Source organism: Halomonas sp. NCCP-2165, from assembly GCF_023708045.1.
GTDB classification, from domain to species: domain Bacteria; phylum Pseudomonadota; class Gammaproteobacteria; order Pseudomonadales; family Halomonadaceae; genus Bisbaumannia; species Bisbaumannia pacifica.
Map to the genome: position 1 here is coordinate 1 of NZ_BRCY01000027.1, position 41,610 is coordinate 41,610.

Consider the following 41,610-nt stretch of genomic DNA (forward strand, 5'->3'; position numbering starts at 1 on the left):
CCCCAGGCCCATCGCCTGCACCGCTTCCCCCGCGGCCCCGGCCCCGGCACCTTCCTGCATGGCCTGCTGGAGTGGGCCGGCGAGCAGGGCTTCGGCCGCGCCGCAGGGGATGTCGCCCTGCGCGAGGACATGCTGGCACGGCGCACCCAGTTGCGTGGCTGGGGCGCCTGGCTGGCGCCGCTCAACGGCTGGCTGGGGGAACTGCTGACCACGCCGCTGCCGCTGCCCGAGGCACCGCCGCTGCGCCTCGAGGAACTGGCCAGCTACCGGGTGGAGATGGAGTTCTGGTTCGCCGCCCATCGGGTCGCCACCCCGGCCCTGGACCGCCAGGTCAGCGCTTACACCCTGGCCGGGGCCCCGCGCCCGGCGCTGGACGCCGACACCTTGAACGGCATGCTCAAGGGCTTTATCGACCTGGTGTTCGAACGCGACGGGCGCTATTACGTGCTCGACTGGAAGTCCAACCACCTGGGGCCGGACGACGACGCCTACACCCAGGCGGCCATGCGCGAGGCCATGGCCGACAAGCGCTACGACCTGCAGGCCGCCCTCTACCTGCTGGCCCTGCACCGGCTGCTCCGGTCGCGCCTGCCGGACTACGACTACGACCGCCATATCGGCGGCTCGCTGACCGTCTTCCTGCGCGGCATCGGCCCCGCCACCGCTACCCAGGGCCACGGCCTCTACGCCGAGCGCCCGCCCCGGGCCCTGATCGACGGCCTGGACGCCCTGTTTCGCGGCGAGTCGGCGCCCACTCACGCCACGGAGGCCTCCGCATGAAGTATCTGTTCGACGACCTGCCCGAGGCCCGGCACCCGGCCCTGGAGGAGACAGCGGCGCTGCTGGCGCTGCTGGCACGCTGGGTGGAGCGCGGCTGGCTACGCGCCCTGGACCGGGCCCTGGCGGCCTTCCTTCACCGCGAGGTGCCCGAGGCCCCGGCGCCGCTGCTGCTGGCCGCGGCACTCGCCAGCCACCAGTTGGGCCGCGGCCATGTCTGCCTCGACCTGGCCGCCACCCTGGAGGCCCCGGACCTGGCCCTGTCGCTGCCGCCGGAGGGCGACGACCTCAGCGACCCGCCGCCGCTGCCCAGCGAGGTGCTCGACGGCCTGACCCTCGACGACTGGGAGCGAGCCCTCTCTAACCCCGGTCTGGTCGCCCACGACGCCCCGGGCAGCACGCCCCTGGTTCACGCCCCCGGCCCCCGGGGCCCGCGCCTCTACCTGCGCCGCTACTGGCAGTACGAGCAGGAGATCCGCCAACAGATCGCCGCCCGACTCACCACCGACGACGCCACCATCTCTCCCCAGGCTGCTGGCCCTCGTAGGAGCTTGCTTCAGCAAGCGATTGGCGCCGAAAGGCGCCCCGAAGACACCACCAACACCGCAACCCTCGCCACCGCCCTGGACGCCCTCTTCCCCACCAGCGGCGACCTCGACTGGCAGAAGGCCGCCTGCGCCCTGGCCGCCCGCTCCCCCTTCGCGGTGATCACCGGCGGTCCCGGCACCGGCAAGACCACCACCGTGGTCAAGCTGCTCGCCCTGCTCCAGGCCATGGCCCTGGGCCGCCCCGAGACGGACGGCGCCCGAGCGCTGCGCATCCGCCTCGCCGCCCCCACCGGCAAGGCCGCCGCGCGCCTCAACGAATCCATCGCCGGCCAGGTCAAGAAGCTGTCGCTGGCCGAACTGGCCGGCGCCGTGGGCCAACAGGGTGTGGATATCTCGACCCTGCGCGAGGCCATCCCCACCGAGGTCACCACCCTGCACCGCCTGCTGGGCTCCCGCCCCGATACCCGCCACTTCCGCCACCACGCCGGCAACCCCCTGGCCCTGGATGTGCTGGTGATCGACGAAGCCTCCATGGTGGATATCGAGATGATGGCCGCGGTGTTGACCGCCCTGCCCGCCCGGGCCCGTCTGGTGCTGCTCGGCGACAAGGACCAGCTCGCCTCCGTGGAGGCCGGCGCCGTGCTGGGCGACCTCTGCCAGCGCGCCGAGGGTGGCCACTACACGACCGAGACCGCCGACTGGCTGGAGGCCGCCACCGGCACCCCGCTGCCCGAACGATATCGAGACGCCCAGGGCCAGCCCCTGGACCAGGCCATCGCCATGCTGCGGGTCAGCCACCGCTTCGACGCCAAAAGCGGCATCGGCCGGCTCGCCGAGGCGGTCAATCGCCCGCTGCCCGACAAGCGCCAGGCCAAGGAGAAGCGCCGCGCCGTGCGCGAGGTGTTCGGTGAAGAAGGAAAGGCCGCCTATCGGGACCTGGCCCGACTACATCTCGGCGACCCCGAGGACGCGGGCCTCGACCGGCTGGTGGTGGAGGGCAATCCGGCCGGTTTCCCCAACCGCGGCCAGGGCCGCCACGACCGGCGCGGCGAGCCCGTCACCCCGCCGCTGGGCTACCGTCACTACCTGGAGGTACTGCGCGACCGGCGCCCGACCGACACCGCCTTCGGCGACGACGAAACGCGCCAACCCTTCGACGCCTGGGCCCGCGCCGTGCTCGAGGCCCATGGCCAGTTCCAGCTGCTCTGCGCCCTGCGCAAGGGCCCCTGGGGTATCGAGGGCCTGAACCCGCGCATCGGCCGCGCCCTGCGCCGCGCCGGCTGGCTCCATGCCAGCGATATGGAACTCGATCGGGGCTGGTTCGAAGGTCGCCCGGTGCTGGTCACCCGCAACGACTACGGCCTGGGGCTGATGAACGGCGATATCGGCATCACCCTGGCGCTGCCCGACGCCCGGGCGCCGAGCAAAAAGCTGCTGCGGGTCGCCTTCCCCTCCAGCGACGGCAGCGGCAAGATCAAGTGGGTGCTGCCCAGCCGCCTCCAGGCGGTGGAAACCGTCTTCGCCATGACGGTACACAAGTCCCAGGGCTCGGAATTCACCCACACCGCCCTGCTGCTCCCCGACGCCCCCAACCCCATTCTCACCCGGGAGCTGGTCTACACCGGCATCACCCGCGCCCGCGACTGGCTAACGCTGGTGGAAACCGGCCGGGGCATGCTGGATGAAGCCGTGACCAGGGAAGTGATGCGGGTCAGTGGGTTGGGGAGGTTGTAGATATCGAGCACCCGCCACCACCTAGAATGGCAATGGCGAGTGTCAGCCAGGAGCGGCTGTTAGGGGAATACTAGCGCCCGGCTCACGCGCCGACTTGGAGCTGAAAAGCAGCGAAAAACCGGACGCTATGCAGCCGATTGTTAGCTTAAAAATTATCTATGATGTGCTGCGCCAACTTATCGTACTCATCTGCCATTTCATCCATTAGTGAAATCTGATTATGCGCCCACTGCCCTCTACCTCGAAGTGCATTTGTTGGCCGAAACTCCGACAGATAGCGGATTGGCACATTCTGAATAATACTGTCAGGGGCCATGACATTGAGGTCTTCAATCCCGGCAACGGGCTCAATGTCAACAAATCCTGGAACAGCGTCATACGCAGTAATATTTCTTAGCTGAGGTATCATCTCATCTCTAATTGAACGGCTAATTGAACGATGGTGCTCAGCATCAGCTCCAACCTCTCGCTTAACCCCGTCTCGCCTTCTAGTGTCGAAGCCATTAAAAATCCAACCACCAAATTTTGGCACGCCCTTTTGGCTAATAGTGGTATCGCGAGGATTACCCTCTAGATATCTTTCTTTACCCTGCTCCCAATCACGAATAAATGAAGGCAACATCTCACCAATAAGCCCCACACAATATGCCGAAAAAAGATCCGGGGTACACGGCACTAAAAAATAATCGGAACAGTAGAGAGACGACCGAACCAATGTATTAAATGATGGCGGAAGATCGATTAGGACATAATCATATTCTACATTATTATTCTTCGCCGCCTCTTGGGCAATCAGTGACGGAAGTATGAAACGATATAAACCAGAACCGCTTATGACATCTGTACCAACATTCAATATATCTGAAAATGTGTTTAACCAAAAATCACCGGGAGCAAGATGAAGCAAGCCATTTCGAGGTTCTGTCTTAGGTAAGAATGTATAAACTTCTCCCATCCGATTCTGCTGAATATATGGCAAAGCGAACGCTTTTATTGTCTCTCCAAAGGGATGGGCATCAGTTGATTCTAAGAGCCCAGAAAACTCCTGATCCCCCAAACAAGCGATTGACAGATTGCACTGAGGATCAAAGTCTATCAACAGTACATTATGATTTCTATCTGCGAGAGCTACAGCTAGATTCCAGATTATAGAGGTTTTCCCTACTCCACCTTTGTTGTTAAATACAGATACTGTTGTTGTCATTCACCTACTCCTTTCTAAGTGTATGTAACCGAAGCCAACTGGTCAGCATTTATTCGCCGTGTGGAGCATGGCAATTAAATGCTGACTAGTCATCGCGCCTGCTGCCTTTCCCAGCACGCCCACTTCGGGTCGGTAAGCATCATTCGCTCACTCCCGCGTAAAATGCCAGCCGCCCGGCAAGCGCCTCCATCTCCTCCACCGGCTGCTGATAACTCCAGGCCACATCCTGGTGCGCGCCAAAGGAGTAGTAGCTGGCGTCGCCCTTAAAGGGGCAGTGGGTCACGGTCTCGGAGGGGGTCAGCAGTTCCATCCGCACATCGTCGCGGGGCAGGTACTGGCGCGGCGGGTAGCCGCGTTCGCGGAGTTCGATGGCGCGGGTGGTATCGGCGATCAGGGTGCCGTCGATCACCACGCGCACCCGGCGGGAGTGCGGGTGCAGGGTGATACGGGGTTCGGTGGAATCCGTTGCCATGATGCTGTCCCTTGCGTTATGGCGGCGTCGTTATGGTATCCATCCCAGACTAGCACCGAAGGATGCTGAGTCCCAGGCAGGGAAATAACGCACAGATGTAATCAAATGTTACTGATTGTTTCCACCCTGTCCTACACTGGAGAAACCGGGTCTCGCCCCCGAGGGTCGGGGCGAGACGTGGCATCACGGTTTCGCCTGCCCGGGACAGCACTGAAAGGATCGTCGCCCCGGTAGTGACCAAGTCATAGGCAACCGAAAGCGCCCTGAGCCGACGCCCGACTCGAGCGACTGGAGGAGGGAAGCCATCATGAGCATCGCCATCGTCACCCCGCTCGCCGCCGACTGGCAGCAGGTCCATGCCGACTGCTGGCAGGACGATCGCGGCAACCGCATCCATCGTGTCGAGATCGACGACGAGGCGCTCTACCACTGCCACTTCGCCGGCTCGCCGCTGCCGTGGAACGCCGTGACCACCAGCCTGGACGAGGCCATGGCCGTCTTCGACGGGCATGCCGACTGACCACCGGGCAAGGCGCCGCGAGGGAGGCCAGGCCGCGGGTGGCCGGCTACCCGCCCCTTATGACGTGGCGCTGGGCGCCTCGTCTTCGAGGGGGTCCTCCAGCGGCTCGCCCTCCTCGTTCTGGAGCTGGTGGTCATAGGCCGCCTGGAGGCCACTCTCCTCCTCGGCCTCTTCCTCGTCCGCCTGGGCGATGGCCCCCGGATAGAAGGGCGAGAGCACGGCCACCAGGATGCCGAGCGCGGCGAAGATGGCGAAGGCATCGGCATAGCCGACGCCCTCCACCAGCCCACCGACCAAGGGCGACCCGGTCGCCTGTCCCAGCGATACCGCCATAAAGGGCAACACCGGCCCCACCGATAGCCGGCCGGGCAGGAGGCGAATGCCGGTCATCAGGTAGAGCCCCGTCAGGCTCATGTAGGCCAGGCCGAAGACCAGCGCGGAGAAGGCCGTCAGCAGCGGTTGGTCGGGGCTCGCCGCGAGCAGGGCCAGGCTGGCGGAGAGCATCATCAACATCAGCGCCTGGGTAATGGGCGGGTTGTTGCGATCGGCCAGGTCGGCGACCACGGCACCGCCCAGGCCGGCGACACCCACCGCGAGCCAGAGCCAGGCGGTGGCGCTGGCAGGCAGGCCGCCGAGGCTGACCACCAGGTCGGGGGCGAAGATCCAGTAGGCGGAGGAGACGAGCCCCATCAGGTAGGCGAACAGCGAGAGCCGGATCAGGCGTGACCAGGGCAGTTCGCCGATCGGCGGCGGCGGCGCGGCGTTCGCCGGCACGATCCGCGAGACCGACGGCAGGAAGAGCCAGGCGGCGATCACCCCGAGGGCGGCCAGGACGGCGAAGGAGACATAGGCGAGGCGCCAGGCGCCGACCATAAAGAGCACCGTGGGCACCGCCACCATCACGCCGATGCTGGTCCCGGCATTCATCACCGAGCTGACCCGCCCATGCAGCGAGCGCTTGACGATCGCCTGCATGGCCGCCGTCAGCGCGGGCATCATCAGGCCGGTGCAGATCCCGCAGGCGAACACCCCCGCCCCCAGCATCAGCGGGCCGCTGGCCTGGCCGATCAGCGACAGCCCGGCGACGCCGAAGGCGCCGGAAAGCACCGCCGCGTAGCGGGCCCCCAGGATATCGGTGATCAGCGGCGCCACCAGCGTGGCCAGCAGGAAGCTGATCAAGGGCAGCGCCCCGATGATGCCGATCACCGAGGAGGTGAGGCCCAGCTCATCGCGGATCGGCGGCACGAAGAGCCCGAAGGCGAAGCGGGCCAGCCCGTAACTGATCGCGATCAGCGCGGCCCCGAAAATCGCGAATCCTGTGCTCGACAGCCTCATCATGCTCCCCCTCGATCCCGCTACGACGCTGATGGTCGGTCTCGCCGCCGGGCCCCCGGCCCGATGGAGCGCCCCGCCACCCGGCGGTGATCGCGCAAGGCCCGGGCCCGTCCACTCCAAGATACCATCGATCAGCGCGATACCTCGTCGACGCCCCCATCCCGGCCTCAACGCCCGGGGGCGAAGTGTCGGCTTATTGCCGAGAACGACGCCGATCCCTACCCGAAACGACCGCCGCGAAACATCGATTGACGGCGTCGGGGCCGCCGTCATTTTATGGCGCGAAGCTAGATAGATCGGTCTATACAGGAGCGACCGCCGATGCCTGCCTCGAAACGCGACCAGCTGCTCGCCACCGCCGAACGGCTCTTCTATGAACAGGGTTTCCATGCCACCGGCATCGACCGCATCGTGGCGGCGGCCGGGGTGGTGCGCATGACGCTCTACAACCACTTCGCCTCCAAGGAGGCGCTGGTAGCGGCGGTGCTGACGGCCCGGCACGAGCGCTTTATCGCCAGCTTGGAGGCGGCCATGGCCGCGGCGGCGCCGGGCCAGGAGACCCTGGCGCTGATCGAGGCCCATGGCGACTGGCTGCGACGCCATAGCCAGCACGGCTGCATCATGGCCAAGGCGATGGGCGAGTTCGCCGAGCACAATGCCGAGCTCCACGCCCTGGCCGTGGCCGCCAAGGCCGACCTGCTGGCTCGCCTGGAGGCCGCGGTGGCCCGCGACGGGCTGGACCGCTCCCCCGGCCTGGCGCGGCGCCTCTTTATGGTGCTGGAGGGCAGCAACACGGCGGTGGCCCTGCTGGATACCGCCACGGCCCTGGCCGATACCCGGGAACTGGCCGACACCCTGATCGCCACGGCGCGGAGCGATGCCCGATGAGCCCCCTCTCTCCTCTCGGCATGGCGGCCCTTGGCAGCGGGGTCATCGCCATCACCTACGGCCTGGCGCGCTTCGTGTTCGGGCTCTTCCTGCCGGCGATGCGCGACGAGTTGACGATCACCGCCACCATGGCGGGGGTGATCGGCGCCCTGCCCTTCCTGAGTTTCGTCTTCGCGATCCTCGTCGCGCCCTGGGTAACGCGGCGCCTCGGCGTGCGCCGCACCGGGGTCGCCGCCGCCGGCCTGGCCGGCATCGGCCTGATGATGATCGCCCAGGCGCCGTCCTCGCCGCTGCTGGCCGCCGGCGTGCTGATCTGCGGGATCAGCACCGGGCTGTCGTCGCCGGTCATGGCCCAGGCGGTTTACCGGGTGGTGCCGGGCGAGCTGCGCGGGCGGGTCAATGCCACCATCAACGCGGGCACCAGCCTGGGTATCGCGCTGGCCATGCCGGCGGTGCTGCTGTGGGCCGAGGCCTGGCGCAGCGCCTATACCGGCTTCGCCGCCCTGGCGGCCATCGGCGCCCTGGCGGCCCTCTGCTACCTGCCTCGGGATGAACGGCACACCTCGCTATCGCGTCCCCGCCTGCTGGCCGCGCCGGTCGGCCGGGCCCAGTGGCTGGGCATCGCCCGGCTGAGCGGCCTAGCCGTCGGCGTGGGCATCGTCAGCGCGGCCTACTGGGTGTTCGCCCCGGATACGGTGATCCATGCCGGCGGTCTGCTGCCGAGCCAGACCGCCTGGATGTGGCTGGCGGTGGGCCTGGGCGGGCTCTCCGGGGCCAGCGCCGGCGACCTGATCACCCGCTGCGGCCCGGCCGCGAGCCATGCCATCGCCCTCGGCGTGATGTCCGCCGGACTGGCACTGCTGGTGATCGATCCCGGCCACTTCGGCTACGCCCTGGCCTCCGCGGCGCTGTTCGGCGCCGGCTACATGACCCTCAGCGGCTTCTACCTGGTGAGGAGCACCCAGATCATGCCCGAGGCCCCGGCCTTCGCCCCGGTGCTGCCGCTGCTGGCCACCTCGGTGGGCCAGGTCGCCGGCTCACCGCTGGCCGGCTGGCTGGTCGGCGCCGAAGGCCATGTCACTACCTTTATTCTCTTCGCCCTCCTGGGACTGGTCATCGCCGCCCTGGGGATATGGTTGCTTCGGGAGGTCGGCAACCGCCCCAGTGCGCCGATGGGCATGCAGCCGCAAGCCTAAATGGTGCCACCGGCACGCTCCCCGGGCCGCGGGATCGTGCCTGTGCCGGCGGCGCATGGCATGCCCGCCGAGCTGGGCAGCATGGGCATCCACTATTTGCGCCCCGACCTGCTCGGCCTCACGGTCACCACGCCGCGGGTCGATGGCACCGGCACCCATACCGACTTCATGAACCCCGGCATATTGCTCTACGAGCCCCAGGAAGACGGCTCCCTGGCGCTGGTCGGGGTCGAGAACCTGGTCTTCCAGGCGGCCTGGGAAGCCGCGGGCAACGAGGGTCCGCCGATCCTGGCCGGGCGCGCCTGGGACTATATGGTCGACGATCCGGCCACCCCCGAGGAGGAGGCCCACCACTTCGAGGCTCACTTCGATCAGCATCTGTGGTTTCGCGACAACCCCAACGGCAACCTCGAGCCCTTCAACCCGAGGGTGACCTGCGAACACCACCGGCGCTGAGCCCCGTGACCGGGGTCGACACTCAGGCCAGCACCTCGGCGAAGGAGCGCCCGCCGTCGAGCAGCACGAACTCGCGGTCGACCAATCCCCGTACCTGAACCAGATGCAGCAGGGCGTGGGCCACCTTGGTCCGGGAGCCGTCGGCGCCGATCACCAGGGTCGTCACAGGGCACTCCTGCCTTTCCAGTCTTCGAGGTCCAGCCGTGGCTGCTCGGCGCGGAAGCGGGCATAGCCCTCGACGCCGCGGGCGTCCTCGAGGATATCGACGCGCAGGCCCTTGCTGCGCAGCAGGCCCTCGTTGCCCGAGGCGTTGGTGACGTCGCCCACCACCACCCGGGCGAAGCCGCGCATATAGAGCAGGGTCGCGCAGATATCGCAGGGGCTCAGGGAGGTGAAGAGCGTGGTCTGGCCGAAGTCGAGGCGCCCGGCATCGCGGATGGCGGCGGTCTCGCCGTGGTTGTAGGGGTGGTCCTCCTGGACCAGGGTGTTGTGCCCCTTGCCGACGATGCGCCGGGTGGCATTGTCGATGATCACCGCGCCGATCGGGCAACCGCCCTCGGCGCGGCTCTTCTCGGCCAGCAGCACGGCGATGCGCATCAGCTCGGCATCGCTCAGGCGCCGAGCGAAGTCATCATCCATCAGCTTCGGCAGGCTGGCGGTGGGCATATGGGCGATGGCGGCCAGGGCGGCCTCGGTCACCGGCGTGCCGGCATTGAGTAGCGGTTCCATTTCGTCTCCGTTCGATGCGGGGGAGCGGGGCAAGCCCCCCCCATCTTAGCGGCAACGCCACCAAAAACGACCAGGCACCGAGAGGCTTGGCAAGGCCGGGAGAAACCGCCAGGCTAGGGCGGTCGATGGAAATGTTGCGGGGGAGCGGCACGCATGGAAGAGCTGAGCCTGAGGTGGCTGGCGGGACAGGGGGTCAGCCTGGTGGCCCTGGCGCTGTGCGTGATCGCCTTCGCCAGCAAACGCGACGACAAGCTGTTCGTGCTGCTGCTGTTCGCCAACGTGGCCTTCGCCACCCAGTTCGCCCTGCTCGAGAGCTGGGTGGCCGCCGGGATCTCGGCGCTGATCGTGGTACGCATCGCCCTGGTGCGCCGCTTTCCGCGTCACCGGGCCCTGATGGTGGGAATGCTGCTCGCCACCCTGGCGGTGGCGGTGCTGACCTGGAGCGGGCCCCGGGACCTGCCGGCCCTGGCGGCGGGCCTGCTGGGCACCTGGGGCATGTTTATGCTGCGCGGCATCGCCATGCGGGTGACCCTGGCGGTGGCGGCCTTCTGCTGGGTGCTCAGCAACCTGCTGGCGGGCTCCATCGGCGGCACCCTGGCCGAATCGCTGATCTTCGTCACCAATGTCGTCACCATCCTGCGCCTGAGACGCGACGGCCGGCCGGTCCTGCCCTGACGCCCGGCCCACCGCCAGCATGACGGCGAGCCCCGGCGACTTACTTCATCTCGAAGCCGCGCTCGACCAGGAAGTCGCGCATATGAGCGCGCAGCTTGCTGTCGAACAGCGGGGTGAGGTTCTGCGACCAGTTGGCGTCCTTGTTGCCGCCCTTGCGCGCCTGGTAGTAGGCGCGCATGGTCGCGTCGAAGGCCTCCACCTGTTCGCGGTCATCGCAGTAGTAGTCTTCCTTGAGCACCGCCTCCACCGGCAGGCGCGGCTTGATGTCCGGGTCCTGGGCCGGGTAACCCAGGCACATGCCGAACACCGGGTAGACATGCTTGGGCAGGCGCAGCAGGTCGCTGACGGCGGCGGGGTTGTTGCGGATACCGCCGATATAGCAGAGGCCGAGCCCGGCGGATTCCGCGGCGATGGCCACGTTCTGGGCCATCAGCGCCACGTCGACGCTGGCCACCAGCAGCTGCTCGGTCATGCCGCGCACGACATTGGCGCCGGTGCGCTCGGCGGCCTCGGTGGGGCGCTTCATATCGGCGCAGAACACCAGGAAGTCGGAGGCCCCGGCCACGTATCCCTGGCCACCGGCCAGCTCGGCGAGCGTCTCGCGGTTCTCGGGCTTGGTCACATGGATAACGCTATAGGCCTGCACATGGCTGGAAGTGGCGGCGCCCTGGCCGGCGCGAATCAGCTCCACCAGCAGCTCATGGGGAATCTTCTGCTCGGTGAACTTGCGGATCGAGCGGTGGGACTTCAGCAGTTCGATGGTGGGGTTCATGGTGCCTCGTGAGTCGTTCGCCTGGCGTGGGGTGACGCCAGGCCGGTCGACGGCCGCGTCACCCGAGGGATTTAGTTACCTTGCTTATTATTTCGCAAAGATCGCCGCTCGGCCAGTGCCCGGGCTAGCGCTTCCCGATAAGCCTCGGCGTGGCGGGCCGGGTCGGCCGGGAAACGCCCCAGCGCCACGGCCAGGTCGAAGAACCCCTGGGCCGGCAGGGCACCGCGGCGACTGACCACCAGGGCGGCGATCAACGGCCGGCCGGCGGCCACGTCCTCGCGCATCAACGCCTCCAGGGCCAGGGCGACCCGCTGGATGGTGCGCGGCGGCACCAGCCCCAGGGCCTCCGCCGCCTGCTGGTAGGTGAGCGGCAGTTGCGCGTCGGGCAGCGAGCACAGGAGCCGACGCAGGGCGGCGGGATCGAGGGTCGAGGCGGGCATGGCGTTCTCGCAGGGCGGAAATTCAGCGTCCAGGGTACCAGGCCGCCAGGCATTCGCCGATGCAACCGCCGCAGAGGGAGTCGCGAAAGCGTTGTTGGCTCGGGCACTCGAAGCCCAGGCATCCCCCACGCGAATCCAGGCCTTCCTCGGCGCCCTGGAGCGTCGCCTAGGGCGAGACTAGCGCCTCCAGCAGCCGCCGGGTGGCGAAACCGTCCGCCGCCTCGCCGATGCTGCGCTGGAAGGCGCGCAGGCCACGCCGAGTATTGGGGCCGAGGATGCCATCCGGGGTCCCGGTATCGAAGCCGCGCGCATTGAGGCGCTCCTGGAGCTCGCGCACCTGTCCCCGGGTCAGCGGCTGTTCGCCCCGCGGCCAGGCGCTCACCACGCCGTCGCGACCGGCGATCCGCTCGGCCAGGGTGCCCACCGCCAGGGCGTAGCTGGTGGCATTGTTGTAGCGCAGGATGGCTCGATAATTGGGGCCCACCAGGAAGGCCGGGCCATTGGCCCCGGCGGGCACCAGCACCGAGGCCGCGGCGAAGTCGGGCAGCGCCTCGCCATTGACCCCACGCACGCCCAGGGCGGCCCACGCATCGGTGCTACGCCGGGTGGCGAGCTCCGCCTGGGCGTAGTCGAAATCCGCCGGCAGCCTGACCTCAAGGCCCCAGGTCTCGCCGCGGCGCCAGCCCGCCTCGGCCAGGTAATGGGCGGTGGAGGCCAGCACATCGGGGATGCTGCCCCAGATGTCGCGGCGCCCGTCGCCGTCGCCATCCACCGCATAGGCCACGAAGCTGGAGGGGATGAACTGGGTGTGGCCCATGGCGCCCGCCCAGGAGCCGATCATCGCCTCCGCGGAGATATCCCCCGCCTCGATGATGCGCAGGGCCGCCAGCAGCTCGCCCCGGGCGAAGTCCCGGCGGCGTCCGTCATAGGCCAGGGTGGCCAGGGCCTCCAGGGTGGAGAAGCTGCCGAAATTGCCGCCATAGTTGCTCTCGATGCCCCAGATCGCCACCAGGATCTCGGCGGGTACCCCGAAGCGCCGCGCCACGGCCTCGGCGGTCTGGCGATGATCGGCCAGCTTGGTGCGCCCCTGGTTGACCCGCTGGGCGGAGACGGCGGTGTCCAGGTACTCCCAGAGGGGACGCACGAACTCCGGCTGGTAGCGATCCAGCTCGATCACCCGGGGACGATAGCGCAGGCCGTCCAGGGCCTGGGCCAGGGTCGCCTCGCCGATGCCCTCGGCACGGGCCTGGCGGCGGAACTGGAGCAGCCAGGCATCGAAGTCGGCGGGCGGCTGCGCCTCGGCGGGCGCCTCCGCGACCCGGGCCTGGGACGCGTCGGCGTCGCCGGCCCGTGCCTCGGGAGGCGTCGCCTGGCATCCGGCCAGGACGAGAAGAAGAAGGGGGAGCATCAGTGACCTGGGCATCTCGAGTTCCTGCTTTCCTTGGCAATGAGCGCAGATGATCGCCCAGAATGACCCTCGAGACCAGGCATCGGCCGGCCGCCGGGCACCGGTCGACGCCCGGGTCCTTGACCCGGATGCTGGCTACCTAGTCGGGGTCGTCCTCCCGGGGCCGACGGCGGGCATTGGCCTCGGTCTCAAGTCCGCTCTTTAACTCATGGGTCAGGGGATCGTAGTTGGGCCGCAGCTCGTCCTTGACGGTGCCGCTCCACAGCCGGGAGCCGACGAAGTAGCCGGCGCGGCCGATCACATGGGCGGCCACCGGCGCGGTCATCAGGATAAAGACGATCACCCCGAAGGCCCGGGCCACCACCGCCACCTCGGCGAAGTGCAGGGCCACCGCCACCATCACCAGGCTCACCCCCAGGGCGGCGGCCTTGGTGGTGGCATGCATGCGGGTCAGCAGGTCCGGCAGGCGCAGCACCCCCACCGCCGCCAGCAGCATGAAGACGGCGCCGCCGAGCAGCAGGGTTCCCTTGATCACCTCAATCATCGCGGGGCCCTCCGCGCTCCAGGAAACGCGCGAAGCCGATGGCGGCCAGGAAGGCCATCAGCGCCATGACGATGGTCACGTCGAGGAAGCTCGCCACGTCGGTGTGGATGCTGATGACCCCGATGATGCCGACGATCAGGGTCGAGAAGAGCTCCAGGGCCACCACCCGGTCGGGCAGGCTGGGGCCCTTGATAAGGCGCACGAAGGCCAGGCAGAGCGCCAGTCCCATCAGCGCCAGGCTGAGCTTGATTACGGCCTCCATGGCGACTCCTTATCAGCGAAACAGGGCCAGGGCACGGCGTTCCATCTCGGCGAGCCCGTCGCGCAGCGACGCCTCGTCATCGAGGAACATGGCGTGGATATACAGCACCCGGCGATCATCGGAGACATCCAGGCTGAGGGTGCCCGGGGTCAGGGAGATCAGGTTGGCGACGAAGGTGATCTCGAAGTCGGTCCTGGCGGTGAGCGGCATGGCGATCACCCCGGGGCGCATGTGCCAGGGCGGGGTGACGATATCGAAGGCGACCCGCAGGTTGGCCTTGACCAGCTCCTTGATAAAGAAGCCCACGAAGAGCAGCAAGCGCGGCACCCGCTGGGCATAGCCCGCCAGCCCCGGCACCTGGGACTGGATCAGCGCCAGGGCCAAATAGCCGAACACCAGGCCGGCGAGCAGGTTGAGGCCGGAAAAGTCGCCGGTCAGCACCACCCAGGCCAGGGTCAGCAGCAGGTTCCAGGCCGCGCCGATCATGGGCTCACCTCCGGGCCCAGCACCGCCTCGATATAGCGGCCGGGATCCATCAGCTGTGCCGCCGAGGCCTCGGCCAGGGCGTAGATGGGCGCCCCGTAGAGGCCGATGGCCAGGGTGCACAGCGCCAGGCCGACGATGGGCAGGTAGAGCAGCCACTGTTCGCGCTGGGAGGGGGCCTCCGGGGCGGGCTCGGCGTCCTCCGGGACGGCCTTCCAGAATACCTCGGACCAGATCTTGACCATCGAGTAGAGGGTCAGCAGGCCCACCAGCAGCGCCACGAAGGTGACCCCGTAGGCCTCGGCCTCGAGACCGGCGCGAATCACCACGAACTTGGCGAAGAAGCCCGACAGGGGCGGCAGCCCGGCCAGGGAGAAGGCCGGAATCAGGAACAGCACCGCAAGCCAGGGGTGGCTCTTGTAGAGGCCGCCGAGGGTCTTGAGCCGGTAGCTGCCCCTGAGGCGATGGACGAAGCCGCTGACCAGGAACAGATTCGTCTTCACGATGATGTGGTGCATGATGTAGAAGACCCCACCCACCAGGGCCAGCGGCGTGAACAGCGCCAGCCCCAGGATCATGTAGCCGATCTGGCTGACGATATGGAACGACAGGATGCGCCGGAACTCGAACTGGGCCGCCGCGCCCAGCACCCCGGTGAGCATGGTCAGGCCGGCCCCCCAGAGCAGGATCTCGTGGGTGTAGCCGGGGCTCTGATTGAAGATCAGGGTAAAGACCCGGTAGAGCGCGTAGACCCCCACCTTGGTCAGCAGGCCGGCGAACAGCGCCGAGACCGCCACCGGCGGCGTGTGGTAGGAGGCCGGCAGCCAGAAGAACAGCGGGAAGGCGGCGGCCTTGATGCCGAAGGCGACCATGAACATCATCGCCAGCACGTCCACCAGCCCGCCCTCCTCCAACTGCCCCAGGCGCTGGGCGATATCCGCCATATTGAGGGTACCCACCAGGCCATAGAGCAGCCCCACGGCGCTGAGGAAGATCACCGAGGAGAGCAGGTTCAGGGCCACGTACTTGATGGCGCCCTCCATCTGCGCCTTCTCGCTGCCCAGGATCAGCAGCGCGAAGGAGGCCACCAGCATCACCTCGAACCACACATAGAGGTTGAAGATATCGCCGGTGAGGAAGGCCCCCGCCACCCCGGCCAGCAGCAGATGCATCAGCGGGAAGTAGCCGAAGGCCTCGTGACCGCGGCCGACGGTGGCCAGCGAGAAGAGCGCCACGGCGAAGCCGATGATGCCGGTGAGCACCACCATGATGGCGCCCAGCAGGTCGGCCACCAGGCTGATGCCGAAGGGCGCCGGCCAGTTGCCCATGTGCATGACCTGGATGCCGTCGCGGCTCACCGAGGCCAGCAGCCACAGGCTGGTGATCAGCAGGGCGGCGGTGCCGGCCACCGCCACCAGGCGCTGCATGCTGCGCAGGCGCCAGAACAGCAGCGACAGGGCCCCGGAGAAGAGCGGAATCAGGATCGGCAGCGCCACCTCGGGATTCACGTATCGGTATCCTTCATCTGGTCCAGGTCATCGGCCTTGACGATCTCGTAGGCCCGGCGAATCAGCACCACGGCGAAGGAGAGCACGCCGAAGGCGATCACGATGGCGGTCAGCACCAGCGCCTGGGGCAAGGGGTCGGCCACCGGACCCAGCGGCGCCGTGGCGCCCTCGGGCACCAGCGGCGGGGCCCCGCGGCGCATGCCGGCGGAGGCGAAAATCAGCAGGTTGGCGGCGTTGGAGAGCAGCATCAGGCCGATCACCAGCTTGACGATGGAGCGCCGCAGCATCATGTAGATGGCGGTGGCATAGAGGATGCCGATCGCCAGGGCCATCAAGGGTTCCATGGCGCACCTCCCCTCACCCGCTCAGTCATGGCTCACCTCCTCGCTGTCCCCCTCCATCAGCGCCAGCACGGCGATCAGCACCGAGCCCTGGACCACCAGATAAACGCCGATATCGAAGATCAGGGGCGTGGAAAACTTGAAGTCGATCCAGGGAATCGTCCACCACTGGGCGGTCAGGAAGGGCTGCCCCTGCCACCAGGCCGGCAGCGCCGAGATCACCCCCAGGCAGAGTCCCAGGCCGATCAGGTCCTGGGGGGCCACCCGCAGCATCTGCCGGGTGGCCCGGGGACCGAAGGCGAAGAGGTAGAGGGCGAAGGCCCCCGAGGCCACCAGGCCGGCGATAAAGCCGCCCCCCGGCTCGTCGTGACCGCGCAGCAGCAGAAACACCGAAAACAGCAACTGCAGCGGCATCAGCAGGCGTGCCGCCACGTGCAGGATCAGGGTGCCCGATCTAATCATCCACGACCTCCCCCCGCGCCTGGCGATCGCGCGTCTCGTACTCCCCGGCATGGAAGCGCAGCATGGCGAAGACGCCGATGGCGGCCAGGGCCAGCACGAACATCTCGCCCAGGGTGTCCAGGGCCCGGAAGTCCACCAGGATGACGTTGACGATATTGTGGCCATGCCCCAGGGGCTGGCTGTTGGCCACCATGTAGTCGGAGATGCTGGGGAAGGGATCGATGCTCACCACCTGCAGGATCAGCAGGGTCATCAGGCCCCCGGTGGCGGCGGCGACCACCAGGTCGCGGACCCGCTCCAGCGGCGAGGAGAGGCTCGCGAAACGCGGCAGGCGAAACAGCACCAGGATCAGCAGGATCACGGTGAGGGTCTCCACCAGCAGCTGGGTGATGCCCAGGTCCGGGGCGCTGAACAGCACGAAGGTCAGGGCGATGCAGAAGCCCATCACCCCCACCGAGGCCACCGCCGCCAGGCGCGCCCGCAGCACGCAGGCCATCACCGCCCCGGCCACCATCAGGCCGACCACCAGCGCCTCGTGCAGCTGCACGTCCAGGGCGACGGCCAGGTGCAGTTCGTGGCGGGCGAAGAGGGTCACCCCGGTCAGCCCCACCAGCACCAGCAGCATCATCACCAGGTAGTTGCGCATATAGCCGTTCTGCAGCAGCCGCGTCTGCCACTCGGCGACCTCGACGAGGGCATCCATCAGGCGGAAATACAGCGCCTCGGGGCCCCGCTGGATCAACGGTTCCAGGGGGCGCAGGGCGGCGCGCCAGCGCGCCCAGTGGCGGAACAGCAGCAGCCCCAAGGCCAGGCTGACCAGCGACAGCAGCAGGGGGCCATTGATGCCATGCCAGAGATAAAGGGAGGCCGTCACCGGCGCCCCGCCGACGCTGCTGGCGGTGGCCGCCACCAGGCCCTCGGCGGCGCCGGGCCAGAGCCCCAGCAGCAACGACAGCCCGGCCAGCAGCACTGGTCCCAGCAGCAGGGTCCCGGGCCCTTCGTGGGGATCCCGGGGCAGCTCGCGGCGCTCGCCGAAGAAGGGCCGGATACCGACGATGGCCGCCGCCGCCAGGGTCAGGATGGCGGCGATCAGGGTCGCCGGCAGCAGCAGGTCGCGCCAGCCGCCCTCCCAGGCGGCGGCGAACAGCAGCTCCTTGGCGACGAAGCCGAACAGCGGGATCACCCCGCCCAGGGAGAGGGCGGCGACGGCGGCGCACAGGGCGGTGACCGGCATCACCCGGCGCAGGCCGCCCATCAGGGCGATATCCTTGGTGCCGGTCTCGTGGTCGAGGATACCGGCGACCATGAACAGCGCCCCCTTGTAGAGGGAGTGAGCCAGCAGGAAGGTGGCGAAGGCCACCATGGCCTGCTCGCTGCCGATGCCCAGCAGCAGGGTCAGGGTGCCCAGCGCCATCACCGTGGAGTAGGCCAGCAGTTTCTTGATATTGGTGTGGCGCAGGGCCAGGAAGGCGCCGGTGAGCATGGTCAGGGCACCGATCAGGCACAGCCAGGCCTCCCAGGCGGGGGTGCCGCCCAGGGCCGGCGAGAGCCGCGCCAGCAGGTAGACTCCCGCCTTGACCATGGTCGCCGAGTGCAGGTAGGCGGAGACCGGGGTCGGCGCCGCCATGGCATTGGGCAGCCAGAAGTGGAAGGGGAACTGCGCCGACTTGGTGAAGGCGCCGGCCAGCAGGCAGAACAGGATGGGCAGGTAGAGGTCGTGGCCGCGGAGCAGCTCGCCGCGCCCGGTGAGCTCCTGCAGCGACCAGCTGTCGCCGGCCAGGGCCAGCAGGATCAGGCCGGCGAGCAGCGCCAGGCCGCCGCCCACGGTGACGAAGAGCCCCTGCAGGGCCGACTTGCGCGCCTCGAGATCGGTGTGGTTGAAGCCGATCAGCAGGTAGGAGGTGATGCTGGTCAGTTCCCAGAAGACGAACAGGCTGACCAGGTTGTCGGCGAGCACCAGCCCCAGCATCGACATCATGAAGGCCAGGATCACCACGTGGAAGCGCACCAGGTCGGGGTGCCCCTTGAGGTAGCCGCTGGCATAGATCAGCACCAGCACGCCGATGCCGCTGATCAGCAGCGCGAAGAGCAGCGACAGCCCATCGAGCAGGAAGGTCAGGGTGATCTCCAGGCCGGGCACCCAGGCCTGCTCGAAGACCCGGGTCTCGCCGGCCACCACCGCCGGCAGTTGCCCCAGCAGCCAGAGCAGCAGGGCCCCGGGCAACAGGGCCAGGACCCAGCCGGTTCGCTCGCCGAACCAGTGATGCAGCAGCGGCGCGAAGGCCGCCAATACGAAGCCCCCCAGCACGGCGAGTTGCACGATAACGACGCTCCTCTGTCGGTCCCTCGGCGAGCCCTGCGGGTACCGGCTGCCGGGGGAAACGGGGTCGATTCCGCGGGTCGCTGAGAGCCATGCGCCAGCGAAACGGTGAGGTAAACTCTAGCGATTCAAGGGGCTGCCGAGCAAGTGAAGGGCTCGGCGCCCCGGCCCCTTTACTGTAGAGTAGGGCGGCCTCGACGCCAGCAAGGCATGTGCCAACGGCATCCTGCGACCTTGCCTCGACGCGAAATAACCGGTATCAAACCCACGTTTTTCGGAGCCACCCAGGACGACCGAACGATGATCTTGCCATGGATTCCCTTGTTGGCCCTGCTTGGCGTCGTGGTCCCGCTGCTGACCCGGCAGCGCGGACGCCGCTTCTGCAGCCTGGCCACGGCGGCCCCGGCCATGCTGGCCCTGCTGCTGGTCTTTTCCCAGGTACCGGCCCTACTGGCCGGTGACCTGCCACGCTTCCAGCTGGCCTGGGTACCGCAACTGGGCCTCGACCTGGCCTTCCGCCTCGACGGCCTGTCGCTGCTCTTCGCGAGCCTGATCCTGGGCATCGGCCTGCTGATCCTGCTTTACGCCCATTACTACCTGGAGGCCCACGAGCCCTTCGCGCGCTTCTACAGCTTCCTGATGCTCTTCATGCTCTCCATGATCGGCATCGTCATGGCGGACAACCTGCTGCTGCTGTGGCTGTTCTGGGAGCTGACCAGCCTGTCGTCCTTCCTGCTGATCGGCTTCTGGTCCCACTGGACCGACGCCCGCAAGGGCGCACGCATGGCGCTGACCGTGACCGGCGCCGGCGGCCTGGCGCTGCTCGCGGGCCTGCTGCTGCTGGGCGACATGGCGGGCAGCTTCGACCTGGGCGTGGTGCTGGAGAGCCGCGAGGCGATCCTCGCCGACCCGCGCTATCCGATCATGCTGGTGCTGGTGCTGCTCGGCGCCTTCACCAAGTCGGCGCAGTTCCCCTTCCACTTCTGGCTGCCCCACGCCATGGCGGCGCCGACCCCGGTCTCCGCCTACCTGCACTCGGCGACCATGGTCAAGGCGGGGATCTTCCTGATGGCGCGCCTGCATCCGGCCATCGCCGGCAGCGAGGCCTGGGAACTGCTCGTCACCCTGACCGGCATGGCGACCCTGCTCTACGGCGCCTGGTTCGCCCTGCTCAAGACCGACCTCAAGGCGATCCTGGCCTTCTCCACGGTGAGTCACCTGGGCCTGATCACGGTGCTGCTGGGCATCGGCAGTCCCTTGGCGATCCTCGCCGCCCTCTTCCATATCCTCAACCACGCCACCTTCAAGGCGGCGCTGTTCATGAGCGCCGGCATCATCGACCACGAGACCGGCACCCGCGAGCTGGGTCGCCTGGGCGGGCTGCGCCGGGCGATGCCGATCACCGCCCTGCTGACCAGCCTCACCGCCGCGGCCATGGCCGGGGTGCCGCTGTTCAACGGCTTCCTCTCCAAGGAGATGTTCTTCGCCGAGGCCGCCGCCTCGCCGCTGCTGGGCGGCCTGAGCTGGCTGCTGCCGGTGCTCGCCACCCTCGGCGGCATCCTCTCGGTGGCCTACTCGCTGCGCCTGGTGCATGCGGTCTTCTTCAAGCCGGCGCGCAAGGCGCCGCCCAGGTCGCCCCATGAACCGCCGCGGCTGATGCGCGCCCCGGTGGAGCTGCTGGCGGTCCTGTGCGTCCTGGTGGGGCTGCTGCCGGTGATCGCCGAGGTGCCCCTGGGGCTGGCCGTCGAGGCCGTGCTGCTGACCCCGCTGGAGTTCCACCTGGCCATCTGGCACGGCCTCAACCTGCCGCTGCTGATGAGCGTGATCGCGCTGATCGCCGGGGTCCTGCTCTATGCCCTGCATGCCCACCTCCGCCAGTTCGGCCGCCAGTTCTCCCCCATGGACGCGCGCCTGGTCTTCGAGGGGGCCGTGCAGCGGCTGATGACCTGGAGCGAGCGCCTGACCGCCCGCCTGGAGAACGGCTCCCTGCAGCGCTACATGAGCTGGCTGCTGGGCGCGGCGCTGCTGCTGGGAGCCATCGGCCTGTTGCAGCTGCCGAGCCTGGCCGGCGCCCGTCCCACCCAGGAGGCCGATGGCATTCTGCTGCTGGGCGCGGCGCTGATGATCTTCGGCGCCCTGGGCACCGTGGCGACCCACCGCTACCGCCTGATCTCGCTGCTGATGCTCTCGGTGGTGGGCCTGGTGGTGTCGCTGACCTTCGCCCGCTTCTCCGCCCCCGACCTGGCGCTGACCCAGCTCTCGGTGGAGGTGGTGACCATGATCCTGCTGATGCTGGCGCTGTTCTTCCTGCCCCAGAAGACCCCCCGGGAGTCCTCGGCGGGACGCAATATCCGCGACCTGGGCCTGGCCGCGGCCCTGGGCATGGTGGTGGCCAGCCTCAACTATGCGGTGCTGACCCGCGACAACCACGGCATCTCGGACTTCTTTATCGCCAACAGCGTGCCCGGCGGCGGCGGCCACAACGTGGTCAACGTCATCCTGGTGGACTTCCGCGGCTTCGATACCCTGGGCGAGATCACCGTGCTGGCCCTGGCCGGCCTGGCGATCTTCAAGCTGCTCAATCGCCTGCGCCTGTTCATGCCCCACAGTGACGGCGAGGGACGCGTCTGGTCGCCGGACCGCTACCCGCTGATCCTGACCAGCGTCTCCCAGGCGCTGCTGCCCCTGGCGTTGCTGGTCTCGGCCTTTATCTTCCTGCGCGGCCATAACCTGCCCGGCGGCGGCTTTATCGCCGGCCTGATCACCGCCGTGGCGCTGATCCTGGTGTATATGGCCCGCGGCGTGGAGTGGACCCAGCAGCGCCTCGACTTCCAGTATCAGCCGGTGGCCATCGCCGGGGTGGCCATCGCCACCCTCACCGGCCTGGGCAGTTGGCTGTTCGGGCGACCCTTCCTGACCTCGGCCTTCGGCCACTTCCATATTCCCGCCATCGGCGATATCGAGCTGGCCACCGCCATGCTCTTCGACCTGGGGGTCTACCTGGCGGTGGTGGGGGCGACCCTGATGATCCTCGCCAACCTGGGCAAGCTGACCACGCCCCACCGCCCCAGCAAGGAGGAGAAGCACTGATGGAAAGCCTCTATGCCGTGACCACCGGCGTGCTCAGCGCCTGCGGTCTGTTCCTGACCCTGCGCGGGCGCACCTTCCCGGTGGTGGTGGGCCTGACCCTGCTCTCCTATGCGGTCAATCTCTTCCTGTTCTCCATGGGCGGCCTGACCACCGATGGCGCGGTGATCGTCGACGGGGCTCGCGACTACGCCGATCCCCTGCCCCAGGCCCTGGTGCTGACCGCCATCGTCATCGGCTTCGCCATGACCGCCTTCGCGGTGATCCTGGCCATGCGCGCCCGGGGTGACCTGGGCAACGATCACGTGGATGGCGAGGACAACCGGGAGGATCGTGCGTCATGATCCAGCACCTGATCGTCCTGCCCATCGTGCTGCCCCTGGTGGCCGGGATCCTTCTGCTGCGCGGTCGCGGCGGCGCCACCCGCCCCAAGCGGATCATCGGCGTCACCGCCACCGTCCTGCTGGTGGCGATCAGCATCGCCCTGGTGGCCCAGGCGGCCGGCGGCGAGGTGACCTACTACGCCCTCGGCGACTGGCAGCCGCCCTTCGGCATCGTCATGGTGCTCGACCGCCTCTCGGCGCTGATGGTGCTGCTCACCTCGCTGCTGGCGCTGGGCTGCGTGGTCTTCGCCTGCGGCGGCGATGACGAGCAGGGCAGCAACTTCCACGGCCTCTTCCAGTGGCAGTTGATGGGCATCAACGGCGCCTTCCTGACCGGCGACCTGTTCAACCTCTTCGTCTTCTTCGAGGTGCTGCTGCTGGCCTCCTATGCCCTGCTGATGCACGGGGGCGGCAAGGCGCGCATCCAGGCCGGCCTGCACTATGTGGTGCTCAACCTGGCCGGCTCGGCGCTGTTCCTGATCGCCGTGGGGGTCCTCTACGGCGCCACCGGCACCCTCAACATGGCCGACATGGCCCAGCGCCTGGCCAGCCTGCCCGCCGAGCGGGCCGGCCTGGTCAGCGCCGGCGGCCTGATGCTGCTGGTGGTGTTCGGCCTCAAGGCGGCCATCCTGCCCCTCTACTTCTGGCTGCCCAAGGCCTATGCCTCGGCGCCGGCGCCGGTGGCAGCGCTCTTCGCCATCATGACCAAGGTGGGCGTCTACGCCATCCTGCGGGTCTATCACCTGGTCTTCGGCGACCAGGCCGGGACCCTGGCGGCGCTGGACCAGCCCTGGGTATGGTGGCTGGCGCTGGGCACCCTGGTGATGGCCACCCTGGGGGTGCTCTCCGCCCGCGACCTGCGGCTGCTGGTGGCCTACCTGGTGCTGATCTCGGTGGGCACCCTGCTGGCCGGTATCGGCATGCGCAGCGAGGCGGCTACCGCCGCCCTGCTCTTCTACCTGCCCCATACCACCCTGGTCACCGGGGGCCTCTTCCTGCTCGCCGAACTGATCGGCAAGCAGCGCGGCAAGGCGGGGACCCGCATCGTCAAGGGCCGGCCGCTCTACAACGCTTCCCTGCTGGGCGTGCTCTTCCTGCTGGGGGGCGCGGCGGTGGCCGGCCTGCCGCCGCTCTCCGGAGCCATCGGCAAGGCACTGCTGATGCAGGCGGCCAGCGCCGAGCAGCAAGTATGGCTGTGGCCGCTGCTGCTGCTCGCCGGGCTGGGCAGCCTGGTGGCCCTCTCCCGGGCCGGCTCGACCTTCTTCTGGCGCAGCCACGAAGGCGAGCCCAGCGGGCAGCCGCTGGCCAAGCGTCAGCTGTTCGGCGTGACCTGGCTGCTCGCCGCGGCGCCGCTGCTGGTGGTGCTGGCCGGCCCGGTCAGCGACTATGCCCAGGCCACCGCGGAGCAGCTCGGCGAGCCCGCCGTGCATATCCGCGCCCTGCTGCCCGAGACCACTGACGGAGACGAGGCATGATCACTCCCCGTTCCTGGCTACCCACTCCGCTGCTGACAATCCTGCTGCTAGTGGTCTGGCTGCTGCTGGTGCGCAGCCTCTCCCTCGGCCATATCCTGCTCGGCGGCCTCCTGGGGGTCCTGATCCCGCTGGCCACCCGGCGCTTCTGGGATGCTCAGCCCCATGTGCAGAAGCCCTGGCTGCTGCTGCGCTTCGCCCTGCGGGTGCTCGGTGACATCATCGTCGCCAACCTGCAGGTCTCCTGGCTGATCATCAATCCCTGGCGGCGCATGCGCCCCGCCTTCGTCGAGTATCCGCTGATGCTGGAGCAGCGCTTCACCATCACCCTGCTGGCCAACACCATCAGCCTGACCCCGGGGACGGTCTCCGCCAACCTGCGCATGGATGGCAGGACCCTGCTGATTCATGCCCTGGACGTGGAAGACGAGGAGGCGCTGATCGCGGAGATTCGCGAGCGCTACGAGCGGCCCCTGAAGGAGATCTACGAATGCTAGATACGGCACTTTGGATCAGCCTGACCCTGGTGCTCGCGGCACTGGCACTGAACGTCTACCGCCTCACCGTGGGGCCGGACATGCCGGACCGCCTGCTGGCCCTGGATACCATGTACGTCAACTCCATCGCCCTGATCGTGCTGCTGGGGCTTTGGCTCAATACCAAGACCTACTTCGAGGCGGCGCTGCTGATCGCCATGCTGGGCTTTATCAGCACGGTGGCGGTCTGCAAGTACCTGCTGCGCGGCGATATCATCGAGTAGGCGGCGGAAGGAAAGGGACGCTATGACTGTCTTCGTGTTACTGGAAGGGGTGATCTCGCTGCTGCTGATCGCCGGCGGTGCCTTTATCTTTATCGGCTCGCTGGGCATGGCGCACCTGCGTGACTTCTACATGCGCCTGCATGGCCCCACCAAGGCCACCACCCTGGGGATCGGCTGCATGCTGATCGCCTCCATGCTCTATTTCTGGGTCACCGAGGGCAAGCCCGATATCCAGGAGATGCTGATCACCCTCTTCCTGTTTATCACCGCCCCGGTCACCGCTCACCTGCTGGCCAAGACCGGCCTGCACCAGAAGCTGCGCCACGCCGACAAGACCCGCGGCAAGCCGGTGGAGCTGCGCCCGGAGGAGGTCGGCGATAAGCCGGTGCCGCACCCCGACCGGGGCCACGGCTAACCCCGGGCCCCGGCGCCGGGGCAACCCCGGCGCCGGGCGTTTCACCAGCCCTGGCTATGGGTCCTGACCAGCTCGGCGAGCAGGCCGATGTGGTCGTCGCGGTCGTTGAGGGCCGGGATATAGCGATAGGTCTTGCCCCCCGCGGCGATAAAGTTCTCGCGGTTCTCCTCTTCCAGCTCCTCCAGGGTCTCCAGGCAGTCGGCGGCGAAGGCCGGACTGATGATATCCACGTGCTCGACGCCGCTGCCGCCCCAGGCCTTGAGGGTCTCGTCGGTGTAGGGCTTGAGCCACTCCTCGCGGCCGAAGCGTGACTGATAGCAGAGCCGCCAGTCGTCCTCCTCCAGCCCCAGGGCCTCGGCGACCAGCTCGCTGGTGCGCTGGCAGTGACGGGGGTAGGGGTCGCCCTGGTCGGCATAGCGCTTGGGGATGCCGTGATAGGAGAACATCAGCTTGCCGCGCTCGCCATCGTGGGCCGCCCAGTGCTCGCGGATACTCGCCGCCAGGGCGCCGATATAGGCGGGGTGATCGTGATAGTCGCGAACGAAGCGCAGCTCCGGCAGGTGCGGGCAGCGCGCCAGGGCGCGGGCCAGGCCATCGAAGACCGCCGCCGTGGTGGAGCGCGAGAACTGCGGGTAGAGGGGAAGCACCAGGATCCGCTCGACACCGGCCTGGCGCAGCCTGAGACCCGCGTCCACCAGCGAGGGGTTGCCGTAGGTCATGGCCAGCTCCACCGGAATGGCCTCGCCCAGCTCGGCCTCGAGTCGCTCGCCCAGGGCCCGCTGCTGGCGCCGCCCGATGGCCAGCAGCGGCGAGCCGTCGTCGGTCCATACCGAGGCGTAGGCCTTGGCGACCCGCGGCGGGCGAAAGCGCAGGATCACCCCATGCAGGATCGGCCACCATAGCCAGCGCGGCGCATCCACCACCCGGCGGTCGCTGAGAAACTCCGCCAGGTAGCGGCGCACGGCCTGGGGGGTGGGGGCATCCGGGGTGCCCAGATTGACCAGCATCACGCCGAATCGGGGGGTGGACATAGGGGACTCCTGATTGGGGTGGCGTCACCGGCCATGGCACGCCGAGGTCATTGAATCGCGAGCCATTGTATCAGTGGCTCGCGATCAGGCGGAATGAAGTTATACTATCATCAGTATTTGTATAATTTCAGGTCAGGTCATGTCCAAGCCACTGATCCTGGTGCTCGGCTACCAGCTCGACCTGCCGAGCCCAGGCCCGGACCAAGCTGGCCGACGTTCTCGAGGGGCTGGCCTGCGAGACGGCGACCAGGCCCGGCGACACGCCCAGGGGTATCGGCATGGGGAGTCGTCGCCATAAAGCCTTGGGCTCCGGCAGCTACGCCCGGTGGATATCCAGGCCGATGACTTCGATCCCGCGGCACTGGGCGTCAGCGTCGAGGCACTGGATGGGCCGGGGAGAGCGCTGCCCCGGGGCCAATAAGCGAGGGAGATGAGAGAGTGCGGTGCAACGGGTAGGCGTTGCCGAGGACGGCGACGGGAGGAGGCCGTCAGAAGGCCAGGGGAATGCGTGAGGTCAGGGGGGCGTGGTAGTGAGCCTGGCGGCCGATCACCTCGTCCTGGGGCACGTGCTGCACCAGATAGGCCCGATGGATGCCGGCGCGCTTGAGCTCCAGGTAGACATCGTCCAGGGCGCGGAACAGCATCGGCTTGCCGGCCCGGGTCAGCAGCTCATGCTTGCCTTCCAGGTCCTCCACTTCCACCTGGTAGAAGCGGCTGCCGGAATGGTTGATCACGCGGATCTCGAAATTGTCGTGGGCGGCCACGAAGGCCTTCAGATGATGAATATCCATAATCCCTCCAAAGCAAAGCAGGTTTCTCTTTCCTGCACACTGAACGCATCAAATGACAATGAGATGACACTCAGGTAGTGGTCCTATGACCTTTGCCTTGCCCGGAGGGTTCCCTCGGCGCTTACTGATATTCGGAAGGGTCGATGGCCTTGCCCAGGGAATTTCGGTCGACCCAGTTGCCGGCCTTGGTCTCCTTGTAGCGGAACACCACCCGGTCGCCCACGCTGACCGGCAGCTCGGCGTCCTCGGTCTGGTAGCTGTAGGTCTCGCCGTCTACCACCAGCTGGTAGCGGTAGAGGTCGGGCATGCCCAGCCACTCCTTGAAGGGGCCCTCCCGCTCCAGGGATTGCAGCTCGCCGCGGCCCTCCAGCTTGGGGGTGCGCTTGCGGCCGCCACGTCGAAATCCGCCTGCCATGATTGTCTCCTGTCGATGATCGAGGGTCGCGATTATACGGGGCCGAGCCCAGGCCTCAAGTCGGCATCACGCCCAGGACGAGCCTCGTCACTCGCCCATATGCTGGCCGTAGCTGTCCGGGGCCAGGTCCTCGAAGCGGGTGTACTTGCCGATAAAGGCCATATGCACGGTGCCGATGGGGCCGTTACGCTGCTTGCCGATGATCAGCTCCGCCAGCCCCTTGTTGTCCGGGTTGTCGGCGTTGTACACCTCGTCACGATAGACGAAGGCGATGACATCGGCATCCTGCTCGATGGCCCCGGACTCGCGCAGGTCCGACATCACCGGGCGCTTGTTGGGGCGCTGCTCCAGGGAGCGGTTGAGCTGCGACAGGGCGATCACCGGGCAGCCGAACTCCTTGGCGATGCCCTTCAGGGAGCGCGAGATCTCGGAGATCTCGCCGGTGCGATTCTCGGAGAAGCCGGGGATCTGCATCAGCTGCAGGTAGTCGATCATGATCAGGCCGACATTACCGTGCTCCCGGGCGATGCGCCGCACCCGCGAGCGCATCTCGTTGGGCGACAGGGCCGCGGTATCGTCGATGAATAGCTGCTTGTCCTTGAGCAGGTTGACCGCCGAGGTAAGCCGCGGCCAGTCCTCGTCCTCCAGTTGGCCGGTACGCACCCGGGTCTGGTCGATGCGCCCCAGGGAGGAGAGCATACGCAGCATCAGGGCATCCGCGGGCATCTCCATGGAGAAGACGATCACCGGTTTATCGCCGGAGATCACCGCATGTTCCACCAGGTTCATGGCAAAGGTCGTCTTTCCCATGGAGGGTCGCCCGGCGATGATCACCAGGTCCGAGGGCTGCAGCCCCGAGGTCATGTCGTCCAGGTCGCGGAAGCCGGTGGAGAGGCCGGTCATCTGCCCCTTGAGGTTGAACAGCTCGTCGATGCGATCCACCGCCTTGGCCAGCAGCTCGCTCATGCCGATGGCGCCGCCGGACTTGGGGCGCTCCTCGCTGATCTGGAAGACCAGCCGCTCCGCCTCGTTGACCAGCTCGTCGGCGGGACGCCCCTGGGGAGCGAAGGCGCTCTCGGCCACCTGGTTGGCGGCCTGGATCAGCTTGCGCAGGGTCGCCCGCTCGCGAACGATATCGGCATAGGCGCGGATATTGCTGGCGGACGGGGTATTGCGGGCCAGTTCGGCCAGGTAGGCCAGCCCACCCACCGTCTCCAACTGATCACGATTCTCCAGGGCCTCGGAGAGGGTCACCACGTCCAGCGGGTGGGCGCCCTCCGCCAGGGACTGCATGGCATTGAAGATCAGGCGGTGCTCGTAGCGGTAGAAATCATTGGCGGTCAGCCGCTCGGAAACGGTATCCCAGGCCTGGTTATCGAGCATCAAGCCGCCCAGCACCGACTGCTCCGCCTCCAGGGAGTGGGGCGGCACCTTGAGGGCGGCGGTTTCCTGATCGGACTCGGCGAATTCATTCATGACGCATGAGGGCCTTGGCTGGAACGACGATGCTCGGGACGAGCCCGAGCATTCTACCCCAAGCGACCGCCGGGCCCCATGCCCGATATGGCTAGAGCGAACCAAGGGGTCACCAGAGACGCGAAAGGCCCCGGAGGACGAACCTCCGGGGCCTTTCCTGCCCCGCCGCCTGGGGCGGCGGGGCGAGTGGCGGGCCGCTTACTCGGCGACCACCACGATGCGCACGGTAGCGCCGACTTCGGCATGCAGCTGCAGGTCGATGTCGTACTCACCGGTGGCACGGATCGGACCTTCCGGCATGCGCACTTCGCTCTTGGCGACGTCGAGACCGGCCTGGGTCAGGGCCTCGGCCAGGTCGCGCGGACCGATGGAACCGAACAGCTTGCCCTCGTCGCCGGCCTTGGCGACCAGGGAGAGTTCGATCTCGGACAGCTCGGCGGCACGCGCCTCGGCCACGGCCTTGCGCTCGGAGGCCTGGGCCTCGAGCTCGGCACGCTGGGCCTCGAAGGCCGCCACGTTGTCCTTGGTGGCCGGCACGGCGAGGCCGTACGGGACCAGGTAGTTACGGCCGTAACCGGCCTTGACGGTCACCTGGTCACCCAGGCCACCCAGCTTGCCAATCTTGTCGAGCAGAATGACTTCCATCTCGTGAACCTCTTGTCAGTCGCTGCGGACCAGGCGGCCGCGGAGATCCGCGACGCTGTCGATCATGGCCAGCAGCAGCACAATCAGAATCGTGGGCCAGGTGGCGATCAGCAATACATAGAAGGCCACCAACCAGAGCCCGTTCATCCCCTTGATACCGATAATTCCGTGAATCAGCGCGATGCCGGCGACCAGCAGGGGCACCCAGGCGAGCATGGCCAGGGCGGGAAGCCCCAGGACCAGGCCGGCGATGCCCAGTACCAGCAGGATGGCGAATTCGCGGGGCGCCAGGCGCAGGCCGTGGAACTCCTCGCGAAAGCCACCGGGGTTATACAGCCCCGCCTGCCAGGCGCGCCCCAGGGCCAGACAGCCCACCGCGGTCAGGCTCACCATCACCCCGGTGACCCCGCCCACCAGCAGCGTCGCCAGTTGCTCGGTGGCGATGCCCTGGCTGGCCAGCTCGCGGAGCATGGCGTCCACCTCCGCGGAGCCCTGGCGCAGTTGCTCGAGCAGCGGGCCCACGCCCCCCGGGGGCACGAAGACCCCGAGCTGGACCATCCCCGCCACGGCCAGGGCGCCGACGATCAGCGCCTCGCTCCAGCGCATCCGCGCGCGCAGCACCACCGCCATCAGGGTGGCCAGCAGCACGCAGGACAGGGGAATCACGTCCCCCTGCATCCACCACCAGCCCGAGGGCAGGGCGGCGGCGAGGATCACCGGCAGGGCCGGTGCCATACCGCGGCGCAGGGTCACCAGGGCGGCGATGGCGGCGCTCAGCCAGAACAGCCAGGGCACCAGGGCGGCGATCGCCGCCGCTGCCACCGCCTGGGGCGTTCCGCGCATCAGCCATCGGGCGAAGGGCAGCATCGCGTATCCGGAATTACTGGTGGCTGTCGGAGTAGGGCAGCAGGGCCAGGTAGCGGGCGCGCTTGATAGCGGTGGCCAGCTGGCGCTGATAACGGGCCTTGGTGCCGGTGATACGGCTCGGCACGATCTTGCCGGTTTCGGTGACGTAGGCCTTGAGCGTATCGATGTCTTTATAGTCGATCTGCTTCACGCCTTCGGCGGTGAAACGGCAGAACTTACGGCGACGGAAAAAGCGTGCCATTGTAAATCTCCTCTGGACGTGCGGAATCAGTTAGCTTCGGCGGTTTCGGCGCTGCGCGGCTTCTCTTCGCGACGCGGACGCTTCTCTTCTGCCGGCTTCATCATCGGTGAGGCTTCGGTGATGGCTTCCTTGCAGCGCACGACCAGGCTGCGGATGATGGCATCGTTGAAGCGGAAGATGTTCTCGATTTCCTCGAGGGTCTCGCCGCTGCACTCGACGTTCATCAGCACATAGTGGGCCTTGTGGATCTTGTTGATCGGGTAGGCCAGGTGACGACGGCCCCAATCTTCCAGGCGATGCACGCTGCCGCCGCTCTCGGTGACGAGGCCGGTGTAGCGCTCGACCATGGCGGGCACCTGCTCGCTCTGATCCGGGTGGACCATGAAGACGATTTCGTAATGACGCATGGTGGCTCCTTTCGGTTTGACAGCTTCCCGGGGCGCACAGGGGCCCGAAGAAGCAAGGAGGTGATAGTGGAAACACTAACGCCCGCGCGAAGGACGCACGGGCGCCAATATTCTAATGACTGCGCGCCAAGCGCGCAAGCTGGAAGGAACCGCGTTCGCGGTCGGCGGCCAGACGCCCGCATCGCTCGCCCAGCCAGCCAACGCAGCCGCCTTGACGACCATGACGCCCGACAACCTGCCACAAAGTTGACACTGTAATGAAATATCCATATTTTGATAACGCACAGTTATGGATATCTCTCCCTCCCATGGCACGGCGCCACGCCTGATTCGCCAGCTCCGCTACCGGGTCGCTCGCCCCTGGCGACGCCGCCATACCGGATTTTCTTCGGCCCAGGCTTATCTGCCGGGCCCAGCGGCAAGCCACACGCCGCCCTCGCCTCAAGGGTAAGGAGCCACCCGCCTGCCGGGTGACTGCTCCGGCGTCACGCCGCGGCTCGCCTCCTCGCAGGCAGACCGGGGGGTATCCATGTTTTCGCCATCCGAGTGCCCGGCACGCCTGGTTCGTCGCGACGAGCCGAGCGCCCCGGGCACTCCTTACGGAGCCTTTCATGAGTAAACGCGTTGCCATCATCGGCGCCGGCCCCAGCGGCCTGGCGCAGCTGCGAGCCTTCCAGTCCGCCGTCGAGAAAGGTGCCGAACCGGTCGAACTGGTCTGTTACGAAAAGCAGGGCGACTGGGGCGGCCAGTGGAACTACACCTGGCGCACCGGCCTCGATGAGAACGGCGAACCCGTCCACAGCAGCATGTATCGCTACCTATGGTCGAATGGTCCCAAGGAGTGCCTGGAGTTCGCCGATTACAGCTTCGAGGAACACTTCGGCAAGCCGATCGCCTCTTACCCGCCCCGCGCCGTGCTCTGGGACTACATCAAGGGACGCGTCGAGAAGGCCGGCGTGCGCCGCTATATCCGCTTCAACTGCCCGGTGCGCCAGGTGGAGTATCGGGAGACCGATGGCACCTTCCTGGTCACCGTGCATGATCATGAGCGGGATGTGATCGAAAGCGAGGTATTCGACCACGTGGTGGTGGCCTCGGGGCACTTCTCCACCCCCAACACACCGCAATTCGACGGTTTCGAGACCTTCAACGGGCGCATCCTGCACGCCCACGACTTCCGCGACGCCCTGGAATTCCAGGGCAAGAGCATCCTGCTGGTGGGCAGCAGCTACTCCGCCGAGGATATCGGCTCGCAGTGCTACAAATATGGCGTGCGCAGCATCACCACCTGCTACCGTACCCGCCCCATGGGCTTCGACTGGCCCGAGAACTGGGAAGAGAAGCCGCTGCTGCAGCGGGTCGACGGCAACACCGCCTATTTCGCCGACGGCACCAGCAAGCAGATCGATGCGATCATCCTGTGCACCGGCTACCTGCACCACTTCCCCTTCCTGCCCGACGCCCTGCGCCTGCAGACCAATAACCGCCTCTGGCCGCTGGGGCTCTACCGCGGCGTGGCTTGGGAAGCCAACCCCAAGCTCTTCTATCTGGGCATGCAGGACCAGTGGTACACCTTCAATATGTTCGATGCCCAGGCCTGGTATGTGCGCGACATCATCCTCGGCCGCATCGCCCTTCCCGACCAGGCCGCCATGGCCGCCGATAGCCAGGCCTGGCGCGACCGTGAGGAGGCGCTGGACAGCGACGAGTCGATGATTCGCTTCCAGGGGGATTACGTGGCCAGCCTGATCGAGGCCACCGATTACCCGAACTTCGATATCGAAGGGGTCAACCAGACCTTCTTGGAGTGGGAGAAGCACAAGCACGAGGGCATCATGACCTTCCGCGACAAGCCCTACCGCTCGCTGATGACCGGCACCCAGGCACCGCCCCACCATACGCGCTGGCTGGATGCCATGGATGACTCCCTGGAGGCCTTCCTGCATGCCCCCAGCAAGCGACCGGCCACCGCGGAGGTCGAGGACTGACCCGCCGCCCACAACCGACAACGCCTGCCATTCGGCAGGCGTTGTCGGTAGGGACGAGCGTCAAGTATTAGGCGTCCGCCAGCGCCCCACCCGCTCGCTGGCGCACCGCTTCGAAGAGGCAGATGCCGGTGGCCACCGAGACGTTGAGGCTGGAGACGCTGCCCGCCATGGGCAGCTTGACCAGGGTGTCGCAGGCCTCTCGGGTCAGGCGGCGCAGGCCTTTGCCTTCGGCGCCCATCACCAGGGCGGTGGGCCCGCGATAGTCGCCGTCATAGACGCTGGCCTCGGCCTCGCCGGCGGTGCCGAACAGCCACACCCCCTGCTCCTTGAGCCTGGCCAGGGTACGGGCCAGGTTGGTGACCTGATAGATCGGCACGCTCTCGGCGGCCCCGCAGGCCACCTTGCGCACCGTGGCATTGAGGGGTGCCGCCTTGTCCTTGGTGACGATGACCCCATGCGCCCCGGCGGCATCGGCGCTGCGCAGGCAGGCGCCGAAGTTGTGCACATCGGTGACCCCATCGAGGATCAGCAGCAGCGGCGGGGCCGCATGGGGCCAGGCGCCCAGCTGCAGCCACAGGGACTCTTCGCCGGCGAAGGCCAGGGGCGGACAGAAGGCGACGAGGCCCTGGTGGGCGGCGCCCTGGGTCAGTTGATCGAGGAGTTCCCGGGGCTGGGTCAGCACCCGAGCCCCCCGGGCCCGGGCCTGCTCGAGGAGCGTGGCCAGGCGCCGCCCGGCGTCGCCCTCCTGGACCCAGAGCTCCCGAGGCGCCTCGCCACGCTCCAGCAGCGCCTGGACGGCGTGCACGCCATGCACCATATCGAGCCCGGCCGGGGTCACTACGGCACCCTTCGAGCGGGAGCCACGGGCGACGCCACCGGGGCGACGACCGCCCTTGTTGTTGCCGCGCTTGTCACTCACCGGCGACGACTCCGCCGCGGCCCGCGCCGCCGGCCCTTGGCGTTATCCTGGGTGTCCTTCTTGGCCTCCCGGGGCGCATTGGCGGCCGGCGCCTCCTTGCGGCGCCGCGGCATGCGCTGGGGACGCGGCTTGTCATCGGCCAGCTCGAAGTCGATCTTGCGCTCGTCGAGATCGACCCGCGCCACCTGCACGGTGACGCCATCGCCGAGGCGGTAACTCATGCCGCTGCGCTCGCCCTTGAGGCGATGCTTCTCGGCCTCGTAGTGGTAGTAGTCGGAGGGCAGCGAGGTGACGTGCACCAGGCCTTCCACATAGACCTCGTCGAGGCGCACGAAGATGCCGAACTGGGTCACCGAGGCGATGGTGCCGTCGAAGACCTCGCCCAGCTTGTCGGACATGAACTCGCACTTGAGCCAGTCCTCGACATCGCGGGTGGCGTCGTCGGCGCGGCGCTCGGTCATCGAGCAGTGCTCGCCGAGCTCGAGCATCTGCTCGAAGGTATAGGGCGCCCACTTGCTGGGCGGCTCCACCTTGGCGCCCTCGGCACGCAGCACCGTATTGGTCTGGCGCGGCCCGCGGATCACCGAACGGATGGCGCGGTGCACCAGCAGGTCCGGGTAACGACGGATCGGCGAGGTGAAGTGAGCATAGGCCGGGTAGGCCAGGCCGAAGTGGCCGTCGTTCTGGGGCGAGTAGATCGCCCGGCTCATGGAACGCAGCATCACCGTCTGGATGACATCGCTGTCCGGGCGCCCCTTGATGGCCTCGGCCAGGTCCCGATAGTCCTGGGGGGTCGGGTCGTCGCCGCCGCCCAGGGAGAGCCCCAGCTCGTTGAGGAACAGCCGCAGCTTGTCGAGGCGTTCCGGCGAGGGCTTCTCGTGAATGCGATAGAGCGCCGGCAGGTCATGCTTGTCGAGGAAGCGGGCGGTGGCCACGTTGGCGGCCAGCATGCACTCCTCGATCAGCTTGTGGGCATCGTTGCGCGAACGCGGGACGATCTTCTCGATCTTGCGCTCCTCGTTGAAGAGGATGGCGGTCTCGGTGGTCTCGAAGTCGATGGCGCCACGCGCTTCCCGGGCCTGGCGCAGCAGCTGGTAGAGGGCATGCAGGTCCCGCAGCGGCTTGACCAGGGGCGCATACTCCTGGCGCAGGGCATCGCCGTCCTCGCTCTCCTCGTCGAGGATCGCCGCCACCTTGTTGTAGGTGAGCCGCGCATGGGACTGGAACACCGCCTCGTAGAAGCGATAGCGACTGATGGCGCCACTCTGGGAGATATTCATCTCGCAGACCATGGCCAGGCGATCGACGCTCGGATTCAGCGAGCAGAGCCCGTTGGAGAGCAGCTCCGGCAGCATGGGCACCACCTGCCCGGGGAAATAGACCGAGTTGCCGCGGGCGATCGCCTCCTGGTCCAGGGGCGAGCCGGGGCGCACGTAGTGGGAGACGTCGGCGATGGCCACGACGAGCTTCCAGCTGCCGGACTTGGTCTTCCAGGCACAGACGGCGTCGTCGAAGTCCTTGGCGCTCTCGTCATCGATGGTCACCAGCGGCAGGTCGCGCAGGTCGATACGATGCGCCTTGTCCGCCTCGGCCACCTCGGCGGACATGCTGCTGATCTGGTCGTGCACGTCGGGCGGAAAGTCGGCGGGAATCTCGTAGCTGCGGATGGCGATATCGATCTCCATCCCCGGATCCATGCGCTCGCCGAGCACCTCGATCACCTCGCCCACCGGCTGCACCCGGGTCTCCGGCTGCTTGACGATGCGGGCCGAGATCACCTGGCCGTCCTGGGCACCGCCGCAGGCGCTGTGGGGAATGATCACCTCCTGGGTGATACGGGCATTCTCCGGGATCAGCACGCCGAACTCCGGGGTGTTGGCCCGGTAGACGCCGACGATGGTCTGGGTGTTGCGGGCGATCACCTCGGCGATGGTCGCCTCGTCGCGCCCCCGGCGGTCGCGACCGCTGATGCGCACCAGCACATGATCGCCATGGAAGACCCGACGCATCTGCCGCGGCGGCAGCACCAGGTCGGGCTTCTTGCCGTCGTCGCGCAGCACGAAGCCGAAGCCGTCACGGTGGCCCAACACCTTGCCCTTGATCAGGTCGAGCTTGTCGATCAGTGCATAGGCGCCGCGGCGATTGCGCAGCACCTGGCCATCCCGCTCCATGGCCGCCAGGCGGCGACGCACCGCCTCGATCAGGTCCTCGTCGTCGAGGCCCAGCATGCGGCTCATGTTCTCGTGGGTAATGGGTTTGCCGTACTCCTCCAGGCGGGCGAGCAGGTACTCGCGGCTGGGGGCTGGCTTGTCGTACTTGTGGGCTTCACGTTCCGCGTGGGGGTCGTCGCTGAGCGTCCAGTGGGTCATGCGTGTGGCATCCTTGAACAAGAAATGGGCGAGAGGCGCGGGCGTGAGGCAGGAAGGGTCGGTTTCATGGCCGCAGTATAGCCTTAGGTATCGCTCGACCCAACCATTGCGGCGACTTCCCCTTAGAAAGCCGACGGCAGGGCTTGCAAAACCCGGCGAAATCGGTATTATGCTCGCCACTTGCCCAGGTGGCGGAATTGGTAGACGCGCTAGCTTCAGGTGCTAGTGTCCTTACGGACGTGGAGGTTCAAGTCCTCTCCTGGGCACCACTTCGATATCGCGAGGTAATGGCGATATCTCGGGATCGCAAGTTCCCACGCTCTTTATCAGCTCGATGACTCATGTTCGCCCAGGTGGCGGAATTGGTAGACGCGCTAGCTTCAGGTGCTAGTGTCCTTACGGACGTGGAGGTTCAAGTCCTCTCCTGGGCACCATCGACCCAGTCGCGAACATGAGCATATATGATGCGCCCAGGTGGCGGAATTGGTAGACGCGCTAGCTTCAGGTGCTAGTGTCCTTACGGACGTGGAGGTTCAAGTCCTCTCCTGGGCACCACACCGCATCATATCCCGAGTTGTTCCAGTAGAGTGACCGCTGCCCAGATGGCGGAATTGGTAGACGCGCTAGCTTCAGGTGCTAGTGTCCTTACGGACGTGGAGGTTCAAGTCCTCTTCTGGGCACCATCGTTACTTATCCCAAGAGCCACCATAGCAAGCCCCGCACACACGCCATCGAGCGTGTTTTTTTGTGCCCGCGATTCGGGCATGTGGCCACTCAGTCGAAACGCCCCGGCAGTCGCGCCACCGACTCCAGCGCCCAGCCCCGAGCCCGCACGCCGCCCTCCAGCCGCTCGGCTTCGGCTTCCGGCAGATTGGGGAAGAAGTTCAGGCCGGTGCGCGCCTCCACCTCGTCGATGCTCACCAGGTAGCGATCCAGGGGCTCATCGCCGCGCACCGTCTGGGGCATGATAAAGGCCAGCGCCGAGGGCTCGTCGCCGGGCACCACGACGATCTTGTAGAAGGCCTCGGGCACCTCCACCAGGCCCACCCGGTTGAGGACGTTATCCCTGAAGCGCGGGGGAAAGATCGGCCCGGCGATCACCTGCAGCGTGCCGAAGCGCGGCACGAAGTGATCGATCACCACCTCCTCCAGGCGCTGCCAGAGGCGCCGGTTGAGACCGGGCCGCTGGGGCGACATATTGCTCATCTGGAAGGTCTGGCGCTGGGCCTCGCGACCATGCACCACGGCGATGGCGTAGTTGGGGGCGAGATGGCCGCGATCATAGCCGCTGCCGAAGTAGCTGTCGGGAGCGATCGGCCACAGGGCGCGCCAGTCGCGCCGGAAGTCGGGGCGCGGCGCGGCGCGCGGGTTTTCCACCGCGCGCAGGGTGTAACTGACCCAGAGGGGGTTGACCCGCAGGTCCGACCAGCCGACCAGGAAGCCGTCATTGCGCAGCACCCGGTGCAGGCTGGTCGGCGTCAAACGCTCCCAGGTGGGCACCCCCATCCAACTGAGCCGCTCGCGGTACTCCTGCTCCTGGGCATACCAGAGCCCGCTGCTGATGGCGACGAACACCAGCCCCACCCCCACCTGGCGCAGGCCGCGCCGCCATCGAGAGATCCTTCTGCGCATGCCCCTCCTTATCCATCGATGGCGCCATTCCGACTCGCCGGCGCCAATGCACGATGACCGGGCTACCAGCCCACCGAGAACATGGTCTCCAGGTCATGGCGGGAGTGCACCTGCATGGCATTGAGGGTCTCGGTGTCGCGAATGCCCTCGACCGCGTTGAGCCGCTCGGTGACCAGCTCGGCCAGGCTCTCGAAGTTGCGGGTGCGCGCGATGGCCACCAGGTCGTAACGCCCACAGGTGGAGTAGACCTCGCTGATGCCTTCCACGTCGGCCAGGCGCTCGGCCACCGCCTTGACCTGGCCCTTGTCGGTATTGATCAGGATCACCGCGTTCTGCATTGTCTCTCTCCTCGCCCCTGGATAATGGTGAGTCTCGGCGCCAGTATATCAGCGCCGCCGAGAGCGCCCCAGCCTCACCGCGGCCGATTGCCGCAGCGGTGCCGCCGGCATTCGCGTCCCTCGCCGGGCTTCGACTAGGATAAGGCAGAACTCCTGCACTGCCGGGGAGTCGGAGATTCATGCGAGCTCGACTCGCCATTCCTAGAGCGGGACCACCCGCCCAACGACCGTGACCCTGCCCCACCGGCAACGCGCCTGACGGGCAAGCCCCAAAAAAGAACGCAGATGAAGTAAGGAGACACCATGGCTAATCAGAGTCGTCGCGACTTTATGCGCAACAGCCTGCTGGGCCTGGCCGCCCTGCCCCTGGGCGCCGGCATCCTGTCCCAGAGCGCCTTCGCCCAGAGCCTGCCGCGGGTCGACCCCGACAGCGACGAGGCCAAGAACCTCAACTATGTGGAAGTGGCCAGCGACGCCAGCGACCACGCCCAGTATGCCGAGGGCGAGCACTGCGCCAACTGCATGTTCTTCCAGGACGGCAACCAGGCCTGCCAGCTCTTCCCGGGCAAGAGCGTCGAGTCGGAAGGCTGGTGCCAGGCCTGGGCCGCGCGCCCCTGAGCCCCGCCCTCCTCAGGCAAAGGGCCCGCGCCATCGGCGCGGGCCCTCGTCGTTGGTGCCCCGACGGCGTTTCTCGCCCTCAGCCGCCGCCTTCGGCCCCCTCGGGCAACGGCCACTGGTAACGCCGCACCACTTCCTTCTCCTCCACCGATTCCAGCTTCACCGGAAACCCCCATAGCTGGTGCAGGTGACGAATCACCGGATAGACCGTCTTGGCCAGGGGCCGGCGACGATCCTGCACATGGCGCAGGGTCAGGGACCGGTCGCCGCGGATATCCGCCGAATAGACCTGGATATTGGGCTCGCGCACCGAGAGGGCATACTGCACCGAGAGCGCCTCGCGGATACGCTGATAGCCGCGCTCGTCGTGGATCGCGGCCACCTCCAGCATCTCCTCCTGGTCATCATCCACCACGGTGAACAGCTTGAGGTCGCGAATCACCCTGGGGGACAGGAACTGCTGGATAAAGGACTCGTCCTTGAAGTTGCGCATGGCGAAGTGCAGGGTCTCCAGCCAGTCGCTGCCGGCCATGTCCGGGAACCACTCGCGATCCTCGGCGGTGGGCGCCTCGCAGATCCGCTTGATGTCGGTGAACATGGCGAAGCCCAGGGCATAGGGGTTGATGCCGCTGTAGTAGGGGCTGTCGAAGGACGGCTGATTGACCACCGCGGTATGCGACTGCAGGAACTCCAGGATCAGCCCCTCGTCCACCAGGCCCTCATCGAAGAGGCGGTTCATCAGGGTGTAATGCCAGAAGGTGGCCCAGCCCTCGTTCATCACCTGGGTCTGGCGCTGGGGATAGAAGTACTGGGCCAGCTTGCGCACGATGCGCACGATCTCGCGCTGCCAGGGCGCCAGCAGGGGGGCATTCTTCTCGATGAAGTAGAGCAGGTTCTCCTGGGGCTCCGGCGGATAGCGGCCGCCGCCATGCAGGCCCAGCGGGTCCTCCTCGTCGTCGCGGGGCTCCGCCAGGGGCTCGCCATCCGCCGGCCGGGGGATGGTCCGCCACAGGGTATTGACCTGAGCCTGCAGGTACGCCTCCCGCTCCGCCTGGCGATGTGCTTCCTCCTCGGCGGAGAGCGGCGAGGGACGCTTGTAGCGATCCACCCCGTAGTTCTGCAGGGCGTGACAGGCGTCCAGCAACTGCTCCACCGCGGTCACGCCGTAACGCTCCTCGCACTCCGCCACGTACTTCCGGGCGAACACCAGGTAGTCGATGATCGAGCTGGCATCGGTCCAGGTGCGGAACAGGTAGTTGCCCTTGAAGAAGGAGTTGTGGCCGTAGCAGGCGTGGGCCATCACCAGCACCTGCATCATCAGGGTATTCTCCTCCATCAGGTAGGCGATGCAGGGGTCGGAGTTGATCACCAGCTCATAGGCCAGGCCCATCTGGCCGCGTCGATAGGCCTGCTCCACGGCCAGGAACTGCTTGCCGAAGGACCAGTGGTGGTAGCCCACCGGCATGCCCACGCTGGCATAGGCATCCATCATCTGCTCGGTGGTGATGATCTCGATCTGGTTGGGGTAGGTATCCAGGCGATACTCGTCGGCCAGCCGAGCGATCTCGGCCTCGAAGGTCTCGAGGGTCTCGAAGGTCCAGTCGGAGCCGGTGGCGATGGGCTTGCGTCGCGTCATGCTCTGCCTCCTGGTTCCGCTCAGGCCTCGGCCCGACGCCGGAACAGTTCTCGGAACACCGGATAGATATCGCCGGCCTCGACGATCTGGCGCATGGCGAAGCGCTCGGAAAACTCCTCCGCGACTCGCTCGTACTCCTCCCACAGCGCCTGATGGGCATGGGGAGTGATCTCCACGTAGGTGAAGTACTGCAGCCGCGGCATCAGCTTCTTCATCATCAGTTCGCGACAGGTCACCGAGTCGTCATCCCAGTTGTCGCCGTCGGAGGCCTGGGCCACATAGAGGTTCCACTGGGCCGGCGAATAGCGCTTGGTGATGATCTCGTCGACCAGGGTCAGGGCACTGGAGACGATGGTGCCGCCGGTCTCCCGGGAGTAGAAGAACTCCTCCTCGTCGACCTCCTTGGCGGCGGTATGGTGGCGCACGAAGACCAGCTCCACCTTCTCGTAGTTGCGCTCCAGGAAGAGGTAGAGCAACAGGAAGAAGCGCTTGGCGATGTCCTTGTGGGCCTGGGTCATGGAGCCGGAGACGTCCATCACGCAGAACATCACCGCCTTGTTGGAGGGCTGGGGCTGGTTGATCAGGTGGTTGTAGCGCAGGTCATAGGTGTCGATAAAGGGCACCGCCTCGAGGCGCCGCTCCAGCCGCTCGATCTCCTCCTTGAGGGCCTCGATGCGCGAGGGATTGCGCAGCACCGGGTCCTTGCGCTCCTCCGCCTCGAGGGCCTCCCGGGCCTCGCGCAGGGCGCGGCGCAAGGGCGCGCGCATGGCGATGCGCCGAGCCTGGGCCTCGCGCATGGAGCGCACGATATTGATCCGCGCCGGCACCCCATCCTTGGAGATCCCGGCGCGCACCGGGCGCACCTCCTCCAGGTCCACCAGCTGCTTGCGCTCCAGGTGGGGCAGCTCCAGGCCATCGAAGACGAAGTCCAGGAACTCCTCCCGGGTCAGGCTGAAGGCGAATTCGTCCATGCCCTCGCCCTGGTTGGAGGCACCGCCCTCGCCGGCGCCTCCGCCCCCACCGCCGCCCCCCGGGCGGCGCAGGCG

44 protein-coding genes and 4 tRNA genes are annotated in these 41,610 nt (G+C 67.2%); 19 read left to right on the top strand and 29 right to left on the bottom strand.

What is annotated here, in order from left to right:
- Positions 1 to 780: PD-(D/E)XK nuclease family protein (locus NFU04_RS13050; protein WP_251309901.1), on the top strand; the 780-nt coding region annotated here is incomplete at its 5' end.
- Positions 777 to 3,059 (top strand): exodeoxyribonuclease V subunit alpha, encoded by a 2,283-nt coding sequence (recD, locus tag NFU04_RS13055; RefSeq protein ID WP_251309902.1) that lies wholly within the window; start codon positions 777 to 779, stop codon positions 3,057 to 3,059. The genes NFU04_RS13050 and recD, both read left to right, overlap by 4 nt.
- Positions 3,060 to 3,204: 145 nt before the next feature.
- Here recD and NFU04_RS13060 read toward each other — a convergent pair whose 3' ends face one another.
- Both NFU04_RS13060 and NFU04_RS13065 read right to left on the bottom strand, forming a co-directional pair.
- On the bottom strand, positions 3,205 to 4,263 hold the full coding sequence (locus NFU04_RS13060) for a ParA family protein (protein WP_251309903.1): 1,059 nt from the start codon (positions 4,261 to 4,263) through the stop codon (positions 3,205 to 3,207).
- Positions 4,264 to 4,402: 139 nt separating this feature from the next.
- On the bottom strand, positions 4,403 to 4,735 hold the full coding sequence (locus tag NFU04_RS13065) for a DUF427 domain-containing protein (RefSeq protein WP_251309904.1): 333 nt from the start codon (positions 4,733 to 4,735) through the stop codon (positions 4,403 to 4,405).
- Between the two features lie 307 nt (positions 4,736 to 5,042).
- Here NFU04_RS13065 and NFU04_RS13070 point away from each other — a divergent pair, with 307 nt between their 5' ends.
- On the top strand, positions 5,043 to 5,255 hold the full coding sequence (locus NFU04_RS13070; protein ID WP_251309905.1) for a hypothetical protein: 213 nt from the start codon (positions 5,043 to 5,045) through the stop codon (positions 5,253 to 5,255).
- A gap of 57 nt (positions 5,256 to 5,312) precedes the next feature.
- Here NFU04_RS13070 and NFU04_RS13075 read toward each other — a convergent pair whose 3' ends face one another.
- The gene (locus tag NFU04_RS13075) at positions 5,313 to 6,593 is read right to left on the bottom strand and encodes an MFS transporter (protein WP_251309906.1); all 1,281 of its coding nucleotides are present in this window, start codon (positions 6,591 to 6,593) and stop codon (positions 5,313 to 5,315) included.
- A gap of 318 nt (positions 6,594 to 6,911) precedes the next feature.
- Between NFU04_RS13075 and NFU04_RS13080 the strand changes: the two genes are divergently transcribed.
- From NFU04_RS13080 to NFU04_RS13090, 3 genes are read left to right on the top strand one after another with little or no spacing between them, the layout of a single operon-like run.
- Positions 6,912 to 7,478, top strand: a complete 567-nt coding sequence (locus NFU04_RS13080; protein WP_251309907.1) for a TetR/AcrR family transcriptional regulator — start codon at positions 6,912 to 6,914, stop codon at positions 7,476 to 7,478.
- On the top strand, positions 7,475 to 8,674 hold the full coding sequence (locus tag NFU04_RS13085) for an MFS transporter (protein WP_251309908.1): 1,200 nt from the start codon (positions 7,475 to 7,477) through the stop codon (positions 8,672 to 8,674). Before NFU04_RS13080 ends, NFU04_RS13085 begins: the two co-directional genes overlap by 4 nt.
- A 60-nt stretch (positions 8,675 to 8,734) precedes the next feature.
- Positions 8,735 to 9,130, top strand: a complete 396-nt coding sequence (locus NFU04_RS13090; protein ID WP_251309909.1) for a hypothetical protein — start codon at positions 8,735 to 8,737, stop codon at positions 9,128 to 9,130.
- 22 nt (positions 9,131 to 9,152) lie between these two features.
- On the opposite strand, the gene NFU04_RS13095 is transcribed toward NFU04_RS13090, so the two are convergent.
- Both NFU04_RS13095 and NFU04_RS13100 read right to left on the bottom strand, forming a co-directional pair.
- Positions 9,153 to 9,296, bottom strand: coding sequence for a hypothetical protein (locus tag NFU04_RS13095; RefSeq protein WP_251309910.1), 144 nt, complete (start codon positions 9,294 to 9,296; stop codon positions 9,153 to 9,155).
- On the bottom strand, positions 9,293 to 9,859 hold the full coding sequence (locus tag NFU04_RS13100) for a nucleoside deaminase (RefSeq protein ID WP_251309911.1): 567 nt from the start codon (positions 9,857 to 9,859) through the stop codon (positions 9,293 to 9,295). Before NFU04_RS13100 ends, NFU04_RS13095 begins: the two co-directional genes overlap by 4 nt.
- A 153-nt stretch (positions 9,860 to 10,012) precedes the next feature.
- Here NFU04_RS13100 and NFU04_RS13105 point away from each other — a divergent pair, with 153 nt between their 5' ends.
- Positions 10,013 to 10,534, top strand: coding sequence for a YgjV family protein (locus NFU04_RS13105; protein WP_251309912.1), 522 nt, complete (start codon positions 10,013 to 10,015; stop codon positions 10,532 to 10,534).
- A 40-nt stretch (positions 10,535 to 10,574) separates the two neighbouring features.
- Here the strand turns inward: NFU04_RS13105 and nfsA are convergent, their stop codons facing one another.
- From nfsA to NFU04_RS13155, 10 genes are all read right to left on the bottom strand, one after another.
- Positions 10,575 to 11,306, bottom strand: coding sequence for an oxygen-insensitive NADPH nitroreductase (gene nfsA, locus NFU04_RS13110; protein WP_251309913.1), 732 nt, complete (start codon positions 11,304 to 11,306; stop codon positions 10,575 to 10,577).
- A 71-nt stretch (positions 11,307 to 11,377) separates the two neighbouring features.
- Positions 11,378 to 11,746, bottom strand: a complete 369-nt coding sequence (locus tag NFU04_RS13115) for a hypothetical protein (protein ID WP_251309914.1) — start codon at positions 11,744 to 11,746, stop codon at positions 11,378 to 11,380.
- A gap of 166 nt (positions 11,747 to 11,912) precedes the next feature.
- Entirely contained in the window at positions 11,913 to 13,169 is a 1,257-nt protein-coding gene (locus NFU04_RS13120; RefSeq protein ID WP_251309915.1) for a lytic murein transglycosylase, read from the bottom strand.
- 124 nt (positions 13,170 to 13,293) lie between these two features.
- Entirely contained in the window at positions 13,294 to 13,698 is a 405-nt protein-coding gene (gene mnhG / locus NFU04_RS13125) for a monovalent cation/H(+) antiporter subunit G (protein ID WP_251309916.1), read from the bottom strand.
- Entirely contained in the window at positions 13,691 to 13,960 is a 270-nt protein-coding gene (locus NFU04_RS13130) for a monovalent cation/H+ antiporter complex subunit F (protein WP_251309917.1), read from the bottom strand. Before NFU04_RS13130 ends, mnhG begins: the two co-directional genes overlap by 8 nt.
- Before the next feature lie 12 nt (positions 13,961 to 13,972).
- Entirely contained in the window at positions 13,973 to 14,446 is a 474-nt protein-coding gene (locus NFU04_RS13135; protein ID WP_251309918.1) for a Na+/H+ antiporter subunit E, read from the bottom strand.
- Entirely contained in the window at positions 14,443 to 15,951 is a 1,509-nt protein-coding gene (locus NFU04_RS13140; protein ID WP_251309919.1) for a Na+/H+ antiporter subunit D, read from the bottom strand. Before NFU04_RS13140 ends, NFU04_RS13135 begins: the two co-directional genes overlap by 4 nt.
- Positions 15,948 to 16,295, bottom strand: a complete 348-nt coding sequence (locus NFU04_RS13145; RefSeq protein WP_251309920.1) for a Na+/H+ antiporter subunit C — start codon at positions 16,293 to 16,295, stop codon at positions 15,948 to 15,950. Before NFU04_RS13145 ends, NFU04_RS13140 begins: the two co-directional genes overlap by 4 nt.
- Before the next feature lie 21 nt (positions 16,296 to 16,316).
- Entirely contained in the window at positions 16,317 to 16,754 is a 438-nt protein-coding gene (locus NFU04_RS13150; RefSeq protein WP_146800831.1) for a Na+/H+ antiporter subunit B, read from the bottom strand.
- Positions 16,747 to 19,074, bottom strand: a complete 2,328-nt coding sequence (locus NFU04_RS13155) for a putative monovalent cation/H+ antiporter subunit A (RefSeq protein WP_251309921.1) — start codon at positions 19,072 to 19,074, stop codon at positions 16,747 to 16,749. Before NFU04_RS13155 ends, NFU04_RS13150 begins: the two co-directional genes overlap by 8 nt.
- A 300-nt stretch (positions 19,075 to 19,374) precedes the next feature.
- On the opposite strand from NFU04_RS13155, the gene NFU04_RS13160 reads away from it, so the two are divergent.
- The 6 genes from NFU04_RS13160 to NFU04_RS13185 are packed head-to-tail and all read left to right on the top strand — an operon-like array spanning position 19,375 to position 25,191.
- Positions 19,375 to 22,164 carry a monovalent cation/H+ antiporter subunit A gene (locus NFU04_RS13160; RefSeq protein WP_251309922.1) on the top strand — a complete coding sequence of 930 codons (2,790 nt, stop codon included), beginning with the start codon at positions 19,375 to 19,377 and terminating at the stop codon, positions 22,162 to 22,164.
- Positions 22,164 to 22,505, top strand: coding sequence for a Na+/H+ antiporter subunit C (locus tag NFU04_RS13165; protein ID WP_251309923.1), 342 nt, complete (start codon positions 22,164 to 22,166; stop codon positions 22,503 to 22,505). The genes NFU04_RS13160 and NFU04_RS13165 overlap by 1 nt, the downstream gene beginning before the upstream one ends.
- Positions 22,502 to 24,019, top strand: a complete 1,518-nt coding sequence (locus tag NFU04_RS13170; RefSeq protein WP_251309924.1) for a monovalent cation/H+ antiporter subunit D — start codon at positions 22,502 to 22,504, stop codon at positions 24,017 to 24,019. Before NFU04_RS13165 ends, NFU04_RS13170 begins: the two co-directional genes overlap by 4 nt.
- Positions 24,016 to 24,513, top strand: coding sequence for a Na+/H+ antiporter subunit E (locus tag NFU04_RS13175; RefSeq protein WP_251309925.1), 498 nt, complete (start codon positions 24,016 to 24,018; stop codon positions 24,511 to 24,513). The genes NFU04_RS13170 and NFU04_RS13175 overlap by 4 nt, the downstream gene beginning before the upstream one ends.
- Complete coding sequence (locus tag NFU04_RS13180; protein ID WP_146800843.1) at positions 24,507 to 24,776, top strand: K+/H+ antiporter subunit F; 270 nt, start codon at positions 24,507 to 24,509, stop codon at positions 24,774 to 24,776. Before NFU04_RS13175 ends, NFU04_RS13180 begins: the two co-directional genes overlap by 7 nt.
- A gap of 22 nt (positions 24,777 to 24,798) precedes the next feature.
- Entirely contained in the window at positions 24,799 to 25,191 is a 393-nt protein-coding gene (locus tag NFU04_RS13185) for a Na+/H+ antiporter subunit G (protein WP_251309926.1), read from the top strand.
- A gap of 41 nt (positions 25,192 to 25,232) precedes the next feature.
- Here NFU04_RS13185 and hemH read toward each other — a convergent pair whose 3' ends face one another.
- From hemH to rpsF, 8 genes are all read right to left on the bottom strand, one after another.
- On the bottom strand, positions 25,233 to 26,222 hold the full coding sequence (gene hemH / locus NFU04_RS13190) for a ferrochelatase (protein WP_251309927.1): 990 nt from the start codon (positions 26,220 to 26,222) through the stop codon (positions 25,233 to 25,235).
- A 488-nt stretch (positions 26,223 to 26,710) separates the two neighbouring features.
- Entirely contained in the window at positions 26,711 to 27,013 is a 303-nt protein-coding gene (locus tag NFU04_RS13195) for a DUF6482 family protein (RefSeq protein ID WP_251309928.1), read from the bottom strand.
- Between the two features lie 121 nt (positions 27,014 to 27,134).
- A complete protein-coding gene (locus tag NFU04_RS13200; protein ID WP_146800855.1) occupies positions 27,135 to 27,428 on the bottom strand; it encodes a hypothetical protein in 294 nt (97 codons plus the stop codon).
- 87 nt (positions 27,429 to 27,515) lie between these two features.
- Positions 27,516 to 28,904, bottom strand: a complete 1,389-nt coding sequence (dnaB, locus tag NFU04_RS13205) for a replicative DNA helicase (protein WP_146800857.1) — start codon at positions 28,902 to 28,904, stop codon at positions 27,516 to 27,518.
- Between the two features lie 198 nt (positions 28,905 to 29,102).
- Positions 29,103 to 29,549 (bottom strand): 50S ribosomal protein L9, encoded by a 447-nt coding sequence (gene rplI, locus NFU04_RS13210; protein WP_251309929.1) that lies wholly within the window; start codon positions 29,547 to 29,549, stop codon positions 29,103 to 29,105.
- 15 nt (positions 29,550 to 29,564) lie between these two features.
- A complete protein-coding gene (locus NFU04_RS13215; protein ID WP_251309930.1) occupies positions 29,565 to 30,416 on the bottom strand; it encodes a hypothetical protein in 852 nt (283 codons plus the stop codon).
- Positions 30,417 to 30,429: 13 nt separating this feature from the next.
- Positions 30,430 to 30,657, bottom strand: coding sequence for a 30S ribosomal protein S18 (gene rpsR, locus NFU04_RS13220; protein WP_146800863.1), 228 nt, complete (start codon positions 30,655 to 30,657; stop codon positions 30,430 to 30,432).
- Between the two features lie 26 nt (positions 30,658 to 30,683).
- Positions 30,684 to 31,064, bottom strand: a complete 381-nt coding sequence (gene rpsF, locus NFU04_RS13225) for a 30S ribosomal protein S6 (RefSeq protein ID WP_146800865.1) — start codon at positions 31,062 to 31,064, stop codon at positions 30,684 to 30,686.
- Between the two features lie 611 nt (positions 31,065 to 31,675).
- Here rpsF and NFU04_RS13230 point away from each other — a divergent pair.
- The gene (locus tag NFU04_RS13230) at positions 31,676 to 33,052 is read left to right on the top strand and encodes an NAD(P)-binding domain-containing protein (RefSeq protein ID WP_251309931.1); all 1,377 of its coding nucleotides are present in this window, start codon (positions 31,676 to 31,678) and stop codon (positions 33,050 to 33,052) included.
- A gap of 67 nt (positions 33,053 to 33,119) precedes the next feature.
- Here the strand turns inward: NFU04_RS13230 and rlmB are convergent, their stop codons facing one another.
- Positions 33,120 to 33,869, bottom strand: a complete 750-nt coding sequence (gene rlmB / locus NFU04_RS13235; protein ID WP_251309937.1) for a 23S rRNA (guanosine(2251)-2'-O)-methyltransferase RlmB — start codon at positions 33,867 to 33,869, stop codon at positions 33,120 to 33,122.
- A 98-nt stretch (positions 33,870 to 33,967) separates the two neighbouring features.
- On the bottom strand, positions 33,968 to 36,340 hold the full coding sequence (gene rnr / locus NFU04_RS13240) for a ribonuclease R (protein WP_251309932.1): 2,373 nt from the start codon (positions 36,338 to 36,340) through the stop codon (positions 33,968 to 33,970).
- 182 nt (positions 36,341 to 36,522) lie between these two features.
- Between rnr and NFU04_RS13245 the strand changes: the two genes are divergently transcribed.
- The 4 genes from NFU04_RS13245 to NFU04_RS13260 all read left to right on the top strand — a co-directional run bounded on the left by NFU04_RS13245 (position 36,523) and on the right by NFU04_RS13260 (position 37,023).
- Positions 36,523 to 36,609, top strand: a tRNA-Leu gene (locus NFU04_RS13245).
- A gap of 78 nt (positions 36,610 to 36,687) precedes the next feature.
- A tRNA-Leu gene (locus NFU04_RS13250) sits at positions 36,688 to 36,774 on the top strand.
- A 34-nt stretch (positions 36,775 to 36,808) separates the two neighbouring features.
- A tRNA-Leu gene (locus NFU04_RS13255) sits at positions 36,809 to 36,895 on the top strand.
- A 41-nt stretch (positions 36,896 to 36,936) separates the two neighbouring features.
- A tRNA-Leu gene (locus NFU04_RS13260) sits at positions 36,937 to 37,023 on the top strand.
- A gap of 91 nt (positions 37,024 to 37,114) precedes the next feature.
- On the opposite strand, the gene NFU04_RS13265 is transcribed toward NFU04_RS13260, so the two are convergent.
- Positions 37,115 to 37,972, bottom strand: a complete 858-nt coding sequence (locus tag NFU04_RS13265; RefSeq protein ID WP_251309933.1) for a DNA/RNA non-specific endonuclease — start codon at positions 37,970 to 37,972, stop codon at positions 37,115 to 37,117.
- Between the two features lie 62 nt (positions 37,973 to 38,034).
- The gene (locus NFU04_RS13270) at positions 38,035 to 38,310 is read right to left on the bottom strand and encodes an Lrp/AsnC family transcriptional regulator (protein ID WP_146804216.1); all 276 of its coding nucleotides are present in this window, start codon (positions 38,308 to 38,310) and stop codon (positions 38,035 to 38,037) included.
- A gap of 303 nt (positions 38,311 to 38,613) precedes the next feature.
- On the opposite strand from NFU04_RS13270, the gene NFU04_RS13275 reads away from it, so the two are divergent.
- A complete protein-coding gene (locus NFU04_RS13275) occupies positions 38,614 to 38,928 on the top strand; it encodes a high-potential iron-sulfur protein (RefSeq protein WP_251309934.1) in 315 nt (104 codons plus the stop codon).
- A 79-nt stretch (positions 38,929 to 39,007) separates the two neighbouring features.
- On the opposite strand, the gene NFU04_RS13280 is transcribed toward NFU04_RS13275, so the two are convergent.
- Positions 39,008 to 40,564: a SpoVR family protein gene (locus tag NFU04_RS13280; RefSeq protein ID WP_251309935.1), complete on the bottom strand. Its 1,557-nt coding sequence runs from the start codon at positions 40,562 to 40,564 to the stop codon at positions 39,008 to 39,010.
- A 20-nt stretch (positions 40,565 to 40,584) separates the two neighbouring features.
- Positions 40,585 to 41,610, bottom strand: a 1,026-nt coding sequence (locus tag NFU04_RS13285; RefSeq protein ID WP_251309936.1) for a YeaH/YhbH family protein, incomplete at its 5' end; no start/stop codon positions are given.

What these genes read in the sequence shown, in the direction of transcription:
- NFU04_RS13195 (WP_251309928.1), bottom strand. Translation starts at nt 27,013, where the DNA reads ATGGATATTCATCATCTGAAGGCCTTCGTGGCCGCCCACGACAATTTC.
- dnaB (WP_146800857.1), bottom strand. Translation starts at nt 28,904, where the DNA reads ATGAATGAATTCGCCGAGTCCGATCAGGAAACCGCCGCCCTCAAGGTG.
- NFU04_RS13170 (WP_251309924.1), top strand. Translation starts at nt 22,502, where the DNA reads ATGATCCAGCACCTGATCGTCCTGCCCATCGTGCTGCCCCTGGTGGCC.
- NFU04_RS13070 (WP_251309905.1), top strand. Translation starts at nt 5,043, where the DNA reads ATGAGCATCGCCATCGTCACCCCGCTCGCCGCCGACTGGCAGCAGGTC.
- NFU04_RS13060 (WP_251309903.1), bottom strand. Translation starts at nt 4,263, where the DNA reads ATGACAACAACAGTATCTGTATTTAACAACAAAGGTGGAGTAGGGAAA.
- NFU04_RS13100 (WP_251309911.1), bottom strand. Translation starts at nt 9,859, where the DNA reads ATGGAACCGCTACTCAATGCCGGCACGCCGGTGACCGAGGCCGCCCTG.
- mnhG (WP_251309916.1), bottom strand. Translation starts at nt 13,698, where the DNA reads ATGATTGAGGTGATCAAGGGAACCCTGCTGCTCGGCGGCGCCGTCTTC.
- nfsA (WP_251309913.1), bottom strand. Translation starts at nt 11,306, where the DNA reads ATGAACCCCACCATCGAACTGCTGAAGTCCCACCGCTCGATCCGCAAG.
- NFU04_RS13265 (WP_251309933.1), bottom strand. Translation starts at nt 37,972, where the DNA reads ATGCGCAGAAGGATCTCTCGATGGCGGCGCGGCCTGCGCCAGGTGGGG.
- NFU04_RS13135 (WP_251309918.1), bottom strand. Translation starts at nt 14,446, where the DNA reads ATGATCGGCGCGGCCTGGAACCTGCTGCTGACCCTGGCCTGGGTGGTG.
- NFU04_RS13075 (WP_251309906.1), bottom strand. Translation starts at nt 6,593, where the DNA reads ATGATGAGGCTGTCGAGCACAGGATTCGCGATTTTCGGGGCCGCGCTG.
- NFU04_RS13270 (WP_146804216.1), bottom strand. Translation starts at nt 38,310, where the DNA reads ATGCAGAACGCGGTGATCCTGATCAATACCGACAAGGGCCAGGTCAAG.
- NFU04_RS13180 (WP_146800843.1), top strand. Translation starts at nt 24,507, where the DNA reads ATGCTAGATACGGCACTTTGGATCAGCCTGACCCTGGTGCTCGCGGCA.
- NFU04_RS13280 (WP_251309935.1), bottom strand. Translation starts at nt 40,564, where the DNA reads ATGACGCGACGCAAGCCCATCGCCACCGGCTCCGACTGGACCTTCGAG.
- NFU04_RS13215 (WP_251309930.1), bottom strand. Translation starts at nt 30,416, where the DNA reads ATGCTGCCCTTCGCCCGATGGCTGATGCGCGGAACGCCCCAGGCGGTG.
- NFU04_RS13160 (WP_251309922.1), top strand. Translation starts at nt 19,375, where the DNA reads ATGATCTTGCCATGGATTCCCTTGTTGGCCCTGCTTGGCGTCGTGGTC.
- recD (WP_251309902.1), top strand. Translation starts at nt 777, where the DNA reads ATGAAGTATCTGTTCGACGACCTGCCCGAGGCCCGGCACCCGGCCCTG.
- NFU04_RS13200 (WP_146800855.1), bottom strand. Translation starts at nt 27,428, where the DNA reads ATGGCAGGCGGATTTCGACGTGGCGGCCGCAAGCGCACCCCCAAGCTG.
- rnr (WP_251309932.1), bottom strand. Translation starts at nt 36,340, where the DNA reads ATGACCCACTGGACGCTCAGCGACGACCCCCACGCGGAACGTGAAGCC.
- NFU04_RS13090 (WP_251309909.1), top strand. Translation starts at nt 8,735, where the DNA reads ATGCCCGCCGAGCTGGGCAGCATGGGCATCCACTATTTGCGCCCCGAC.
- NFU04_RS13145 (WP_251309920.1), bottom strand. Translation starts at nt 16,295, where the DNA reads ATGGAACCCTTGATGGCCCTGGCGATCGGCATCCTCTATGCCACCGCC.
- NFU04_RS13185 (WP_251309926.1), top strand. Translation starts at nt 24,799, where the DNA reads ATGACTGTCTTCGTGTTACTGGAAGGGGTGATCTCGCTGCTGCTGATC.
- NFU04_RS13120 (WP_251309915.1), bottom strand. Translation starts at nt 13,169, where the DNA reads ATGCCCAGGTCACTGATGCTCCCCCTTCTTCTTCTCGTCCTGGCCGGA.
- NFU04_RS13065 (WP_251309904.1), bottom strand. Translation starts at nt 4,735, where the DNA reads ATGGCAACGGATTCCACCGAACCCCGTATCACCCTGCACCCGCACTCC.
- NFU04_RS13150 (WP_146800831.1), bottom strand. Translation starts at nt 16,754, where the DNA reads ATGATTAGATCGGGCACCCTGATCCTGCACGTGGCGGCACGCCTGCTG.
- rpsR (WP_146800863.1), bottom strand. Translation starts at nt 30,657, where the DNA reads ATGGCACGCTTTTTCCGTCGCCGTAAGTTCTGCCGTTTCACCGCCGAA.
- NFU04_RS13080 (WP_251309907.1), top strand. Translation starts at nt 6,912, where the DNA reads ATGCCTGCCTCGAAACGCGACCAGCTGCTCGCCACCGCCGAACGGCTC.
- NFU04_RS13175 (WP_251309925.1), top strand. Translation starts at nt 24,016, where the DNA reads ATGATCACTCCCCGTTCCTGGCTACCCACTCCGCTGCTGACAATCCTG.
- rpsF (WP_146800865.1), bottom strand. Translation starts at nt 31,064, where the DNA reads ATGCGTCATTACGAAATCGTCTTCATGGTCCACCCGGATCAGAGCGAG.
- NFU04_RS13115 (WP_251309914.1), bottom strand. Translation starts at nt 11,746, where the DNA reads ATGCCCGCCTCGACCCTCGATCCCGCCGCCCTGCGTCGGCTCCTGTGC.
- NFU04_RS13085 (WP_251309908.1), top strand. Translation starts at nt 7,475, where the DNA reads ATGAGCCCCCTCTCTCCTCTCGGCATGGCGGCCCTTGGCAGCGGGGTC.
- NFU04_RS13165 (WP_251309923.1), top strand. Translation starts at nt 22,164, where the DNA reads ATGGAAAGCCTCTATGCCGTGACCACCGGCGTGCTCAGCGCCTGCGGT.
- rlmB (WP_251309937.1), bottom strand. Translation starts at nt 33,869, where the DNA reads ATGGTGCATGGCGTGCACGCCGTCCAGGCGCTGCTGGAGCGTGGCGAG.
- hemH (WP_251309927.1), bottom strand. Translation starts at nt 26,222, where the DNA reads ATGTCCACCCCCCGATTCGGCGTGATGCTGGTCAATCTGGGCACCCCG.
- rplI (WP_251309929.1), bottom strand. Translation starts at nt 29,549, where the DNA reads ATGGAAGTCATTCTGCTCGACAAGATTGGCAAGCTGGGTGGCCTGGGT.
- NFU04_RS13275 (WP_251309934.1), top strand. Translation starts at nt 38,614, where the DNA reads ATGGCTAATCAGAGTCGTCGCGACTTTATGCGCAACAGCCTGCTGGGC.
- NFU04_RS13230 (WP_251309931.1), top strand. Translation starts at nt 31,676, where the DNA reads ATGAGTAAACGCGTTGCCATCATCGGCGCCGGCCCCAGCGGCCTGGCG.
- NFU04_RS13105 (WP_251309912.1), top strand. Translation starts at nt 10,013, where the DNA reads ATGGAAGAGCTGAGCCTGAGGTGGCTGGCGGGACAGGGGGTCAGCCTG.
- NFU04_RS13130 (WP_251309917.1), bottom strand. Translation starts at nt 13,960, where the DNA reads ATGGAGGCCGTAATCAAGCTCAGCCTGGCGCTGATGGGACTGGCGCTC.